The 57,169-nt window shown below is 55.2% G+C and carries 52 protein-coding genes and 2 pseudogenes (1 of these 54 cut by a window edge); 27 read left to right on the top strand and 27 right to left on the bottom strand.

What is annotated here, in order from left to right:
- Positions 1-153, bottom strand: the 5' portion of a protein-coding gene (locus IQ241_RS04670) for a D-alanyl-D-alanine carboxypeptidase (protein WP_228021380.1). It extends 1,170 nt beyond the left edge of the window; 153 of the gene's 1,323 nt are visible here — the first part of the coding sequence; its start codon is at positions 151-153; its stop codon lies off the left edge, out of view.
- Between the two features lie 135 nt (positions 154-288).
- On the opposite strand from IQ241_RS04670, the gene IQ241_RS04665 reads away from it, so the two are divergent.
- Positions 289-966, top strand: coding sequence for a cofactor assembly of complex C subunit B (locus tag IQ241_RS04665; RefSeq protein ID WP_193905257.1), 678 nt, complete (start codon positions 289-291; stop codon positions 964-966).
- A 28-nt stretch (positions 967-994) separates the two neighbouring features.
- Here IQ241_RS04665 and IQ241_RS04660 read toward each other — a convergent pair whose 3' ends face one another.
- Positions 995-1,525: a DUF4330 domain-containing protein gene (locus IQ241_RS04660; protein ID WP_193905256.1), complete on the bottom strand. Its 531-nt coding sequence runs from the start codon at positions 1,523-1,525 to the stop codon at positions 995-997.
- 451 nt (positions 1,526-1,976) lie between these two features.
- Here IQ241_RS04660 and IQ241_RS04655 point away from each other — a divergent pair, with 451 nt between their 5' ends.
- Entirely contained in the window at positions 1,977-2,738 is a 762-nt protein-coding gene (locus IQ241_RS04655; RefSeq protein WP_228021379.1) for a M48 family metallopeptidase, read from the top strand.
- Here IQ241_RS04655 and IQ241_RS04650 read toward each other — a convergent pair.
- The 3 genes from IQ241_RS04650 to IQ241_RS04640 form a co-directional block, all read right to left on the bottom strand.
- Positions 2,716-3,498 carry a pantothenate kinase gene (locus IQ241_RS04650; RefSeq protein ID WP_193905254.1) on the bottom strand — a complete coding sequence of 261 codons (783 nt, stop codon included), beginning with the start codon at positions 3,496-3,498 and terminating at the stop codon, positions 2,716-2,718. The two genes, IQ241_RS04655 and IQ241_RS04650, sit on opposite strands and share 23 nt — an antisense overlap.
- 49 nt (positions 3,499-3,547) lie before the next feature.
- Entirely contained in the window at positions 3,548-4,642 is a 1,095-nt protein-coding gene (locus tag IQ241_RS04645) for a polysaccharide pyruvyl transferase family protein (RefSeq protein WP_193905253.1), read from the bottom strand.
- Between the two features lie 65 nt (positions 4,643-4,707).
- On the bottom strand, positions 4,708-5,715 hold the full coding sequence (locus tag IQ241_RS04640) for an Npun_R2821/Npun_R2822 family protein (protein WP_193905252.1): 1,008 nt from the start codon (positions 5,713-5,715) through the stop codon (positions 4,708-4,710).
- Between the two features lie 410 nt (positions 5,716-6,125).
- On the opposite strand from IQ241_RS04640, the gene IQ241_RS04635 reads away from it, so the two are divergent.
- Both IQ241_RS04635 and IQ241_RS26350 read left to right on the top strand, forming a co-directional pair.
- Positions 6,126-7,052 carry a pentapeptide repeat-containing protein gene (locus IQ241_RS04635; RefSeq protein WP_193905251.1) on the top strand — a complete coding sequence of 309 codons (927 nt, stop codon included), beginning with the start codon at positions 6,126-6,128 and terminating at the stop codon, positions 7,050-7,052.
- 1 nt (position 7,053) lies between these two features.
- Positions 7,054-7,209, top strand: coding sequence for a pentapeptide repeat-containing protein (locus IQ241_RS26350; RefSeq protein ID WP_193905250.1), 156 nt, complete (start codon positions 7,054-7,056; stop codon positions 7,207-7,209).
- A 3-nt stretch (positions 7,210-7,212) separates the two neighbouring features.
- Here IQ241_RS26350 and IQ241_RS04625 read toward each other — a convergent pair whose 3' ends face one another.
- The 7 genes from IQ241_RS04625 to IQ241_RS04595 all read right to left on the bottom strand — a co-directional run bounded on the left by IQ241_RS04625 (position 7,213) and on the right by IQ241_RS04595 (position 11,302).
- Positions 7,213-7,431 carry a hypothetical protein gene (locus IQ241_RS04625; protein WP_193905249.1) on the bottom strand — a complete coding sequence of 73 codons (219 nt, stop codon included), beginning with the start codon at positions 7,429-7,431 and terminating at the stop codon, positions 7,213-7,215.
- A 21-nt stretch (positions 7,432-7,452) separates the two neighbouring features.
- A complete protein-coding gene (locus tag IQ241_RS04620; RefSeq protein ID WP_228021378.1) occupies positions 7,453-7,923 on the bottom strand; it encodes a thioredoxin domain-containing protein in 471 nt (156 codons plus the stop codon).
- An 8-nt stretch (positions 7,924-7,931) separates the two neighbouring features.
- Positions 7,932-8,525, bottom strand: coding sequence for a hypothetical protein (locus tag IQ241_RS04615; RefSeq protein WP_193905247.1), 594 nt, complete (start codon positions 8,523-8,525; stop codon positions 7,932-7,934).
- An 87-nt stretch (positions 8,526-8,612) separates the two neighbouring features.
- Positions 8,613-9,272, bottom strand: coding sequence for a Tll0287-like domain-containing protein (locus IQ241_RS04610; protein ID WP_193905246.1), 660 nt, complete (start codon positions 9,270-9,272; stop codon positions 8,613-8,615).
- Positions 9,273-9,372: 100 nt separating this feature from the next.
- Complete coding sequence (locus tag IQ241_RS04605) at positions 9,373-10,170, bottom strand: cytochrome c3 family protein (RefSeq protein ID WP_322743577.1); 798 nt, start codon at positions 10,168-10,170, stop codon at positions 9,373-9,375.
- Entirely contained in the window at positions 10,167-10,814 is a 648-nt protein-coding gene (locus IQ241_RS04600) for a cytochrome c3 family protein (RefSeq protein ID WP_193905245.1), read from the bottom strand. The genes IQ241_RS04605 and IQ241_RS04600 overlap by 4 nt, the downstream gene beginning before the upstream one ends.
- Before the next feature lie 38 nt (positions 10,815-10,852).
- Positions 10,853-11,302, bottom strand: a complete 450-nt coding sequence (locus tag IQ241_RS04595; RefSeq protein ID WP_193905244.1) for a globin family protein — start codon at positions 11,300-11,302, stop codon at positions 10,853-10,855.
- A 547-nt stretch (positions 11,303-11,849) separates the two neighbouring features.
- Here IQ241_RS04595 and IQ241_RS04590 point away from each other — a divergent pair.
- Genes IQ241_RS04590 through IQ241_RS04580 form a run of 3 tightly spaced genes read left to right on the top strand, consistent with a single transcriptional unit; the run spans position 11,850 to position 15,897 of the window.
- Complete coding sequence (locus IQ241_RS04590) at positions 11,850-13,661, top strand: cytochrome c biogenesis protein ResB (RefSeq protein WP_193905243.1); 1,812 nt, start codon at positions 11,850-11,852, stop codon at positions 13,659-13,661.
- 39 nt (positions 13,662-13,700) lie between these two features.
- The gene (locus IQ241_RS04585) at positions 13,701-15,404 is read left to right on the top strand and encodes a cytochrome c biogenesis protein (protein WP_193905242.1); all 1,704 of its coding nucleotides are present in this window, start codon (positions 13,701-13,703) and stop codon (positions 15,402-15,404) included.
- Between the two features lie 10 nt (positions 15,405-15,414).
- The gene (locus tag IQ241_RS04580) at positions 15,415-15,897 is read left to right on the top strand and encodes a QcrA and Rieske domain-containing protein (RefSeq protein ID WP_193905241.1); all 483 of its coding nucleotides are present in this window, start codon (positions 15,415-15,417) and stop codon (positions 15,895-15,897) included.
- Between the two features lie 30 nt (positions 15,898-15,927).
- Here IQ241_RS04580 and IQ241_RS04575 read toward each other — a convergent pair whose 3' ends face one another.
- On the bottom strand, positions 15,928-16,668 hold the full coding sequence (locus tag IQ241_RS04575; protein ID WP_193905240.1) for an LmeA family phospholipid-binding protein: 741 nt from the start codon (positions 16,666-16,668) through the stop codon (positions 15,928-15,930).
- Positions 16,669-16,970: 302 nt separating this feature from the next.
- Here IQ241_RS04575 and IQ241_RS04570 point away from each other — a divergent pair, with 302 nt between their 5' ends.
- Positions 16,971-19,442: a sensor histidine kinase gene (locus IQ241_RS04570; RefSeq protein WP_193905239.1), complete on the top strand. Its 2,472-nt coding sequence runs from the start codon at positions 16,971-16,973 to the stop codon at positions 19,440-19,442.
- A complete protein-coding gene (locus IQ241_RS04565; RefSeq protein WP_193905238.1) occupies positions 19,423-19,602 on the top strand; it encodes a hypothetical protein in 180 nt (59 codons plus the stop codon). The genes IQ241_RS04570 and IQ241_RS04565 overlap by 20 nt, the downstream gene beginning before the upstream one ends.
- A 6-nt stretch (positions 19,603-19,608) precedes the next feature.
- Here the strand turns inward: IQ241_RS04565 and IQ241_RS04560 are convergent, their stop codons facing one another.
- Positions 19,609-20,724: a metallophosphoesterase family protein gene (locus tag IQ241_RS04560; RefSeq protein ID WP_193905237.1), complete on the bottom strand. Its 1,116-nt coding sequence runs from the start codon at positions 20,722-20,724 to the stop codon at positions 19,609-19,611.
- 137 nt (positions 20,725-20,861) lie between these two features.
- On the opposite strand from IQ241_RS04560, the gene IQ241_RS04555 reads away from it, so the two are divergent.
- The gene (locus tag IQ241_RS04555; RefSeq protein ID WP_193905236.1) at positions 20,862-21,350 is read left to right on the top strand and encodes a hypothetical protein; all 489 of its coding nucleotides are present in this window, start codon (positions 20,862-20,864) and stop codon (positions 21,348-21,350) included.
- Position 21,351: 1 nt separating this feature from the next.
- Here the strand turns inward: IQ241_RS04555 and rimM are convergent, their stop codons facing one another.
- Together rimM and IQ241_RS04545 are read right to left on the bottom strand one after the other, a co-directional pair.
- On the bottom strand, positions 21,352-21,969 hold the full coding sequence (gene rimM / locus IQ241_RS04550) for a ribosome maturation factor RimM (protein WP_193905235.1): 618 nt from the start codon (positions 21,967-21,969) through the stop codon (positions 21,352-21,354).
- Positions 21,970-21,974: 5 nt separating this feature from the next.
- Entirely contained in the window at positions 21,975-23,291 is a 1,317-nt protein-coding gene (locus tag IQ241_RS04545) for a valine--pyruvate transaminase (protein ID WP_193905234.1), read from the bottom strand.
- Positions 23,292-23,484: 193 nt separating this feature from the next.
- Between IQ241_RS04545 and glgP the strand changes: the two genes are divergently transcribed.
- A complete protein-coding gene (glgP, locus tag IQ241_RS04540; protein ID WP_193905233.1) occupies positions 23,485-25,659 on the top strand; it encodes an alpha-glucan family phosphorylase in 2,175 nt (724 codons plus the stop codon).
- A 5-nt stretch (positions 25,660-25,664) separates the two neighbouring features.
- The gene (locus IQ241_RS04535; RefSeq protein WP_193905232.1) at positions 25,665-26,507 is read left to right on the top strand and encodes a Tab2/Atab2 family RNA-binding protein; all 843 of its coding nucleotides are present in this window, start codon (positions 25,665-25,667) and stop codon (positions 26,505-26,507) included.
- Positions 26,508-26,538: 31 nt separating this feature from the next.
- Here IQ241_RS04535 and IQ241_RS04530 read toward each other — a convergent pair whose 3' ends face one another.
- From IQ241_RS04530 to nrdJ, 3 genes are all read right to left on the bottom strand, one after another.
- On the bottom strand, positions 26,539-26,769 hold the full coding sequence (locus IQ241_RS04530; protein WP_193905231.1) for a hypothetical protein: 231 nt from the start codon (positions 26,767-26,769) through the stop codon (positions 26,539-26,541).
- A gap of 99 nt (positions 26,770-26,868) precedes the next feature.
- Positions 26,869-27,402, bottom strand: a complete 534-nt coding sequence (locus tag IQ241_RS04525; RefSeq protein ID WP_193905230.1) for a pilus assembly FimT family protein — start codon at positions 27,400-27,402, stop codon at positions 26,869-26,871.
- A 96-nt stretch (positions 27,403-27,498) separates the two neighbouring features.
- On the bottom strand, positions 27,499-30,816 hold the full coding sequence (gene nrdJ, locus IQ241_RS04520) for a ribonucleoside-triphosphate reductase, adenosylcobalamin-dependent (RefSeq protein ID WP_193905228.1): 3,318 nt from the start codon (positions 30,814-30,816) through the stop codon (positions 27,499-27,501).
- Positions 30,817-31,014: 198 nt separating this feature from the next.
- Here nrdJ and IQ241_RS04515 point away from each other — a divergent pair, with 198 nt between their 5' ends.
- The 4 genes from IQ241_RS04515 to htpG all read left to right on the top strand — a co-directional run bounded on the left by IQ241_RS04515 (position 31,015) and on the right by htpG (position 36,967).
- Complete coding sequence (locus IQ241_RS04515; RefSeq protein WP_193905227.1) at positions 31,015-32,478, top strand: CoA-acylating methylmalonate-semialdehyde dehydrogenase; 1,464 nt, start codon at positions 31,015-31,017, stop codon at positions 32,476-32,478.
- 131 nt (positions 32,479-32,609) lie between these two features.
- Entirely contained in the window at positions 32,610-33,626 is a 1,017-nt protein-coding gene (locus IQ241_RS04510) for a glycosyltransferase (RefSeq protein WP_193905226.1), read from the top strand.
- On the top strand, positions 33,623-34,891 hold the full coding sequence (locus IQ241_RS04505) for a glycosyltransferase family 4 protein (protein WP_193905225.1): 1,269 nt from the start codon (positions 33,623-33,625) through the stop codon (positions 34,889-34,891). Before IQ241_RS04510 ends, IQ241_RS04505 begins: the two co-directional genes overlap by 4 nt.
- Positions 34,892-34,993: 102 nt before the next feature.
- Positions 34,994-36,967: a molecular chaperone HtpG gene (htpG, locus tag IQ241_RS04500; protein ID WP_193905224.1), complete on the top strand. Its 1,974-nt coding sequence runs from the start codon at positions 34,994-34,996 to the stop codon at positions 36,965-36,967.
- A 75-nt stretch (positions 36,968-37,042) separates the two neighbouring features.
- Here the strand turns inward: htpG and IQ241_RS26345 are convergent, their stop codons facing one another.
- Both IQ241_RS26345 and IQ241_RS04490 read right to left on the bottom strand, forming a co-directional pair.
- Complete coding sequence (locus tag IQ241_RS26345; RefSeq protein ID WP_193905223.1) at positions 37,043-37,381, bottom strand: type II toxin-antitoxin system PemK/MazF family toxin; 339 nt, start codon at positions 37,379-37,381, stop codon at positions 37,043-37,045.
- A complete protein-coding gene (locus IQ241_RS04490) occupies positions 37,374-37,610 on the bottom strand; it encodes a hypothetical protein (protein WP_193905222.1) in 237 nt (78 codons plus the stop codon). Before IQ241_RS04490 ends, IQ241_RS26345 begins: the two co-directional genes overlap by 8 nt.
- A gap of 153 nt (positions 37,611-37,763) precedes the next feature.
- Here IQ241_RS04490 and rpmB point away from each other — a divergent pair, with 153 nt between their 5' ends.
- The 6 genes and pseudogenes from rpmB (at position 37,764) to IQ241_RS04465 (ending at position 45,347) form a co-directional block, all read left to right on the top strand.
- On the top strand, positions 37,764-38,000 hold the full coding sequence (gene rpmB, locus IQ241_RS04485) for a 50S ribosomal protein L28 (RefSeq protein ID WP_193905221.1): 237 nt from the start codon (positions 37,764-37,766) through the stop codon (positions 37,998-38,000).
- Positions 38,001-38,485: 485 nt separating this feature from the next.
- Positions 38,486-42,931, top strand: coding sequence for a hormogonium polysaccharide biosynthesis protein HpsA (hpsA, locus tag IQ241_RS04480; protein WP_193905220.1), 4,446 nt, complete (start codon positions 38,486-38,488; stop codon positions 42,929-42,931).
- A 21-nt stretch (positions 42,932-42,952) separates the two neighbouring features.
- A complete protein-coding gene (locus tag IQ241_RS04475; RefSeq protein WP_193905219.1) occupies positions 42,953-43,636 on the top strand; it encodes a type IV pilus modification PilV family protein in 684 nt (227 codons plus the stop codon).
- Positions 43,637-43,715: 79 nt separating this feature from the next.
- Positions 43,716-43,841 (top strand): annotated as a pseudogene (locus IQ241_RS26340) (type II secretion system protein); the annotation flags it as partial.
- 12 nt (positions 43,842-43,853) lie between these two features.
- Positions 43,854-44,777: a hypothetical protein gene (locus IQ241_RS04470; protein ID WP_228021393.1), complete on the top strand. Its 924-nt coding sequence runs from the start codon at positions 43,854-43,856 to the stop codon at positions 44,775-44,777.
- 39 nt (positions 44,778-44,816) lie between these two features.
- Positions 44,817-45,347: a prepilin-type N-terminal cleavage/methylation domain-containing protein gene (locus tag IQ241_RS04465; RefSeq protein WP_193905217.1), complete on the top strand. Its 531-nt coding sequence runs from the start codon at positions 44,817-44,819 to the stop codon at positions 45,345-45,347.
- Between the two features lie 6 nt (positions 45,348-45,353).
- Here IQ241_RS04465 and IQ241_RS04460 read toward each other — a convergent pair whose 3' ends face one another.
- The 3 genes from IQ241_RS04460 to IQ241_RS04450 form a co-directional block, all read right to left on the bottom strand.
- Positions 45,354-46,322, bottom strand: a complete 969-nt coding sequence (locus IQ241_RS04460; RefSeq protein WP_193905216.1) for a protochlorophyllide reductase — start codon at positions 46,320-46,322, stop codon at positions 45,354-45,356.
- Positions 46,323-46,444: 122 nt separating this feature from the next.
- Entirely contained in the window at positions 46,445-46,831 is a 387-nt protein-coding gene (locus IQ241_RS04455) for a response regulator (RefSeq protein ID WP_193905215.1), read from the bottom strand.
- A gap of 7 nt (positions 46,832-46,838) precedes the next feature.
- Positions 46,839-49,694, bottom strand: coding sequence for a PAS domain S-box protein (locus IQ241_RS04450; RefSeq protein ID WP_193905214.1), 2,856 nt, complete (start codon positions 49,692-49,694; stop codon positions 46,839-46,841).
- Between the two features lie 172 nt (positions 49,695-49,866).
- Here IQ241_RS04450 and IQ241_RS04445 point away from each other — a divergent pair, with 172 nt between their 5' ends.
- Positions 49,867-50,256, top strand: a complete 390-nt coding sequence (locus tag IQ241_RS04445; protein ID WP_193905213.1) for a hypothetical protein — start codon at positions 49,867-49,869, stop codon at positions 50,254-50,256.
- 3 nt (positions 50,257-50,259) lie between these two features.
- Here IQ241_RS04445 and IQ241_RS04440 read toward each other — a convergent pair whose 3' ends face one another.
- On the bottom strand, positions 50,260-52,098 hold the full coding sequence (locus IQ241_RS04440; protein WP_193905212.1) for a response regulator: 1,839 nt from the start codon (positions 52,096-52,098) through the stop codon (positions 50,260-50,262).
- A gap of 155 nt (positions 52,099-52,253) precedes the next feature.
- Positions 52,254-53,633 carry an FADH(2)-oxidizing methylenetetrahydrofolate--tRNA-(uracil(54)-C(5))-methyltransferase TrmFO gene (gene trmFO, locus IQ241_RS04435; protein ID WP_193905211.1) on the bottom strand — a complete coding sequence of 460 codons (1,380 nt, stop codon included), beginning with the start codon at positions 53,631-53,633 and terminating at the stop codon, positions 52,254-52,256.
- A 129-nt stretch (positions 53,634-53,762) separates the two neighbouring features.
- Here trmFO and IQ241_RS04430 point away from each other — a divergent pair, with 129 nt between their 5' ends.
- The 3 genes from IQ241_RS04430 (at position 53,763) to IQ241_RS26335 (ending at position 55,270) form a co-directional block, all read left to right on the top strand.
- Positions 53,763-53,987, top strand: a complete 225-nt coding sequence (locus IQ241_RS04430) for a type II toxin-antitoxin system HicB family antitoxin (RefSeq protein ID WP_193905210.1) — start codon at positions 53,763-53,765, stop codon at positions 53,985-53,987.
- 213 nt (positions 53,988-54,200) lie between these two features.
- On the top strand, positions 54,201-54,767 hold the full coding sequence (locus IQ241_RS04425) for a Uma2 family endonuclease (protein ID WP_193905209.1): 567 nt from the start codon (positions 54,201-54,203) through the stop codon (positions 54,765-54,767).
- Between the two features lie 8 nt (positions 54,768-54,775).
- Positions 54,776-55,270, top strand: a complete 495-nt coding sequence (locus IQ241_RS26335; RefSeq protein WP_193905208.1) for a hypothetical protein — start codon at positions 54,776-54,778, stop codon at positions 55,268-55,270.
- Positions 55,271-55,371: 101 nt separating this feature from the next.
- On the opposite strand, the pseudogene IQ241_RS26330 reads toward IQ241_RS26335, so the two are convergent.
- Positions 55,372-55,680, bottom strand: a pseudogene (locus tag IQ241_RS26330) (septal ring lytic transglycosylase RlpA family protein); the annotation flags it as partial.
- A 659-nt stretch (positions 55,681-56,339) separates the two neighbouring features.
- Here IQ241_RS26330 and IQ241_RS04410 point away from each other — a divergent pair.
- A partial coding sequence (locus IQ241_RS04410; RefSeq protein ID WP_193905207.1) for a M28 family peptidase occupies positions 56,340-57,169 on the top strand: 830 nt, incomplete at its 3' end.

The raw sequence follows: 57,169 nt of genomic DNA, 5'->3' as shown, positions 1-57,169 counted from the left end.
TGTCGGATCGGGCGCTGACAGCTGGGCCAGCCAAGGCGACTCCCAGGCGACACGCAGGTCTACCGAGCTCAGCTGTAGGCTTTCTATTGGCTGCCAGCTACCGGTCCCGAGCCACGCCGAGAGAAAAGCTGAGCCTAGAAATTGCAGCGTCATGGAATTTACCTGTCCTGATATTGCGTCTGTTGTTAGCTTAGCGGCCGCATTAGGTCAAATGTACTATTTTCTTTAGGGTACCATAGAGGGACTCATCCGCTTTTTCGCCCGGCTGCCGATCCGGTCATAGGTATCGTGGCAAGACCCGATCAAAATCAAGTCCTGCGTCGGCTGCCCCTATTCGTGGGTGCTTTGGGGGGCGTTCTGCTGCTAGTCAATCGGCTCGCGACCCCAGCCCTAACCGCGTCGCAGGCTCGTGCCGACGCCTTGGGCGTGATTTTAAGCGCGCTACTGATTTTAATCGGTTTGCTCTGGCAGCAGGTTCAGCCCAGATCGCCCGAAACAGTCCAGTTAGCAGGTCAAGAGGGTTTTGACCTCAACCCTGATTTGCCAGCCGCATTGAAGACAGAGCTAGCCTGGGCTTCGAGTCTGCTGCTGACCAATACGGTCACTCGCTCTATTGTGGTCTACTACAGGGGGCAAGTGCTGCTGCGAAGAGGCGTTTTAGGCAGCAACTCGCAGGTCAAGCCCGGTCCGATTTTACAGCGCGTGCTAGAAAAAAAACGTCCCGTTTATCTCGTCAACCTCTCCATCTATCCAGGCCGAGTTGAGTTTGACTATTTACCTGAAAATACTCAGGGCGTGATTTGTCAACCCCTGGGCCAGCAAGGGGCGCTGATTCTAGGCGCAAACGCACCGCGCAGCTATACTCAGCAAGACGAAGCCTGGATTGCAGGAATCTCTGAAAAGATAGGGGATAGCCTCGACTCGCAGGTTGAAATGGCCTCCGATTCCCTGGTCTCGCCTGATTGAACCCCTGATTGAACCGGGGAGAATAAGGCTATTCTAAAATTCGCACTGCTACAGTACTCACCTTGAAATCATAGGTTGAACCCTCAATCTCGATCGGGGTGCCGATTTTGACCTTATTGTTCCCCAGTACCGGGCCGTCTGGAGTGATCTGGGCTGGCCCGCCCAGCGTAATCAGCATATCAGCGGTATAGCCTAGCTCGGGACGCGGGTCGGGATAGGATTTGACTGACCCATCCGGCTGCGGTACTGCCACGCTGCGGGGTAGGGCAATGACTGATTTAACCTCGACCTGACCGTATTCCTGATTGCGTACAATGATCTTGGTTGATTTCTCCTGCGCCATTTCCTGTAGAAAATCCTCGGGATTGAGCACGGTCAGCCCTCGAGCGATGACGTCTACCTCAATATCCTGAGTTGTGCTGCCTACCTGGGCGACCGACCCCGACGTCCCAGGAAAAAAGAAAATTCCCACCACCACAATTAGAATCGCGATCGCGGCGCCGAGGTCGAGCAGGCTGAGCTTACCGAAAAGCCGCCCTTTTGAATCTAAAATAGCCATAGCAGAGAAAGCTCCTACCCCATCAATATAGGTAATAATTTCGATTTCCAACCGAATTGGGATCGTTAGTATTTAATCACAGGGATGCTTCTCTTAGGTGACAGGTCGGCTCAGAATTGTGCTGCCTCTGTTTGCAGCCTTTGAGTAAGCATCCCGAAGTCAAACCAGATACTGAGTCTGCAATTTCAAAATTGTCACAGGCCTATTAGACGATCCCTGTTTTCAAAAGCTATTCTGAATGAGAGGGAAAAAGTTCCCCCTACAGGGCGACAATCTACAGCTTTGAAGTCAGCTACCATCGCTATGAAGATTGCGATAATAAAAGCTTAAGTTTTTTCTTGATAATAAATTCCCCACAGCCATGTCCAAGATGCGGTTTATAACTCCAGGCAAAATTTATCGTCGTTTCCTATATGGCCTAATGGCCTTTGTGATGACCATTGGAATCGGGATGGCAACCCCCCAACCCTCCCATGCAGGCATCTTTGACCTGATTTTCAACGGTATTCGGGTCTACCAGCTGTCTAACATCTCGGACCGGCAGGAAGTTCAGCTAGGCGGTCAAATCAACCAGCAGCTGTTGAACAGCGGCGAGTTTCGACTCTATAACAACGATGCCGTCACCAGCTATGTCAACAGCGTCGGCCAGCGCCTGGTGCCGGCCAGCGATCGACCCAATCTGCCCTACCGATTTCAGGTGGTTAACGACGACGCCGTCAATGCCTTTGCAACGATGGGCGGCTATGTCTATGTCACGACTGGCCTGATTCAAGCGGCCTCTGACGAGGCGGAGTTAGCCAGTGTGCTGGGGCATGAAATTGGTCATATTGCCGGCAAGCATGCCCTAAAGCAGATGCGTCAGGTTGCGATCGCGCAGGGCATCACCGGTGCCCTAGGCGTCAATCGAGACCGGCTTGTGAACATTGGCGTGCAAGTTGCGCTGCAGCTCCCAGCTAGCCGCGAAGACGAATACGAAGCTGATCAGCATGGCTTTGAAACGCTAGGGCGGGCGGGCTATGCCCAGTCAGCAATGGTCAGCTTCATGCAGAAGCTGGTGCGCCGAGGATCGCCGCCTGAGTTTCTCAGCACCCATCCTAATGCGCAAAACCGGGTAGAGCGGCTGCAAACGATGTTGAATGAGTCTGCCATTGCCGAAGCGGATGACGGCCTCAGCGAATCGGCCTATACTGCTAACATTCAGCCCCTGCTGTAGTTTCTCGATAGGCACAGATCCCTCGAAAAATGAGAGCTGGGTCAAAGCGCACCCTAGAGGCGACCTCTGGGGTGCACTGCTGTAGGTAGGTATGAATGAGCGAGCCATCGCCGCCGGTGAGTACCACCTGGCCCTGAGGAAAAGTCTGCCACCAGTCGTCAAGATAGTCTTGCAGACCACTCAGCAGCGTATAGAGGATTCCAGACTGAATCGCAGCCGTCGTCTCCTTAGCCCAGCGGGGGGGCAGGCGCGGGTGCCAGCTGACTGCTGGCAGTGCCGCCGTCCCCTGAGCCAAAGCCTGGGACTGGAGTCGTAGGCCGGGCAAGATAGCGCCGCCTAAAACCGTGTCCGCATCACCTGCAGTCAGGGTGAGTGCCGTTCCCGCATCAATCGCCAAAGCTGGCCATCCGCCAGTCCAGGCAGCGCCCCAAAGCGTCAGAATGCGGTCCAGGCCCAGGCCGGAATAGCATCCCTTGAGCGGAATCTGCTCGGGTTCAACGGTGACGGCGGCGGCGGCCCAGATGGCGGTCTGCTGGGGCACGACCGAAGCGAGCCATAGTCCCGGCTGGGTCAGGAGGGGCACTAGGTCCTGGGTTAGCCCTGCCCAGATCGCAGGCTGAAACCCATTGGCAATCAGGCGAGCGACTGTTTCTGGCGGTAGATGCAGCGTATGCCAGGTCTGGAGTAGCTGCTGACCGCGAAAAGCCGCCCAGTGAAGGCGCGAATTGCCAATTGCCAAAGCCAGCCAATCATCAGCCATGGGAAATAGGCGCTTGCCGTCTTATGCCGTCTCAAGTAAGTTCAACGCCTTAGGTCAGCGACATGAGCTCTTTTGCGGCCCGGGCAACGTTAGAAGGGTCTTTGACAAACCGGCAGTAGGGAACATCTCCTGTCCAGGTTTCGTAAAAGCCCAGGTTCTTATGATAGGAATTGGCCAAGAATACATGGGGTATTTCCATTAGCGTCGCCAAAATGTGGCCATGGAGACGATTCGTGACAATTAGCCGGTACTTCTTGAACTGATAGACGCCATGGTGCATAAACATCCAGGACTTGAGATGTAAATGCTGCTCGGGGGTATCCTTTAAATACTGTAAATCCCTGTGGAACCGCTGCCAGTACTGGCGCTCGACCCATTCAAATGGAAGAATTTGACCCTGCTCCCAGCTGTATTGAAATAGCCACTTGACACCCGCAACAGAAGCAACCCTAGGACTGCCTTTAAAGCGAAAAGACTGCCAGTCTTCCGTCTTCATTTTGTCAATTTCAAATCCCTTATCGTCAAACTCCCGATTGAATTCGTGATCGTTTCGGCAGTGGTAAAGCACATCTGACTTGCTTTTGTAATCAGATTTTAAGCCCGATAAACCACTTAGGGCAAACGCCATATCAGGTGCCTGTAAAACTTTGCAGCTGCTAAAGTGCTCACTAGCAACCGCGTAGCTGTAATGATCCCGGATAAAAATTGTTAAATCTGGATGAGAGTTGAAAACAGATTTTGCCTCTTCTAGCCGGTTGGGATATCGAAATTTAACGGCCTGTGAAAAAATAATGATTCTACGGTCGGGATACTCGCGAACAATGCGTTCGTAGAATCTTTGATAGTAAGACCATACGTCCCCCAAATTGCCGCCCCCACATATTAGCAGCGGTGCGCCCTCAGGGAGTCGGCGCTGCATGACTTCTGGTGAGAACTTTTCGATACTAGATGCGTAGCTGATGTCAACGTTCAGGACTTTGCGTAGATAAAAAACCTGGCCTAGCCATATTAAGTGGTCGCCGACGTTGTAATGGTCAGGGAAACTCAGCAAAGCGCAATGCTTGAAAGGCTCTATCTGCTCAAGCGCATCGTAAAGCTTCTGCTGAATATCCTTAGGGGTTTGCATGACAATAGATGTTTGCATGGCAGGTATAACGGTATAGAGATATGGACTTTCGGCAATAGGGCGCTAGGTTTCCTTCGCAATAACTATTTATTCATAAACCTGTAATGGACAAAAAGGTCGCCGTAGGGAATATTTGATATTTCCCAATTTAGCAGCTTGTCGCACAGCTTTGCGGCAAGCTGCTTCCAGGGAATTGGCTTTTCGTATAGGCGGGAAAGGCGGAAGAATCGGCTATTTTTGATTCCCATATAGTGCAGATATGTCAGCCGTTTGTTTCGATCGTAGAGCACATTTTCAGACTGCCTGAAATGTTTCGACGTGACGTTGCAGCCCGTGCTGTGCTCGGCCCCCTCATTTAAAGTAAAGTTGTAAAGGCTGACTTTTTTCTTGATAGTCATGTAGTTGAGCATTGTTTGCTCTAGCAGCTGCGCTATCAGCTCGCCTCGAATCTCAGCTCTAAAAGCTTCGGCGTCACCTGCTTTGACCTCATCTAGGAAGAAAGCCAGGTCTGCTTCAGTGAAAAGCTTTCGGTGAGATGCCCAGAATCCGCCGCAGTGAAAGCGTAGATACAGATCCTCTTCCGAGCTATAGTCTGCTTTCAAAGCATTAAAGAAACTCTGCACAGTTTTTTTCTTTCGGTCGGTCTTACGCTGAAAATCATGAACAACAAAGTCATAGGTGTCGAGGGCTCTAAATACATGATCCAGCGGTTTCATAACCAGTGTATCGGTATCAATATAGATAAACCTCTCGAATAATCCATCAAATGCACAGTACTTTCTATGCATGGTTGGCGTTTCTATCCGCCTTTTAGGTTTATCTTGAAAGGGATAGGCTAAAAATATCTGATGGATATCTCGAACGAAATGATCCCATTTTTGAATCGACTTCTGGTCCTCAAACAAAAAAACATGCTCAAACTGAGAAATTATCTTTTTTAGACTTTCGATTTCATCGTTGTAAGGAATAATGCATATGGGAATATCGTTGCTGTAGTTTGCTTTAATACTATTGATGAGTGCAATGACCTGGTCGATAACCACATCATTGGATAGCAAATATATTCCATTTTTCGAGCCTGCTTTAGTCATACCCTAAATTTCACAGCGTCAATGTCTAAATCAGTTGAATTTGAATTATTCACAGTTCTGGCTTCAGAAAAAAGATGCCCAACCAGCACTTTATGCAGCATCGTATGCTCTATCACCTCGGGACATTGGTGGGTTACCATTTCTCAGTCAAGTTTAACCCATGAATTCTTGATTGGCAGGTGTGTTTGCCAAGCTGCTAGCAGCGATTGGAACTATGGTTCAGCCAATCTTTCAGAGCTGCGAACCTGGCCCTCGCGGACTCCTCGCCAGCTCAGGGGGGCCGATGTCAGGAAGTCTGGACAAAAAGGGAAACGAATCCTCAAGCCATAGGTAATCGAATAAAACAGTTGTGTATTATACAGTCATCAGCGCAAATTGTTACTTTTGATACTGTTTAGGAATTATTTACAATGACTCAGCTGACGGTTAGAGAAGTGGTTTCTAGAGTTCAGTCGCATCAGTCGCTGCAGCAGGCTGAACTGAGCCATATCGATCTCGCAGGAGCCCAGCTCGATCGAGGCAATTTTTCCCAAGCCTATCTACGTTGCGCCAATCTCACCGGCGCCTCCTGCCTGGGAACTAATTTTTCCAAAGCTACCCTGATCCTCGCCGTTTTATCGGGAGCTTCCCTTGAAGGGGCGCAGTTGGAGGCAGCGGAGCTGATTCGGGCAAGGCTAGAGCGCGGAATTTTACGAGAGCTGCATGCGCCTCGCGCCAGGTTTCATGGTGCAGTCCTAGACGATGCCGACCTGTCATTTGCCACGTTGAACCAGGCTTGTCTGACCGAGGTAACGGGTTGCGGAGCCCTGTTTAAGAACGCCAACCTGACCCAGGCCGTTCTCAGCCGAGCTGACTTCAGCGGCGCTAGCTTTTGTGGGGCCAAGCTGGGCCAGAGCGTTTGGCAACGGGCAACCCTACAGGGCACCTCTTTTTATCTGGCAGAATTAGAAGCCGCCGATTTGACCCAGGCCAACTTGGTTGGAGCTAACTTTACCCAGGCAGAGCTGCTGAATGCCAATCTAACAGCAGCGAACCTAGCAGGTGCGCTTTTACTTCAGGCTCAGGCCGACTGGATTGACTTGACCAGAGCCAGCCTGCAAAAGGCCAATTTGGAGCGGGCTTCTCTCTTTGGTGCGCAGCTGGCCGAGGCTGACCTGACCGGGGCCGACCTGACTGGCGTTAATCTGCAGCAGGCAAATTTGGAAAATGCCAGCCTGGCTGGGGTAGGTCTGGCTGCAAGCCGGGTTGCCGGGGCTGTCTTTACCGATGCTCAAGGGCTGACGCTGGCGCAGACAACCTGGCTCAGGGCAAACGGCGCTTTGAACGTACCTAGCTAACTTGAACGCAGCCGACTGTCGCAATGCCTGCTTTGAATCAGCAGATTTAAGCGGGGCTGACCCGAGAGGGGCGGATCTGAGAGGGGCCAATTTACACGACGCAATCTTGACTGGTGCTAATCTAAACTGGGGCATTTTTACCGGCAGACTGTCGTGAAGCTCAAAAGTCAGGCCGTTCTAATAGACAAAACATCGTCAGGGCCGTTGTGCATGAGAGGGTCGCAGCGGTAGGGGCGTCACAGCCCAGGATCTGCATAGGAAAATAGAAGCAGACTGCCAGTACCGCTGACAGTCCAATGGGATGAGTGAGAAAATCAAAGATGGTCTGAGCGGCTTCGAGCCATTCGAGGAACTTGAGGAACTGGTTCAGAATTGACATAATAGACCTCTGCGCTTACCGCTAGCCTAAAATTTGATCGAAAACAGTCTTGAAGACAGCCTTGGGAACTTTGCCGACCCAAGTTTTGACAACCTGCTGCTCTGAGTCCAACAGCGTGAACTGAGGAACGCCGGAAGCCCCATAGTCAGACACTTGGGACGCCCACTGGGGCCGATCGACATCGAGCATGACAAAGTTGAGCCGCTCTGCATATTGCTGATGCAGGGCGGCCACGGTTGGCGACATCGCCTGGCAGGTGGTACACCAGTCGGCGTAGAACTCGATGAGGGTGGGTTTTGGGTTCGCGATCGCGACCTCATAGGGCACCGCCTCAGCCGCCGTTGCCTTGAGCGTCATCAGCCCGGACAGGGGCGTAAAGCTCACCGCCGTCTCTGCCGGTCGCGTCAGCAGCACCGTCAGCAGCCCAGCGATCAGGATTGCCGCAACAGCGGTCAGCCTTCTTCTAGGGAATTGTTCTTTCGCAGCAGCCATCGCAGTCATCACTGAAAATAATAGGCTAGAAAAATATGTCCCCCCAGCATTAGGGTAAACACGCTCACCAAAAAGATATGGGTCGGCAGCCAAACGGCCCGCATGTTGCGAATCAGGGTGCCCTTACCCACGCCCGCTTCGGACTTCCCCGCCAGGCTAAAAAACTTCCGCGAAGATTCTAGAACCCCCGTTTCAGCCACTACGCCGACTAGGGCCGAAAGGGTGACGGCAAAGAACATCCATAGAAAAACCGCATTGTAGTTAAGCCCGTTCGAGCCCAGGGTATGCACCAGCACGACCGCCAGCAGCCCTACCCCGACAAAAATATGCAGGCTGCGCCAGAATAAGACTGAACCCGGAATTTTGACTTTTACAAACCAGCTGCGGCTGCGCTTTCTTAAGCTGAGCAGCATTTCCACCAGCACAAAAAACAGCGCGGTGAAACCGGTCGCTTGTTTATAAATTTCCCCCCGCATGAACTGGTGCAGTTCTACAGAGCGTTCTCTTAGTGCATCAAGATAGACCGAGCTCACTGCAAATGGGGTCAGCAAAGCAGCGCAGATCAGGGTAAGCATAATCAGGGTAGAGAACTTAGGCTGCATGGGCTTTTAAAGACCTAGAGGAAAATAGAAAAAAAACAGGAGCATTGCAATTTTCGATTGATACTCCTGTTTCTGAGCAAGGCTCCGTCAGGTAGAAGGCATACTCTCAACCGGGATATTGATAATGATGCCGCCCATCACATCTCCCATCTCAAATACCTTATCGGGGTAGCGCTCTAGGTGAACCGGATGGGTGTTGTGGCAGCTGACGCAGGCTTCAGCAACTGCCGTATCCGGATAAAGCGCCGAGTAGTAAGCCTGATCGCCTACCTCCTGATACCCTTTATAGGGTTCACCCGTAGCGACGATTTCTTCAACGGCCTCTTTCTCAAATTCGCTCTTAGGCCCCTGGCTATCGTTGATATTCCAGGGCGAGATCAGATTGTAGGTGAAGTAGCCGGACTCATTGGCAATTTCTGAGCCTAGGCGAAACATCTGGGCCGGTAGCGGCACGCCATCGGTTTGCTGCCACGCTTCGGTGGACTCGACCGGTAAGACACCATCCTCTTTAGATTTACCTTCGAGGGTCTTGACCCGGTTGACCACATGCTGAGTGTAGGCGGTCCGGTCAGCGGCCAGTACCGTATGAATGTAGTCGGCGACCAGGTCAGGCGCGATCGCGGGTCCTGCCTCGGTAGTAGAACTACCCCCGCTGCAGGCAACGGTAGTAAAGCAGACTACCGCTGCAAGGGCAAATAGAGCGACTATCCTAGTGCGAAACCGCTGTATCCAACTTGTGCTAGTCATTGAAAGGTTCTCCTGGTATAGATTTGTTTGTATTTAGTCCATTCACAACGCATGGGCGAAACGTTGCGAACGGGTGAACAATTCTGATAGAAAGCAGCCATTACTCTGCCTCATCAGAAGGATTGCCCGACCTTAGTTTTTCAGCCGCTCTCATCATGTCAAAGGTCTCCAATGAAAGCGCTGGCGGTCGGTCAAAATTGGCTTTGACCAGCTCAGGGTCAAAAATACTGTTGAAGGCATATTCCACCCCATGGCAGTTCATACAGACCTCGCCCACCATCCGATCCTGAGGTTTGAGCGTGTAGGTATTGTTGTGATTCACCTTGACCAGCGTGGTGCCATCGGATTGATCAAAGCCAGTTCGCGGTAGATGGCAGGTGGCGCAGGTGACGGCGGTCGGCCCGGGCCGAGGCAGCTCTTTTGTCGCTAAAAACAGCTCGGCATGTTTAGAATTTTCATAGGTAAGGGAATGGGTATCGTTGTGACAGGTCAGGCAGGCATCAACCGCAGCCTGCACCGTGTCCACAGAATGCACGTCGTGACAGGTATTGCAGTTCATTTCCTTAGTCAAGGCGTCATGCTTCATCGGCAGCCGGGCCATCGCCGGAGTCAGCGGACTTTCCCCTTCCAGCAGTCGAATCCCGTGCTTGCCTAGTAAGAAGGTATCGACGGGGTCTTCGTGACAGGACTGACAGCTTTCATAGCTGGGGTTGGCCACAAAGGCGTTAGACTCACTTTCCTGATGACAGCTGGCGCAGTTCACCTCATTGAGCGCGTGGACACTGATTTGCCAGCGTTCTGTGATCTGATCCAGCTCGGATTCGCTGACGGCCTCAGCGGGTAGAGCCGTGCCGATGGCCATTAGCAGCATGATTAAAACAGCCAGTAGCCTTTTCACGTGCTACCTCCTAGAAACTCCTGCTTCAGGTTGGGAGCAGGGGCCGTTTCTATCGTTGTCGTCACATTTCGGTCAGGCAGCTGCTGCACGGGCAGCATGGCGGGCTCGCCCATATTCTGGCGCAGAAAACCGGTAGAAATCGTCCGATGGTCATGAAAATTGTGACAGCCTGCAGTCCAGCAGCCATCGGCGGCAAAGCCCTCATGGCTTTTGAGCTGAGACACCGTCAGCTCTTCATGACACACCATACAGAGGTCTGGCTGTAGGTGCACGCCCCGGCCAAACATATGGACATGCTCGTTATGGCAGGCAGTACAGGTCAGCACGTCGATATTGTCTCGATAGGTTGCCCAACGAGGATCTCGAAACTTGGTCGCCCCGTGCGCATCCTCCGCTAGCTCGGCCTCGTGACAGCGGTTGCAAGTTTCGTTCGTAACCGGCTTGAATCCTTCATGGCAAGAGGCGCAGGAGGTATCAAACAGATAGTGACCGACCGATGTCTCCCCTGGCATAAATATTTGCTTTTGCTCCAGCGCAAAAGCAGCCGAGAACCAGGTCACCAGGATGACCATCACCAGGATGACCGCCACCCTGAGACTCAGCCCTTTCCTCAGGTCAAAACGTCGGTTGGAGTTAGCTACCATCTAAACTGAGAAACCAGTCGTAAGAGAAAACCGTCGGCCTAAGATATATTTGCTGAGCTATCGAGCTGAACAGATTGCTTGGAGTAGTCTGCGCCATCGAGCATAATCTCAGTGATCGCCCCATAGGCTCCTACCCAAGCTGCCTTTAGCTCAGGAGTCCAGGCTTCTCCGGCATATTCGCCTAGTGCTTTAAGCAGGCTATTGCCAACCCAAGGATAGTGTTCAGGCATTGCCCCATATTTAACATGGCGGGCTCCCAGCCCTTTGAGGGAGCTGTTCAGCACCTCGGGGTTGCGCAAATTCTCAACTACCATGACCAGCGCCCCTTTCAGCATTTGCTTTTGCTTGCTCATATCCGAATGCTCAAACAGCGGCTTTGCCTCTGGATAGTCGGTAAATAAGTTGTGATAAAAACTGGTCACAAGCTCGTCTGCTTTTGGCTTAACTAGTTCAAAGCTCTGCTCTAAAAGCTCTACGTTCAAAGACATGCTCAATTACGCTCCACTGAATAATAAAAATAGCGAAAAAATCTTTTAGATAGGAAAGTATCCAAACTATGTCATCACTCGCTAATTGCACATCGGAATCAGCTGATTAAAGCTGTGGCGGTATAAATTTACGATTCATTTATACGCCCTATGACATAAAACTATGGCGATCCCAGCTCAGTTTTTGTGTACAAAGCTACAAAAAATAATTCTGATATGCTAATTTTGCATTTACAAAAGCCGAAATTACATATTTCTGTCATTCGCCAAATTCAAATATCCTATAGCGCTTATTTTCTCTAGATTTGCCAAAGGTTTAACCGTTTTGGGCGCGTCCAAAACGATCCATTTTCGGGCTGACATGCATTAATTCGATAATAAAAATCCGAATATTGAATGATTCAGGAGCACTTTGCAACTTTGGATACAAAATGTCCTTTGATATTTAGAGAGGATACGGTTCAAACAGTTTATTAGGGCAGTTCAACAGTTCATGAGGGAGCAGCTTTCTGTTTTTTGCGACTTTAATTGTTTTCAAAAAGTTTAAATGAAACTTAATCACCTAGGTCAATTTTTAGGGTCGATTAAATTAGCAGTGCCGCTGCTAGGCGCGATCGCGACTATCCTGATCTTCACCACCTTTTACGAGTCCGAAGTTGGTTCAGCGGTGGTGCAGCAGGAAATTTATAAGAGCCCCTGGTTCGGCGCTTTGATGTTTTTACTCGCGCTGAATTTAGGGATTTCCACCCTGTCACGCTATCCCTGGCGGGGGGCGCGAAAGCTGGGGTTTGCCATTACCCACTGGGGTCTGGTCGTGATTATCGCGGGCTCGGCGGCGGTCATTCACCTGAGCGTCGAGGGAATGCTGCTGGCGCGCACCGATGCCGGACCGGTTAGCAGCCTGCGAGTTGAAGGCGATCTCCTAGAAGTCGCCGCGCCGGGCCAGGAGCCACAGCAGGCATCCCTGTTTATTAAGTCTGATGGTACGGTCGTTCCTAATCGGGTGGGAAATCTTTCCCTACTGGGCTACAGCGATCGGGCGATTAAAACGGTTCACTTTGAGACCGGGGCTGCCGTCGATAATCCTGCTGTGCGGCTGAGGTTGAGTAGCGATCGCATGGGTCAAACCCTAGACCGCTGGCTGGCCGCCGCACCCGCCGCCTACCGTCAGATCGACATTGGCCCCGCTGAGCTACAGATTGTCAAAGCGGACTCCCCGCAGGCACTGCGACAGGCGTTGACAGCTCCAGCAGAGAACCCAAACAATCCTTGGGGTACCTTGCAGGTTTCCTGGGCGGGGGTATCGCGGACGATAGATGTGCGATCGCAGCTTGGGCAGACCAGCCAAATCGGCTCTGGGGAGCTGAAGCTGTTAGGCTTCTGGCCTGACTTTCGTCTAGACAGCAACCGCCAGCCCGAAACCGCCTCCCCCCAGTTCCGCAATCCAGCGGTGCAGCTGGAACTGGCCAACGGTGAAACGACAGAGCGCTGGTTTGTGTTTAGCAATCCCGCCTTTGAGCCCGTTCGAGCCGCCGTCCAGCCGCCAGATTTCCTCCGGCCCATCGCGGCTGACATCCGCTACGAGGCCCCTGTCTCTCCTGAGCCAGACGCCTTTTTCCGCGTCGTCGTAGATGCGCAGGGCAGCCTGCATTACGCCGCTCGCGCGTCTCAGGGGTTCAAGTCAGGGCCGCTGGCGGTCGGCGAAGCGATCGCGCCAGGCTGGGCTGATTTTGAAATTACCCTGGCCGAATACCTGCCCCAGGCTCAGGTCAAGCGAGCAACGGTGCCGCTGCCGGAAACGGCTCCTGCCGACAGCGGTGAGCCCGCACTGCTGGTTGCAGTGGGGGCTGAGGAGCCGGTCTGGGTGCCCTGGGGCGAACCGACGACCGTGAGCACGCCAGCGGGTGACTGGTACGTCGCCTTTAGCCCAAAACTGCTGCAGCTGCCCTTCGCGGTGAAGCTCAACGACTTTATCGTCGAGCGTAACGAAGGCAGCGAGTCGGTCGCCATGTGGACCAGTGCCGTCACCCTGATGGAACCTCACACGGGCGAGCGGGCCGACCGTCGGGTCTGGATGAATCATCCCACCTGGTTCAAGGGCTGGAAAATTGCTCAGGCGTCGTGGAATCCAGGCGATTTGAGTCAGTCTACTTTGCAGGTGAAGCGCGAACCCTGGTGGGTGACGGGGCTGACCTGGCTGGGTTCACTGATGGTGATTGTGGGCGTTGGCACGATGTTTTATGGCCGCTCGGTCGCGAAGAAGCTGAGGGTTGTTGCGGATTTATTGGGGATGCCTGAAGTAGAGGAACGAGAATCAGTTGGGACGATTCCAATCATGGGTTTCTTTTTGGGACGTTAGCAGGCCCTTTTCCTGATTCACCACATTTAAAACATCATGATGAAACTTCTAAAATTTGCGATTGGGCTCTGTTTGGGACTGCTGCTTATCGCTGCTCCCCTCAGCCAGTTTCAACCTTCTGCGCTGGACGCGCTGGAGACGATGACCGTGCAGCAGGGCGGGCGTAAAAAACCTTTGGATACGGTGGCTCAGGAGACGGTGGCAAAAATCCACGGATCTACCACTTATCTACACGACGGCATTCGAGAAAGCTCGATGGAAACTTTTCTGTCGCTGTGGCTAAACAACCGCAATTGGAACGAAGAGCCGTTTGTGCTGTTGAGCTATCGTCCGTTAAAAGAACAGGTAGGGCTCGACCCGGATCAAAAGCATTTTTCGTTCGAAACACTGATGCGAAATCAGGCTCTCGGCGCTGTCGTTCGAGAGGCGCATCAGGTTGAGATTAGAGGAGAAGACCTGACCCGCGACCAGCGAGAGGCGATTACCTTGGAAGACCGGCTGACGCTGATGCTGGAGACGGTGAGCGATGACGCGATCGCAATTGTCCCCCACCCCACCGATATCAAAGGCAAATGGGTCGGCATTACTGAAGGCCAGAGCCTCTATCCGGCAGAATCCGTCGCCCCGCTGCTGGCCAACTTCGCCACGATCAAGCAAACGTTTTTGTCCGGCACCCGTCACCTGCCGCTGCTGGCTCCCCTAGCGGCGTCGCTAAAGTCGGGACTAACGGCGCTCAGCCCGGAGGTTTATCCCGCCGATAGCGTCATGCGGCGCGAGGTTTTCTTCAACCACTTTCACCCCTTTGCTAAAGCCTGGCAGCTCTACGGCATTGCCTTTATTTTCATGCTAGCGGCGCTGTGGATTAAGCCGCTCGAACTCTACTGGAGCGCCATTGGCCTCTTTGTCGCTGGGGTCGCCGTGCAGAGCTACGGCTTCTGGCTGCGGATGCAGATCGCCGGGCGTCCACCGGTGACCAATATGTATGAGTCAGTGGTTTGGGTCGGATTTGGGATTGCCGCGATCGCGCTCATCTTTGAACTGATCTACCGCTCTAAATACTATCTGCTCGCGGCGGCTCCGCTGTCGGTGGTGTGTCTGATTCTGGCTGACAGCCTACCCGCCGTCCTGGACCCCAGCATCTCGCCGCTGGTGCCGGTGCTGCGCGATAATTTTTGGCTGAGCATCCACGTTCCTACGATTGCTCTGAGCTACGCCAGCTTTGCGCTAGCGCTGGGGCTGGGCCACGTCGCCCTGGGCAGCTATCTGTTTACGCCTCAGGCCAAGTCGCGAATTCAGCTGCTCTCCCAGCTCAACTATCGGGTCTTGCAGGTAGGCGTACTGCTGCTGACGACCGGCATTATCCTTGGCGGCATCTGGGCGCACTTTTCCTGGGGCCGCTTCTGGGGGTGGGACCCGAAGGAAACCTGGGCGCTGATTGCCCTGCTGTGCTATCTGGTGCCGCTGCACGGTCGGCTGGTCGGCTGGATTGGCAACTTTGGCATCAGCGTCGCCAGCGTCGTCGCCTTTAACGCGGTGCTGATGGCCTGGTACGGCGTGAATTTCGTGCTGGGGACTGGACTGCATAGCTATGGCTTCGGCACCGGCGGCTCGGAGCTGGTGATTGCTAGCGTCGTGGGGCTAGACCTGCTGTTTGTGCTGATCACTGCCGCCCGCTATCAAGGCTGGTTGATCAAATCAGGCGAACCCGATTCAGCCGTGAGCCCCAATCCGTTCGGTAGCTAGAGGATAACCCATGCAACGTCGTGAGTTTATCAACTGGGTCGGTGCGGGCTTCATGGCGACTTCGCTGCCAATTGCGATCGCGGCCTGCACTCCCAAAGAGTCGCCTTCAGAAACGACCTCAGAGACTGAGGCCCCAGCCGAGTCAGAATCTTCCACTCCTAAGGTAGATGACAGCATCCGCGAGGATGGATTTGCCGCCCTGGGAACCGTCGCCGAACTGGATGCCAACGGCTCCCTCGCCCAAAAAGGCTTCATCGCCGGGCCAGTAGTCGTCATCCGCGACCCAGCCAACCCGGAAGGCATCGTCGCCCTAAACTCGATGTGCACCCACCAGGGCTGCGGTGTCGAGTGGCAGGAAGGCCTATTTGCCTGTCCCTGCCACGGGTCAAAGTTCAACCCAGACGGCACCGTCGCTGAGGGTCCCGCCGCTGAGCCCTTAGGATCTTATGAAGCTCAGATCGATGGCGATCTGGTGCTGATTAAGGTTCAGTGATGCTAGGCGGTCATGATAACGGCGCGATCGCTAGCTGAAGGCTCGAATCTCTGCCTGGGCTTGAATCACTAGCTGGTCAGGCTGCACCTCCAGCCGGTCAAACTTAAGCGACATCTTGTCCAACTCTAGGTTGCGCAGGTCGAGTAGTTCTTCGGTGGTGTCAATCAGGGCCTGGGTGAGTTCTGGCATGTCGTTAGCAGCATCGTCGTACTGCATGTCGGTGAGGGTCACCTGATGCCCGCCGGAGACAAGCTCAGGCACAGCGGTAAACGCAATGTGCTTAGTCTCAACCTGCTCGATAATCATCACATCGGCATCTACGGCAATCCGGCCCGCCTCTGGAATCGTAAAGCTCACCTTTTGGGCATCGGTTGACACGGTCTCTTCTGAGGGCAGAGTAACCTTCTGACCCCGCAGCTTTTCTCGAACATAGTCGGAGTCAAATGCCCGATTGATATCCTCGGCCTTGAGCACCGCGTAGGCTTCTGCTTCAGTCGGCCGCTCCAGCTCAATCTCACCCATCACTGCCTGCATCGGGTTGATCTTCACTTCCCCGGTTTTGAGCTTCAGCTCATCGGTTCGCAGTTCGTTTTGGACAACCAGCCCCTCACCTTCAACTTCGACCGCTTTCAGCTTGCCCTGGGCCAAATCCGTCGCTTCGGTGTGGAGAGCGACATCTAAGTCTTCTGCCTGATCCATTTGAGACTCTAATCCGGCTTCTGCCGCTTTGCTGATGGCTTGCTCGCCAATGTCTAAGTCTTTTGAACTCATTTTTATACCCTGAATAACTTACGGTCAAAAAATATGCGAATCAGCGCCAGACAAAGCCTGGACGTTGGTTTTGGGCTTCAAATTCCTCTTCGAAAACGAAATTAAAGTATAAAAAATGTTACGGATCTTTAGCCTCTATCCGTAGGGCAGACTGAATCTACCGCTACGGGATAGTATGAGAAGCCAAGCAAAATGACTACAGTAGAGCCAAGCTTTCCCTGGACAGTCGTCGAAGTCCGCTGGTGTTGCTTTTGTCCGTTGACGGCAGCGGTGATTAACGTCACTCACGCTTACTCGCTTTCATGGTTCTTCTCCGACTGCGGCCCGCTCGCATAGCGGCTCGGCTAGACCCGCGCCGCAGTCTCAGGGCGCGGGTTGGCCTGATTGTGGTGCTGATTATGCTGGTGACTTCGCTACTGGCGAGTCTGGTCGTCAGTTATACTGCCACTGCCCGGATTGAGCAGCAGGTCGGCCAAAGATTGGCCCAGCTTGCCTATCAGGTATCTGACAAGCTAGATCGCGGCATCTTTGAGCGCTATCGAGAAGTGCAAATTTTGTCTACGCTCGATGTCATTCGTGACCCGATGATACCTGTCGGACAAAAGCGATCGCTCTTAAACACGCTACAAAACAGCTACTCCAGCTACAGCCGGATCAGTCTGACTAACCCACAGGGTGAGGTAATCGCTAGCACCGACCGGCAGCTAGAAGGGCAGAGCGTTTCCCATCGCAGATGGTTTCAGGCAGCAAAGTCCGACCTGTTTATCGGCGACGTTCAGGAAGCGCTGCTGGCAAAAGCGGTGTCAGACCCGTCGCCAGAGTCGCTAGAGCCAGAATCGCTACAAATAGTCGATATAGCTGCCCCGGTCACCACCGCAACTGGAGAATTTTCTGGCGTTTTAAGCACTCACCTGAGTCGGGAATGGGCAAAGTCGGTGCGCGATTCGCTATCTCGACCGCTGAATGCTCAAATGGATGTCGAGATCCTGATTCTGAACTCGACCGGGAAGCTCCTGATCGGGCCGTCAGGCTGGCAAGACCAAACCGTGAGGCTGGAGAGCGTCAGCGCGGCAGCGGATACCCATGACGGCTACCGGGTCGAAACCTGGCCTAACGGTGAGCAATATCTGAGTGGCTTTGCCCGTAGCGATGGATATCTTAGCTATCCCGGTCTGGGCTGGCTAACTTTGGTCTGTCAGCCCACCGACCTGGCGCTGAGCCCCGTCTATCAGGTGCGTCGGCAGATTTGGCTGCAGGGCGGCCTGCTGGGCGGGCTATTTGCGATCGCGGGCTGGTTCGTCGCCGGCTATCTAACTCGGCCGCTGCTGCAGATTGCCACAGCGGCAGACCGACTGCGGCAGGACCAGACCGAGGCCAGCCTACCGCTAATTCGAGGTCGTGATGAGGTGGCGGGGCTGTCTCAGTCGCTCAAAATTTTAGTCGATGCCCTGATCGAAAAAAGGCAGGCGCTCAAGTTCAGTAACCAGCAGCTCGAAGCCGAGCTAGAGCAGCGTCAGCGGGCAGAAGCTGCTCTTCAGGCCAACGGCGATCGCCTCCAGCTGCTCTACGAAACGACCCGCGATCTGCTCTTTAGCGATCGCCCCCTCACTCTGATCAGCAGCCTGTTTCAAAAGCTGGAAGGGTCAATGGATCTGGCTGTTTACCTTAACTATGTCTTGGTCGAAGACGAGCAGGTGCTGCGACTGATTTCGGCTACCGGAATATCGGCTGAACAGGAAGCTGCGCTACAGCAGCTGGGGCTGGGAGAATCGATTTCGGGAACGGCAGCTCAGCAGCGCTGTCAGGTCGTTTGGTCGGACATCCAAAACTCAGACCATCCGATCATGGCTCAGATGCGATCGCTGGGCATGGCAGCCTGCGCCTGTCAGCCGCTGATTGCCCACGGCAGGCTCTACGGCACGCTGTCCTTTGGCAGCCGCAGCCGAATTGGCTTTAACCCAGTCGAAACCGATCTGATGCAGGTGCTCTGCGACCAGATCGCGATCGCGCTGGAGCGCTCAGAGCTAATGGCCTCGCTCCAGCGGCAGACCGACCGGCTGCAGGCAGCCAACCGGGTCAAAGATGAGTTCCTCACCGTGCTCTCCCACGAGCTGCGGACGCCGCTTAATCCCATCCTGGGCTGGACGAGCATTTTACAGAAAAAAACGCTGAGCTCAGATAAGCGAGACCAGGGGCTCCAGATCATTGAGCGCAACGTCAGGCACCAGACGCAGCTGATTGACGACCTGCTGGACGTGGCTAAGATTGCTCGGGGTCAGCTCTCGCTACAGCTGAAGTCTGTGATGCTGCTTGAACCCGTTTTGGCCGCGATTGAGACGACCCGGCTGGCAGCGGAGGCTAAGTCAATTCGACTGGAGCAGGTGCTAGATCCGTCAGTCGGCCCGGTCAAGGGCGACCCCGATCGGCTGCAGCAAATTGTCTGGAATCTGCTGACCAATGCGATTAAATTCACGCCTGAGGAAGGCCAGATTACCCTACGGTTAGAGCAAAAAGATGACCTAGGGCAAATTCAGGTGACCGATACCGGAAAAGGGATATCACCTCACTTTTTACCCCATTTGTTTGAGCTCTTTCGCCAGCACGACAGCTCCATCACCCGTCAGCACGGCGGCACGGGGCTAGGGCTGACGCTTGTACAGCAGCTGGTTGAGGCCCATGGTGGGACAGTCACAGCGGCCAGCCCAGGCGAGGGCATGGGAGCGACCTTTACGGTGCAGCTGCCGCTAGCGCTCAGTGCGGTTCGCGATCGCTGACCGCGAGGCGCTGAAGTGGGATTACCAAGCGGCGAATCAGGGCTTGGGTGAAGCGACCAACCCCTTAGCCGCTATGGTGTCTTCGACGTCACCTGCAGCGGCAGGAGTGCTGCGAGGGCTGGTCCGGCAGCAGGGATTTTCACCCGTTCAGGCAGTTTAGACCGGCTTACAAAGCCAGAACAGCGTTGTTGTCAATCGCCTGGGGCATCCCGTCTGCATCAACGGCGCTGAATCGGTGGAAGTAGCGCTGGAGCGGCTGTGGCAGGTGCGGATAGTCAAATACCGCATCGCCTGCCGCGACGTTGGCCCAAAAGTCTTTGAGCTGCGGCGCGTAGGCTTTGGCTTCGCTAGGCGCCAGACAGAGGGGCGGGTCGGTCAGCAGCTTGACCATGAAGGGAAAGGCGCGATCGCTCATCCAGGTCTGCGAGGTGGTCTGGAGGGCGGGCCAGTCTGGCACCGCTTCGACCCGAGTGGACTCAATCTGGAGCTGCTTCTGCCCCTGCGAATCGGTCCAGAGGTGCAGCAGCCGGTAGGGATGGGGGTAGCTGACCAGCGAGCCCGTGGTGATCTCGTATAGGCTGCCGCAGCGAGCAATGTCCTGTACGTGCAGATGGCCGGTAAACATCAGCGGCACGCCTGCTGCTTTCAGCCGCTCGGTCAGGGCGCCAGCATTTCTGACCATATAGCGCTGGCCCATGGCGCTTTTGGCCTGCCCCGGCAGATGCTCAATCGCGTTGTGGTGCAGCATCACCATGACGAACCGTTCGGGCCGGTCGGCGAGCTCGGCGAGCTGGGCATCTAGCCAGGCCAGCTGCTCAGCGTCGATGTAGCCCGAGTTAAAGGGCTGACCTTCGGCGTCAAAGGCGTTGGTATTCAGCCCGATCAGGTGAACGTTGGGCAGAATTTCCTGACGATAGTAGAGCTGCTCGGGATTGCTGTAGCCAAAACTTTGGTAGAGCCGGGGGAAGTCGGCCAGGGGGAGGGTGCGATCGCACCCTTGGCGAGTAATCACATCGTGATTGCCGGGAACGACATAGGTCGGAAACGGCAGCTTGGCTAGACGGTCGGCCAGCCACTGATGATTTTCGCGCTCGCCGTGCTGCACCAGGTCGCCGGGCAGCAGCAGAAAATCCAGCTCCAGCTGCTCCAGCTGCTCTAAAATTTGCTCAAATGCTGGAATGCTCACCTCGACCAGGTGGAAGCGACTGGGTGAGTCCCAGATCGTGTGGGGCAGAGCAATGTGCAAATCGCTGATGACGGCAAAGCGAAAATCGAGTTTCATAGCTTCAAGGCGGGTTTCTTACTCAACTGTAGCCAGCCTGAGACCTAAAAAACGTTTCAAGGCTGTGAGTTTTGGATTCCGGCTGGGCAGCTTAGAAAACAACTTGTACACAACCCTGAAGGGTTATAGAGGGTAGATTGATTCACCCAGCCCAGCTCGATCGCTCCCCTGTCCAGGCCGTAGCCTATTACGTCCAGCTCCGCACCTACCAAGAAGAAAATCTGTTTGGGTTAGACCCAGCCAGCAGTCGTCTCAACCTCACCGGTCAAATCGCTGCTGACGAATGGCTGCGCGCCGCCAGCTACCATCCTAAAATCACGCTCGATCAGTGGGTGATTGTCCCCAACGGGCTAGAGGCTCTGGTGGTGGTCAAAGACCGGGGGGTGGTCGCTGAGACCAAGTCGTTCGTGCGCTCACCAACTAAGCCGCGGGTGCTCTCTTCTTTTATTGCCGCGTTTAAAGCCGCAGCTGCAAAACGGATTAATCTAGTCCGCAGTCAGCCGGGTTCGCCAGTCTGGCAGCGCAGCTACCAGGAGCAGCGGATTGGCAGTGAGTTATCTCTGACCCAAAGACGGCAGGACTTGCTCAACAGCTCAGCCTGGTGCGTTTCAAATTTACTGGAATAGGCTAGCGCTGGGCTTCAATCAGGCCGCTGGGCGGGTCGATTTCGATGCGCTGATTGGCCAGATCGACGACGGGCACAATTTGCTCGACGAAGGGAATCAAAATTTTGCTACGGCGCGATCGCGCTTTAGACCCGCCTTTTTGAGGCGATAAATCGGTCTGCCTATTCTGCGTATCTAAATTTTGCGTATTGAGGGCATCGGCATCGAGGGCAACTTCTAACAAGTCCTGCCCGGCGCTGAGAATATCGACCACCTGCCCGATTTGGGTCTGGCTCTCGCGCAAAATTACCGAGAGGCCCACTAGGTCAGCAACATGAAACTCCCCTGGTTCCAGCGGCAGCCGGTCGTCTACCGGGACAACGAGCTGACAGTAAAGCAGGTCCTCTGCCTGGTTGCGATTCTCGATGCCCGCTAGCTGAATTAGATATTGCTTTTTAGCGTCCAGGTAGCGCCCGGCTAACAGCTGAATCGGTTCGGGCTCTGTCGCCTGGGGTCGCAGCAGCCAGCGGTCACCGGGCCTGACAAAGCGCTCGGGGAAATCGCTCTCGGGGTACACCTTGAGCCAGCCGTTGAGACCATGGGCACCCACCACGCGGCCAATCGTTAGCCAGTCTCCCATGACTTCTACCGGGCAACCTCTTGCTTGGGAGCAGTGACTGCCACTGCCCGATGTTCGGTGCTCTGCCCCGCATAGACCCGATCGACCAGCTGCGCTAGCCGCTCCAGCGCCGTTACAATGTCGGCCTCGGATGCCGTCAGGCTAATCCGGAAGCACTGACGCATGTGGGGCCAGTCGTCCTTTAGCCCTGGGAAAAAGGGACTGCCGGGGACAATGATGACGCCGCACTGCTTCAGCGCCTGGTAAAACGCCCAGTCCGTTATCGGCAATTCCTGAAGCCACAGCCAGGCAAAAATCGCCCCCTCGCCCCGATGCAGATACCAGGGGACGCTGCCCGGCATCTGCTGATCGAGAGTTGCTTCCAACACGGCAAATTTGCGCTGGTAGTGGGGCCGGATTACCTGCTCAGAAATTTCCGCCAGCGCGCCTGAACGGATGGCGCGGGCCGCGATCGCCTGGCCATAGCGCGAGGAATGAATGCAGAGATTGGTCTGAAAGGCTTCTAATACCTGAATCATGGCTTCATCGCCGATGGCGATACCAATCCGCTCGCCGGGCAGCCCCGCCTTGGAAAGGCTGATGCAGTGGAGAATGTTTGGTCCGAAGTGGGGCGACATTTCCGTGTAGTTGAGCGCCGGGTAGGGCGGGGCGTAGGCCGAGTCAACCAGGACCGGCACGTTCTGAGCAGCAGCCAGGCTTTCAATCCGGGTGACCTCTTCGTCGGTGAGAACATTGCCCGTCGGGTTGCAGGGGCGCGAAAATAGGACAAAGCCCGTATCCGGGGTAATTTCGAGCTGGCTGAAGTCGGGCCGGTATTTGAAGCGATGCGCGGTCGGGTCTAGGTCAAGCTGGGGACGGTAGGCGGTCAGCGCTTCTGGAATCAGCGAAATGCCGCCATAGCCGGTGTAGTCAGGGCTCAGCGGTAGGACAATTCGCTTTAGCTGACCCGTGCTACTGTAGCCGCCAAAGGCATTGGCCGCGAGGAAGTAGAGCGACTGGCTACCCGGCGTGATCAGAAAATTGCGATCGCTCAGCGACAGCCCATAGCGCTGGTTGAAATCGTCGCGTACGGCGGCGATAAAGGGTTCGTATCCCTGGCTAGAGCCGTAGCGGCAGACGACGGTTCCATATTCCTCGCTGGCCAGCAGGGCCGTGGTGCAGTCGCGCCAGAGCTGCTCTACTTCGGGCAAGATAACTGGATTACCCGCGCTGAGGTTGATGAATGATTGGCCCAGCCGCAGCGTTTCGATGATGTCTTTCATGATCGCCCGGACGCCTGTCAAATGAGACATCTGGTCGCCAAATTGGGTTAGAGCGGGCATAGGCAAAGCCGATAGCACTGGAGTTTAAAGCACGCCGCTTAACTATACCTCTGGGCGTCGGTCCAAGGTTTACCGCGGGCAGAAAATCCCCTAGATTAATTCATACGCCGGTAGGGGTTGAGCAGGGTTATCCTGTTAGCGGGAGCTGCTCCCAACACCGTCCGCTCTACTAGAGCAATAGTCTCAGTATTCTATGGAATCTATCAGCCGACTTCGAGCCAAGCTGCCTGACCCAATGCGGCGGCTGGCCGACTTTGCCTACAACTACTGGTGGAGCTGGACGCCTGACCGGGTCGCGTTGTTTAGCGCCATCGATCCGGGGCTGTGGCAGTGCTGTAGGCACAATCCGGTAGCGCTGCTGGAGTCGGTATCCCATGAGCGGCTGTGGCAGCTGGCCGAAGATCCCCACTATTTGAAACGGCTGTACCGGCTATCGCACCAGCTCGACTGCTATCTGAACGAAGACAATACCTGGGCCAGCCGGGTCGCGCCGATGATTCCGCCCGAGCATCCAGTAGCCTATTTCTGCATTGAGTTTGGCATTCACGAATCCATTCCGATTTACTGCGGCGGCCTGGGGGTGTTGGCCGGGGGGCACCTTAAGTCGGCCTCTGACCTGGGTTTGCCGATGGTGGGAATTGGGCTGCTGTATAAGCAGGGCTATTTCCGCCAGTGGCTTAACCGCAGCGGCTGGCAAGAGGCCGACTACGTGGACCTCGACTTTTCCCAGCTGCCGATGGAGAAGGTCTGTAATGAATATGGCCAGCCGATTACGGTCAAGGTGAATATTCGCCAGCGACTGGTCAAGGTGCAGGTGTGGCAAATCCAGGTGGGCCGCAGCGTCCTCTATCTGCTAGATACTGATTTGCCCGAAAATGATGCGGCTGCCCGAGCGCTGACCGGGCGGCTCTATGGCGGTGACCTCGACACTCAAATGGCCCAGGAGGTGCTGCTGGGCATTGGCGGGGTGCGCGTGCTCCAGGCGCTGGGTATTGAGCCCTCGATCTATCACTTGAATGAAGTTCATGCGGTCTTTGCCCTGTTGGAGATTGCCCTGCAGACGCGGGAGGAAACGGGCCAGTCGTTTGAACAAATTCAGGCCCTGGTCCGCGATCTCACCGTCTTTACTACCCATACGCCGGTGCCAGTAGGGAATGTCTTTTCCGCCGAGCTGATGACCGACTTTTTTGCGCATTACTGGCCGCAGCTGGGCCTGACCCGCGAAGAATTTCTGGCCCTGGGGGCGCGGCAGCCGGATCAGCCCTGGGAGCCCTTTAGTCTGGTAATCCTGGCCCTGCGGCTGACCCGAGCCGCGAATGGCGTCAGTCGGCAGCACGGCCACGTCTCCCGGCAGATGTGGCAGGCGCTCTATCCAAACCGTCCGGTCGAAGCGGTGCCGATTGGCCATATCACTAACGGCATTCACGTCCGCACCTGGGTGGCACCGCTGATGGCTGACCTCTACGAAGACTATCTGGGGCGAGGCTGGTCTACCCAGCTGACGAATACAGAGCTGTGGAACCGGGTTGAAGAGATTCCCAACGAGGCCCTCTGGCATCGGCACAGTATTCTCAAAGCCCGGCTGGTCGCCTATACCCGCGACCGGGTACGGCAGGCCCGCGAAGCTCGCGGAGAAGCGGATGACGATATCAACGCCGTCGGTCGCCTGCTCGATCCGCAGGTGCTGACGATTGGGTTTGCCCGTCGATTTAGCGCCTACAAGCGGAGCGACCTGATCTTTAGGGACCTGCAGCGGATGAGCCGGATTCTAGCCCATTCCAAGCGACCGATTCAGATCATTCTCGCAGGCAAGGCGCACCCTGATGACCATCAGGGCAAGCGGATTATTCAGCGGCTGATGGAGTGGAGCCGACATCCCGACCTGCGCGATCGCGTGGCCTTCATTGAAGACTACGACCTCTACACCACTAAGCTGATGGTGCAGGGGGTAGACCTCTGGCTGAACACCTGTCGCCGCACCTTCGAAGCCTCTGGCACCAGCGGCCAAAAGGCGGCGCTCAACGGCGTGCTCAATCTCAGCGTACAGAGCGGCTGGTGGTGTGAAGGCTATCAGGCGGGCATCAACGGCTGGGAGATTGGCGAAGCCCTGCCCGACGACCGCGAACGGCAGGATGCGGTCGATGCCGAATCGCTCTATACGCTGCTAGAGCGCGATATTGCTCGGCTGTACTATAGCCGCGATCGCGCCGGTCTTTCGCGCGGCTGGCTGCGGATGATGAAAGCCTCCATCCGAACCATTACCCCCCGGTTCAACACCGACCGAATGGTGGCCGAATACGTCACCCAAATGTATCTGCCCCAGCCCACGGAGCCGCCGGAGCCTGTGCTTGCCAGCGTCATCGCCTGAAGTCTATGAGCCCTTCCTGGCAGGTCGATTTCTATCGCCGACCGCTGCGCGATGCGCAGGGCAACCCGCTGTGGGAGCTGCTAATCTGCGCCCCAGTGATGGACTTCACCTACGGCGAGTTCTGCCCCCAAAGTGAGGCCAATGCCCAATGGCTCAGGCAGCAGCTGCAGCTGGCCCATAAGCGAGCTGGGTATTGGCCCGAGGGGATAGAAGTCTTTCGGCCTCAGACGCTGACCCTGATAGAAGTGGCCTGCCGCGATTTGCCCGTATCGGTACAGCCCCGCCGCGACCTCGCCACCCTGAAGCAGTGGCTGCGCCAGCGGACGGCCTGGTATCCCAACCTGGACACCTATATCGACGAACCCTATCAGCCGTTGGCGATTGACCGACCGCCACCCGCGCCAATGCCGGAGCAGCTGATGGGCGATCGCTGGCGCTTTGCCGCGATTTCTAATACCAATCTGCTCAGCTTTCAGCAGGAGCCGATACCGATTCTCTCGATTCCACCCTGGCTGATGCCAGTTGAGCTGGGTTTGCCGAGTACGGTTCGGATTCCTGGCGTAGTGATTGATGGCGGTCGCCAGTCGATGCGTTTGGTCCAGTGGCTGGCCGCTACTCAGCCGGTGACGCTGGAATACATCGCCGGGGCTCCAAACGGCCTGATTTTAGAAGCGGGGCTGGCCGACCGATGGATTTTGGCGACCTTTGAGGATGAGACGGTCGCTGAGGCGGGAAAAATATTTGAGCACCGTAAGCAAGCGGCGCAGGGGCTGCACTTTTTGCTGGTGCAGCCAGACGATGCCGGAGTCACCTACACCGGATTTTGGCTGTTGCAGGCAGCGGCATAAACGTCGCTGTTCTGACCGCTGCCCAAAAAGGCTACATTTTGCCGTGCTGCATGACTGACATCAGGTGGCTGCGCACTTCTTTAATCTGCGCGGCCTCCTGCTCCATCAGCTTTTCAAACATTTCGACGCAGGGCTGAGACTGAGCTGCCTTGGCATCTTGAATATAGATTTCATAGGCTTGGATCGCCTGGGCTTTGTTGTGCAGTACGCTGAGCCAGTCGTATTCTAAATCGCTCATGACGTCTGATGCAGATAAAGCCATAGGGGTACTCCCAATTGAGTTTTCACTGTTATTGTGAAAACTCTCAAGCCGTTTCTCATCTGTCAAAGGGGGCATCGCGCCTGCTGCCGGCCTTCTCAGTTAGTCGCACAGCTTGCCATTACTGGGTCTGGGCTGCTCCTTCGCTTTTCGAGTGGCCCCGATTAGAGTAGATACGATAACGCAGCGCTTCACATCGGAAACCCGTTTGCTGTTTAGCGTCACTCGACCCAGGCGGTGCTGAACATGTCCCCTGTGGTCAAATCGCACATAGGAGATTCCTCCCCGGGTTGCGAAGTTGGTCTCACTGTCTAACTGGATGCTGGCATTCAGCGGCTGCCAAGGGTACTGACTGATAGGCACATTCTCTGCATGGGTCGCCCATTCAACCCCGTTAGCGCCCTGACGAATACTAAATTCCCAGGATCTATGATTCTGCTGGGCCTTCGACTGAGCCATCTGAATCCCCTGATAAACCGTATCCTGAGCCGCATTCAACCGCCAGGTTTCTAAAAACCGAAACCAGGTCGGAGCCATGATGGCAGCCATGATGCCGATAGCTGCGATCACGGTCAGGACTTCCAGCAGTGTAAACCCGCTTGCGCGATCGCGCCTCAGCCATCGAATCTCTTGCATCGAGTCAGCTTCGCCAAATCGGTACAAGAGATTTTACGCCGAGGTGATAAACGCTCCGGATAAAACAAATAGAGTCGCTGATTAGACCCTTACGGGCTAATCGGGCTGCTTCTCGGGCAGCAAACATTTGTCTGAGTCACAGCCGGCAGGCCCCGCCTCGATCAGCTCGCCAGCGTCATAGCGTTCTAGGGCCTGGTGGAAATCCTCCGTGGTGCGGCGAATGGCCACCTCGCGGTTGAGCGCCTCGTACTGGTCTTTACTAATCGGCTCAAAGGGCAGCCGAGGAAAGGTTTGCAGGTTATCAAACCGGGCCAGCAGCGCAGCAGAGATGTAGCCCTCATCGGTTTGAATGGCGTCATAAATGCGCTGGCTGAGCGGCTCGATCTCGGTTTCCCGCAGCTCAATCGTGGCCGAGGTGTTGTGGGCGGTGTAGTGCTTCTGCACCTGCATGTAGAAGTCAAACTGGGCCAGCGCCGAGAATTTCTCAATCGAGATTTCGTCGGCACCGGGCAGGTTGGCCCACTCCACCTCGACCGGCAGCTCGACCAGCCATTCCGTGCAGCGCGGGTCGAAGGGATCGGTGAGTAAGTTGCCATTTTCGTCCTTGTCTGACTGGGACGGGACGACCGCATAGCCGTAGTCAATGCAGGCCATCGCCACCGGGTCATCTTTGCGGAAGGTAATCCGGCGGATAAACCGCTGGGCCTTGGGCGGATGCCAGCCGGAAGACGCGCCGCTGAGCAGGCTTTTGGTGCCAGCGGGCTGCACCGTTGTGCAGCGATTGGGACGCTTGATGCCGTGGCGATCGCAGTAGTCCCAAACCGTCTCATGTACAATTTGCTTCCAACGGCTTAGGCATTCCTGCTCTTTCGTCTTGAACGCCAGCCCTGCGACCGTATCGGGCCGCCCGGCCTCCCACCAGCGCAGCCACTCAACCCCAAAGGCTTTGACAAAGAAGTCAAACAGGCCGGTAAAGGAAACGCCAACAATCGGGTCCTCTGCCCGAGACTGCTGATAGCGCGGCTCGGTGAAGCGATGGTTGAGCAAAGCGGCAACCGCGATCGCGCCCGCCCGAAAGGCATCCTCCTGGCCCTGGTGGTCTGCCGGGTCAATCTGATTCAGATGAATTTCCGCCAGATTGCAGTGAAAATTTTGTCCGATGATTTCGCCGCAGTTGTGAGCCACAAACCCGTTCGCATCAAAGCAGGCTGGTCCCGGTACGGTACAGTCATAGACTTTCTCAACGCCGTCTGACTCAATCGACTGGACGGTGACCGCAAAGCGCTCTCGATTCAGCTGACGTTTGTAGCCGGTCAGCAGCTCGCTTAGCCGGGCTGCTTTTTGAGGCTCGCGGAAGCCAATCAGCCGCTGGAAATGGTGCAGATTGTCCTTACTGATGATCAGCTCATGCTGCGCCTGGCAGTAATACTCAGCCGGTTGCCGCTGGGCGTCTGGCAGCATTCGATAGCCTGCCTGTCGTCTTTCTGGATAAATTTTTGAGATGATCCCCAGTCGAGACAGCATTCTCTGAACGGCTTGTAGATTCGGCAAGTTGCTCTGAGCCAGCCGTACGCTCACCCCTTTGAGCTGGGTTCCCTGGACGCTGCCATCCGCGTCAAATATTCCGCTCAGGAAACCGCGATAAAAGTCATAGCTAGCCCGCTCTACGGCATGGGTGACGGTTTTATGGGTCCGAGTGATGCCAAAATCAGCGGCTAGCTTGGCCAGGCCGGTCGAATTGATGACTCGATGCTTGAGCTGCTTGTGAGAGTGAACTTCTGCGGTCCTTTTGGTGTAGCCAACGGCGGTTGCCAACAGCTGCACCGCATGTTGACTCATCTCATCTTGAGAGTCCTGCCAGTAGCGAAGAATGCCGATGTCATTCCACTGGGTTTCGGCCAGACTGCCGTCCCCAACCAGACTCCCGAGCAGCCATCCTTCTGCTTGGGTGCCCGCGCCATCCCAAGCCTGAAGGTGGCGATGGTCCTGTAGGAGAACGGTATCTCCGGGCCGGAGTTCGCCCGCTGGAACCCATTCGGTATACTGTCTTTTCTGGGTCTGAGCCGTTACCTTTAGAACCTGGTGGTTTTCGGTCAGCCGGAGCTCATAGCCTTCCTGGGTGGTCAGCTTCACCACGGGCTTTTCACCCGATAGGAAAAATCCTTCTGGGGTCGTGCTAAAGAGCTCTCCGTTCACGTAGGTGCTGTGCTGCCGACCGATTAGCTCTTTAACCTGGCGCGGACCGTCGCCCGTATGCACCCAGGTATCAGCGGTCACACAGGGATTCAGACCGTAGCGGCCTTCTCCCTGCGCCCGTCGCTCGGCTTCCTTGGCCCACTGCATCGCCCCTTCGCCGGAGTAGAACTGCTTCCGCACCGAGGCTTCACAGTCTGCTAGCGAAGGCTTTTCGTGGGAGACCAGGGTGTGATTGGCCATCCGCAGCGAGTCGCGCTCCGGGTCGATGCGCCAGTTGCCTGCTTCATCCTGCTGCCAGAGGTTATCTTTGGCTTGGGCGGCGAGCTCATCCCGGCCATCAAACTGACGAATTCCGGCGCTGCGGCGGATGTTGCCCGCCACCACGCAGGCCGCCGCTTCGTCGATCAGCAGGCAGCACTCAACCGAATTTAGCTTTCGGCCCAAAGCCTTATTCAGAATATTGGCGCAGCGCTGGTAGAGGGTAGGCAGCTTCACCGGGTTGGCAACCCCGCCGAAGCCCTTCAGCTTTTCGCCCGCCGGGCGGATGTCGCTCAGGTCTACCACCACCTCGACTTCCCCTTCACCGCTGAAGCGCTCATCGGTCGATAGCTCCAGCAGCCCCTGATAGGACTTCACCCAGCCCTGGCGGCTGTCGCCAGCAATGATCTCAGCCCGGTTCTGGTCGGCATCAATCCGAATCTCGGTGGTCTCTCGCCGCTCAGCCGCAGGCGTCGTCCCAATGCCGCCGCGCATCGAAACCCTGAGCCGATTGCGAATAGCGGGAAGCTGGTTGATATATTTAGCTTCTAGAACCGCTCCTGTACCGCAGCCCATCATCGCCAGATCCATCATCAGGCCAAAGGCGCGCCAGTCCACCACGTTGGTGCTGGTGCAGTTATAAGCGCCTGAGAAGTTCTGCGGATTTTTGCTCCATTCGGTGCCGCCGACCCAGAGCCAGCGCCCTGACGGGAGGGCCTTTAGCTCTCGCTGCATTCGTGCGACCAGGGCCTGCTCTTCGGCGTTGAGCTGCCCCAGCTGGGTGAGGGCGGTGAGGGTGCGATCGCACACCTGATCCCAGGTTTCCCGCTGCCCATCGCCCAAACGCCGACTGTAGGTACGATAGAAAACGGGATGGGCCGCTGGCGCATTGGCTGGGAACGGTCCCCGTGAAGCTTGAGAAGAAGCTTGAGTGCGCAGCCGGTTGAGTTCTTGAACCATAGGTCGTTTAGGTAGCGGCGGGGTGGTGAAGGGACGGCCCAAATGTAGAGCCTTTTGCGTAAGATGAAGCGTCCAAACCTCTACCTGTAGATTTCGATAGATGCTGGCAGGGCGCTATAGGATCAGAGACTAACACTTTAGCTGGGATTTTTCTAGCGTTTTTATAAAACTAATACCCCTATATATGGCGTATCTGCAATGACTCCCCTGAAAAATTACATCGACGGCCAGTGGACGGCCTCTAGCGCGACCGATTCCCTGCTAGTAGTCAATCCAGCGACGGCAGAGCGGCTGGCCCAGGTACCGCTGTCGCCTGCCGAAGAGGTCAATCAGGCGGCCCAGGCAGCTCAGGCAGCGTTTCCCGACTGGCGTTGCCTGCCGCCGACCCAGCGGGTGCAGCCGCTGTTCAGGCTAAAGTTCTTGCTAGAGGAAAACCTGGAGGACATCGCTCGCACCATTACCACCGAGTCCGGCAAGACTCTGGCAGAGTCGCGGGGCGAGCTGCGGCGGGCGATTGAGAACGTAGAGACGGCCTGCGGCATTCCGATGATGATGCAGGGGACTTATCTAGAAGACGTGGCTCGCGGCATTGATGAGTTTATGATTCGGCAGCCGCTGGGCGTAGCCGCCGCGATCGCGCCCTTCAACTTCCCCGCCATGATCCCCTTCTGGTTTATGCCCTATGCCCTGGCCTGCGGCAATACCTACATCGTCAAGCCGTCGGAAAAGGTGCCGCTGACAATGCAGAAGATTTTTAACCTGATTGACCAGCTCAACCTGCCCAAAGGCGTAATCAATTTGGTCAACGGCTCGCGGGAGACGGTCGATGCGATTCTCGACCATCCGACAATTCGGGCCATCAGCTTTGTCGGCTCCTCCCCGGTCGCTCGCTATATCTACAGCCGGGCCGCCGCCGAGGGCAAGCGGGTGCAGTGCCAGGGCGGAGCCAAAAATCCAATCATTGTGCTGCCCGATGCCGATATGGAGATGACGACGCGGATTGCCGCAGATAGCGCCTTCGGCTGTGCCGGTCAGCGCTGCCTGGCCGCCTCAGTTGCGGTAACGGTCGGAGCTGCCGGAAAGTCCTTCGCCGATTCGATCGCAACCGCCGCCGCCGCCCGCAAAGTCGGCAACGGCCTGGAGGACGATGTCCAGATGGGACCGGTGATTACGCCCCAAAGCCGCGATCGCGTCGAGCAGCTGATCCAGACCGGCCTTGAGGAAGGGGCGACTGCCCTGGTAGACGGACGGCAGCCCCAGGGCCTGCCCGCTGGAAACTTTATCGGCCCGACCGTTTTGCAAGACCTGAAGCCAGATGGGGAGCTAGCCCAGACGGAGATCTTTGGGCCGGTGCTGGGGCTGATGCAGGTGGAGACGATCGAGGACGCGATCGCGCTCGTCAACCGCAGTCCCTGGGGTAATATGGCCTGCCTGTTTACCAGCAGCGGCGCAGCCGCCCGCAAGTTTCGCTACGAGGCCGAGGCGGGTAACATCGGCATCAACATCGGTGTCGCCGCCCCAATGGCGTTTTTTCCCTTCAGCGGCTGGAAGGAAAGCTTCTTCGGCGACCTGCACGGTCAGGGCAGCCACGCGGTCGAGTTTTTTACCCAAACGAAGGTCGTAGTAGAGCGCTGGCCAAAAGAATGGTCGCGCCAGTTTTGAAGAATGACCAGTTTTGGCGAATGGCCAGTTTTGAAGAATGGCCAGTTTTGAAGAATGGCCAGTTTTGAAGAATGGGAGGATCAGAGCATCAGCGGGTATATATAGGGTGAGGCTAGGGATAGGAGCAGAGAATGACTGTTCGAATTGGAATTGTAATTCCAGTGCGCAATCGCTGGCGCTATACGCAGGCAATCTTGCAGCAGCTGGGCGAGCAGAGCAGTCAGGTCACCGTATCGGTGAGTGTGATTGTCGTGGATGATGGCTCTGGCGATGGGACGCCGGAGCGGATTGAGCAGGCGTTCCCAGAGGTTCATCTGCTGCGCGGGGATGGGGAGCTATGGTGGACGGGCGCGATCTCGCTAGGAATGGACTATGCCAGGCAGAAGCTGGGCGTTAGCCATCTGGTCTGGCTAAATGACGACATCACCCTGGCAGACGACTGTGTTGCTCAGCTGGTTCAGTGCTGTCAGCAGCAGGAAGGGAAGACGCTGACGGGTGGGATTGTTCGCGACCGGCAGTCCCCCAACTGGATTGTGTTCGGCGGTGTGGTTGCGGGGCGGCCGATTAGCCACTTCCGTCAGTTTGCGGAGCAGCTTGTGCAGCAAGTGGATACGCTCAATGGCAATCTGGTCGTTCTTCCCGCAGAAATTATGGCTGAGATTGGCCTGCCGGATGCGGCGCGGTTTCGGCACTACGGCGGCGACTATGAGTATATCTGCCGGGCAAAGGCCAAGGGCTATCGGGTACAGCTTTCGAGTCGGCTGCAGGCGACTACCGACTATTGCCCGGCTGACGTTTTTCGCTATATGCCGCTGTGGATTCAGTGGTACGCCAGCGCAAGCTTCCAGGCCAAGCGGCAGGTATTGAAGAGTTTATCTAGCTGCAAGTCTCCCCACAACGTGGACCACATGGTGAACAGTATGTACCGAAATGCTGTGCGCATTCCGCGCTGGCGGCATGGGCTATTTTACGGCAAGAAGGTGCTGAAGCTAGTCGGGAGTACGCTGGTACCGCGGGGAATCAGGCGCGATCGCGCCTGGGCTTATTTGAAGAGCCAAAACGTCCCTGATGAGATCATTCGAGTTGTGCTCAAGGAAAATTCTGCCACAGGCTATGCCCAAGACCCCGTCAAAGCAATCTCAGTATGAAAGTGCTTCATCTCAGCACCTCAGACGCTAACGGCGGCGCGGCTCGCGGGGCGTTTTTAACCCATACAGGATTACGTCGGGCCGGGGTTAATTCCTGGATGCTGGTAGCTGAAAAAGGGACGAGCGATCCCTACGTGCTGGGGCCTCAAACCGTGACCGGCTCTCAAAAAGTTCTCAGCGGTCTGCGTCAGACTTGGGAATATTGGCCGCTCAAACGCTATCCGCAGAAGCAGAGTGGTTTGTTTTCGGCGGCGGCTTATCCCAGCCGAGTGGTCGCCAAAATTAGAAAAATCAATCCGGATATCGTGCATCTCCACTGGGTTGCCCAGGGGCTGCTCAGGCCCGAAGACCTGCCGCAGTTGGGTAAGCCAATGGTCTGGACGCTGCGCGATATGTGGAGCTTTACCGGCGGCTGCCACTATGCTGGCGATTGTGAGGGCTACCAGCAGCGCTGTGGTCGCTGTCCGCTGCTGGGTTCGGACCGGGAACATGACCTATCGCGCCAGGTCTGGCGGCGTAAATCCAAAGCTTGGCAGGATGTTGACCTAACCATCGCGCCTTTGAGCCACTGGCTGGCCGACTGTGCTCGCGCCAGCAGCCTATTTCAGCATCGGCCTATCCAAGTCATTCCCAATGCGATTGATACCGATTGCTATCGCCCCATTGACCAAGCTACTGCCCGCGACCTGCTCAGGCTGCCTCAAAATAAGCAGCTCATCCTCTTCGGGGCGATTAGTCCTACGGGCGATCGCCGTAAGGGATTTCAACATCTTGCCCCGGCGCTACGGCGGCTCGCGGCTGAGCCTCACTCGCTCGAAGCCGTCATTTTTGGTCGCGATCGGCCTGCTCAACCGCTAGATCTGGGCCTGCCAGTCAACTTTTTAGGCTATTTGCATGATCAAACGATGCTAGCGCTGGCCTATTCAGCCGCTGATGTGACTGTCGTACCCTCTGAGCAAGAAGCCTTTGTCAAAACCGCGATTGAGTCTATGGCCTGTGGCACTCCAGTCGTTTCGTTTGACGCGACCGGACTCAAGGACGGTATTGACCATCTACAAAATGGCTACCGGGCTGAGTGCTTCAGCCCCGCCGACCTAGCGAATGGGATTCGCTGGGTATTAGCACAGCGATCGCAGTCTCTCTCCAAAGCTGCTCGCCAAACGGTCTTAAATCAGTTTACGCTGGCCCACCAAGCCGCTGCCTACGCCGATCTCTATCGGACCATCCTCAGTCGCAATCTCCATTCATCGGCGCTGACTAAGTAGGGAAACCCACACCCCTATCCCCTTCTGCCCTGCTAGCGTTTAAGCTTAAATTTTGGAAAATAGAATCTAGCACTAACCCATCCAGGAGGCAACGTTGCGCTAATGACTACGGTTTTAGAGCAGGGAAACATCAGTATTCATACTGAGAATATCTTCCCAATCATCAAAAAATGGCTATACTCTGACCACGAAATCTTTATCCGTGAGCTGGTTTCCAATGCGGTAGATGCCATCAGTAAGCTGTCCATGCTGTCCCGCTCGGGGGAATTTTCCGGCGAGCTGACACCCGAAATTCAGCTCCAGATCGACAAAGACGCTAAGACCCTCAGCATCACCGACAACGGCATTGGTATGACGGCTGAGGAGATCAAGCAGTACATCAACCAGGTCGCCTTCTCCAGCGCCGAAGAATTTATCACCAAATATAAGGACAGCACCGACCAGCAGATTATCGGTCACTTTGGTCTGGGGTTCTATTCGTCCTTCATGGTGGCGGACCGGGTTGATATCGACACGCTGTCCTACCAGGAAGCAGCCACCCCGGTTCACTGGTCCTGCGATGGCACGACGGAGTTCCAGCTTTCCGAGTCAGCGCGAACAGAGCGGGGCACCACGATTACGCTCCACCTGATGGATGATGAGCAGGAGTATCTAGAGCCCGGTCGAATTCGACAGCTGATCAAAACCTACTGCGACTTTATGCCCGTGCCGATTCAGCTGGACGGCGAGGTCATCAACAAGCAAGAAGCCCCCTGGAAGCAGTCGCCCAGCAGCTTGGAAGACTCGGACTACCTGGAGCTCTACCGCTACCTCTATCCCTTTGAAGAAGAGCCGCTGCTCTGGGTCCACCTGAATACCGATTATCCCTTTGTGGTCAACGGTATCCTGTACTTCCCTAAGCTCAAGCCCGATGTCGATGTCAACAAAGGGCAAATCAAGCTCTTCTGCAATCAGGTCTTCGTCAGTGAAAACTGTGAAGAAATTATTCCTCGCTTTCTGATGCCGCTGCGTGGGGTGATCGACAGTACGGATATTCCCTTAAACGTATCCCGCAGCTTTTTGCAGAACGACCGCACCGTCCGTAGAATTGCTGACTATATTGCTAAAAAGGTAGGCGACCGGCTGAAGGAGCTCTACCGCGACAGCCAGGCCGACTACATTCGCTGCTGGCAGGACCTGGGTACCTTCGTCAAATTTGGCTCGCTGAATGACGATAAGTTCAAGCAGCAGGTGAAGGACTATGTGATTTTCCGCACGACGGCTGACCTGGGCCAGACAGATACGCCCAAAGTCGAGGTGCAGCAGGGTGAAGACGACGCTTGGGCTGAGGCTGACTCCCCGCAGGTGGCGACGGATGCCAATGGTGCGTTCTACACGACCCTGAAGGACTATCTGGAGCGCAATCAGGGCAAGCACGAAAATCGGGTTTACTACGCTACGGATGAGGTATCCCAGGCCACCTACATTCAGCTGCACCAGAGCCAGGGGCTGGAAGTGCTGTTTATGGATTCCTTCATCGATACGCACTTCGTCTCTTTCCTGGAAAGCGAATATTCCGATGTGAAGTTTTTGCGGGTCGATTCAGACCTCGACCAGACGCTGATCGACGCCGACAAGTCCAGCGAGATCGTCGATTCGGCGACGAATAAGACCCGCAGCGAGCAAGTCAAGGAGCTGTTTGAGAAAGCGCTGAAGCGGCCCCAGGTGACGATTCGGACGGAGGCCCTGAAGGCCAACGATCAGTCGGCTCCACCGGCGATGGTGCTGCTGCCGGAGGAAATTCGCCGGATGCAGGAGATGAGCGCCTTTATCCAGCATCAGGCCGTCCAGTTTCCGCCGAACCATACGCTGCTGGTCAATACCTCTCACCCCCTGATTCAGAACCTGGCCAACTTAGGGCAGGGGGCGATCGTCCAAACCAGCGGCGAACCCTCTCCCTCGGAGCAGCTGGCGGCGCTGATCTGCGAGCAGGTCTATGACCTAGCCCTAATGGCGCAGAAAGGTTTTGACGCCGACGGCATGAAGACCTTTACGGATCGCTCGACAACGCTACTGACTCAGCTGACCGAGCGGTAGGTAGTCGCAGTTAAATAAAGTCTATCTAGAAGCCCCTTTCCTGCTCTAGGAGAGGGGCTTTGGGAGTAAAGCTTTTTAGTAGACCCCTATTGCAATCATGATCCCTTCCTGAATCTTGCTAAGTGCTGCCCGGCTAATCGCTCCCCCATAGGGACCTCGCTCCAGAAGCGATTGCTTTACGGTGGTGATGAGATCGCACATGGCTACTGAATCACGCTCCAGACCTCCTTCTCCTGTTGAGATCAGAACTCGTGTCGCAGCCAGCTGGTCAATCCTACTAGTGAATGGAACGATTAGAACCGTGCTGCTGTAATAATTTCGCCGATCTTCTGAAATCACCAGTGCCGGTCTTTTTTTGGTATCGCCTGACGACCTAATCGCCTTGCACAGGTAAATTTCTCCTTGCCTAATCATCCGCAAAGGCCGCGTCTAAATTGTCATGGGCAATGTCAACCCAAGCCTGCCCCTCTGGTGTTTCTGAGTGTTGGGCATAAAACTGAAGTAGCTGTTGGTCAATCAGATGCTTTCGGTATACTTGCATCGCAGTTTCAACCATCTCAGAGCGGCTCTGATGGTTGTACTGCTCTAGGGAATGTAGCAGGTCTGCGTCAACGGTGACTGTAATCTTTGTCTTGGCTGCCATATTAAATGTAGCATTGCTTGTCTTATTAATTATAAGGCACTTAGTCTTACCAAAAGTCAATGCCACGAGTGGGGAAGAGGTTTGGCAGTGCTCCTTTGCTACCCATTGCCGTTGCCGTCTATAATGGCTAACTGTGTCAATCTGGAGATTCCTATGTCCCGCAAGTGCGATTTAACTGGCAAAAAGGCTAATAATGCCTTCTCAATTTCCCACTCCCACCGTCGCACCAAGCGGCTGCAAGAGGCAAACTTGCAGGATAAGCGCATCTGGTGGCCCCAGGGCAATCGGTTTGTGAAGCTGCGGGTTTCGACCAAGGCGATTAAGACTTTACAAAAGAAAGGGCTGGAGGCGATGGCTCGCGAAGCGGGAATTAATTTAAACAAATACTAGGCTAAATAGTGAGCCAGTATTCACACGGAAATTTTTGAGTGAGAATACTGCGATCGCGTTTTAATCCCCCGATTATAGTATCAGTAATTCCCGTCAGAGAATCTCTTCGGTCAGGCATCCCTGCCTGAGTCTCTAGTCTCGGCCAAAATCCTAAAACCCCTCTGTCCTATAGGACAGAGGGGTTTTTTAATGCCCCTGCCGAAGACGACCGAAAATCTCTAAAAGCAGTTTAGATTGATGACGTCAGGACGCATTGATATGCCATTTTTTTGCCTGTTTTTTGATCGTTTTGGTACCCCCTCTGGGCAATATGAATTTGCATAGAATTACTAAACGCTTCGACGCCTCAACTCACTATGACCTCATCAGGTTTTCTATCTGCCTGACAGATTTGGAAACCCAATTGAGAGCGGGCGTTACTCAACGCCCGCTCTGCTTTATCGATCGATCGATCTACCTACCTGATCTAGGACTAAGGGCCTGCCATGCCAACTGATAAACCGACCGGAGCCACGAAAAATTTGGGTTACCAGCTCTGGCGGTGGGTCAAGCGCCTGCCCAATCGTCTTGCTGCTAGTCTGCTGAGACTCCTTTTCTGGGTGAATCGGCCGGCTCGCCTCAGTCGGGCCGGCTTCGTGCTGCCCACCACTGTCCTGCTGCTGCTGATGGTTTCGCTGACGGTCGGGGCAATGAGCTATCGGTCGTTTACGCGTTCTAGTCAAGCCATCGCAGAGCGAGAGCAGCAGGTAGTAGACAACGTTGCCGCGCCCGCGCTCGACCGGGCTCGGGCCAAGATTGAGTACTTATTTACTAAGGATCCTCGCTTCCCTGGTGGTGTGCCCTCTAGCGATGTGCTAGCAGCCATGATGCTTAACAATGGTAGCGCCGGCATCATTGCATCAGCGGACGATCCCTACACCTTGCCCGGAGAGACCCGATTAAATATTGGCGGAGTTGATAGCGCTGACGATAATGCCTGGTCATTTAATACCGACCTCAACGGTGACGGCACAGACGAAACGATTGCCTACTCCATCCTGATGGATGATGAAGCGACGCCCCCGGGTGGAACCAGCCAAAATATAGATGACCAAGTCTCAACGGCCAAGGCTCAGGCCCTGGTAACTCGCAATGGCCCAATCAACACGGCTGAGACCGCGAGCGGCTGTACAGCATCTGCGAGGACGCCAGAGGGGGGGTGGCAGGTCGTCAATCAGGCCCAGTTAGAAAAGAATTTCCAAATCAATACGCTAGTCGTCAACAGCAGCGCGGCCAATCGCACCGTTAGCGCTTCGGAGTTTCAGCAGGTACGCCAGTCTAACCGGGGCAATAAATGGGGAGCCTGGTTCCGCTATGACTTGGAAATTTTTTCGGGGCCAGAGTTTAACTGGAATGGCGCGATCCATACCGAGGGTAGCCTGATTACTCCTCAGCAGTTTAAGGCTTACATGCTGAGCTCGCCTAGCTCTTGCGTCTATAGCAATACCAACTCTGAGATTACCCTAGGCCAAAGAGATGACAACAACGATGGGACCCCCGATTTTCAAGGGCAGATTATCTTTGGCGCGCTGACCAAAACCGCTAGCGGTGCTGATAAGTTTGAAAAGGGAGCTGGGGTCGGCAGCAACGGCAATAAATACCCCAAATTTCATATCTATACCAGTAGAAATGAGGCTCCCAATCAAGAGAATAATACCAGGCTGACAGATGACACCGATGATTCTGTTGCGTCTAAGCCAAATCAAACGCCTTCCCCATCCGATGTTGCATTGGATCCGATTCAGCTTTTTACGACTGGTATCTCAACCCATATCAATTCAACGACCTGGAAAAGAGACCCAAACTGGGCAAATTCCATTTTTGCCAACGGAAATAATCGCCGCATACGCAACTTGCCTGATGCCGTTATTCCATACTTAGATGACGGCTACCGAGCCGATAATCGCTATGGTCCCAAGCCGGTATACAACTCACAAAATAGCCTGGCGAGTGATGCATCGGTACTGGGTGACAGAATCGAGACCAACCCCACCCTCAATGCCTTTTCACCAGATGCGACAAATCCTAGCAACGGTAACTTTGGTCTAGATGGCTACTGGGAGCGGCGTGCCGTCGCGGGTGGGCTGCGGCTAATTGTGGGACAGCGGCTAGAGTTAGGAAATATGTATGGCTGGGGAGCCGCTAATGATCCCCTTTACCCGCCTAGTAGTGTTTCTAGTCATGAGCAGCGCCAGCGCCGTTCCCTGCGAGATAATCTGGCGGCCGTACAAAGTATGGCGGTGTACCACTATAAATCCTATGGCGGTGAGTATCCCCTGGCTTGCGTCGCTTCAACCGTCCATCCCGGGACGTTCATGAGCCTGCGCGACAGCCGCACGTTTAAGACCTATCCCGGTACCTCAACGCTCGAAGTGAACTTCTTGAACGGTCGGGGCACCAACGGTTGGGAGTTTAAGGTTCCATTTGAGTCAAATGCTAACCCTGAAGCCGCTTTCCGGACAGCGGTTAACGATCGTACTAGCCCGCTTGGCAGCGCCTTGAGGAATCTGGCCTACTTTGCCGGTGATCCGCTGGGCGGTGCGCCCTCTTTCAGGCCGGTACAGGATAATCAGGTTCATCCTTATCCTTACTTCGCCATGTGGGGAGACTTCTCCAAGCTCAGACGGATTTTTGACGACTACATCGATGCCTCAGGGTCTGACCAGGTGTCGTACCAAGTTCCTCGGGCGACAGACCCGAGCACAGATCTGAGCCTGGCCGACAAGTCTACGCTTCACAGCGCGGCCTGTACCCTGGGGATGCTAGCCTACAACCTCGATAGCTTGAAATCAGCTAGCGAGAGTATTATTAGCAGTAAGGGACAGTCTGTTGCTGACTATGTCATTACTAATTTCGCGGGCGACCCAAAAGTACAGACTTTGGAGGATTGGGCGACATTCCTGTCCAGTCAGACCAGCCCAGAGGAATTTAGAGCTTTAGCCCTGTACTACCAGACCGAGCGCGATCGCGCTCTCGGCTTTAGAGGGGCTAATACGAAGATTCACGATTACTCCCTCGCGCCGACTTCAGGTGCCTTTACGGCAGGTACATACGAACTCACCTGCAACCCAGATGCCGAATTCAGCAGCATTTCAGGTCGTGACAAGCGGCTAGCGCTGGCAAACATCTTTTGCTCCAAGCAGGCAGGACCGAAATATCCCGCCCTCTACTACCTGTTTCCCACGGTTAATCACAACCAGCGCGAAACACAGCCCTCCACTGAGGAGTACATCGCTCAAGCCTACATTAGTAACAACCCTGTCACGAGTGGAACAAACAAAAGCTCAGCGGTAGCTTACAAAGCGCTCAGCATCAGCAGCATCAAGCTCGACCCTAGAGACATTGGCGCTGGTGCGAGCAGCCCTGACAGTTGGCAGCTGCCCTTTAGAAACCCTACGGAATTTAACCCGCCTACTTTGAGTAACTGGGATAGTTCAGATCCCGAAACCCTCAGGGGAGTGTTCGATCCCGATCCCTCAACGCGTCAACCCATGACCATTTCTACTCCCGCCGGTTTCTTCAATCTAGCTCTGCTGGACAAGGGCATCATGGATGGTCGAGAGGTATTAAACACCCGGGTAATGGATATGGATCTCGACCAGCTTTTCAATAGAGGAAACAACGGTGATAAGTGGATTTCAGCAGTAACCGATGGCGTTGTCTACGCATTCCGTGAAGATGCGGTCCGTGAAGATTCCATCGTTCGTCCCAGGGCAGCCAATTGGGGAAGCTGTAACACGCTAGCAACTATTATCACTTCCAACTGTCGAATGAAGGCAACCGGAAATAATCTGGGAAACCAGTCCGGAACTCAGGACCCACCGCTCAATACTGACAACCTGATCAGTCCCAAGCCCGTTGATTTCTTTGCCGATCCCGACCGCCGCCCCCACGGCTGGCGACTGATTAATGGAAAAGATTTCAACCGCCCATCCACCGTGCTTCACGGAATAACGTTTAACTCAGACAACCCGGTGTATATTAGGGGTGACTTTAACTGGCACCAGGATAGGAGCAGCGGTGCTCGGCTAGAAGAGTTCACCCAAAAGCTGGACGACGACTACGACAACTTCTACACCCGTAGCACCTTAGATACCACATTTGCCACTGCTGAAGATGACAAGTGGCGACCGGCTGAAATTTTTGCCGATGGGATCACAACACAGTCTGACAACTTTAGGGATGGCGTGATTGAGGATGGGTTTGTCTATGATGTGGGCTCTGGAGACGGTTCCCCGGTAGTAGATTCTTCTTTCCTCAACTTCAATCGCCCCTACAAGTCTGGGACAGACCCTGCTCGGAAGATAGCTTTTAGCAGAGAACAGTGGATACGGGAGACAGGAGGGTCCGTCCCTACCGCAATCAGTGTCCCGATCAGACTCAATAGAAATGGTGAACCTGATCTAGTGTCAGGTGTAGGCACTATTGAATATGGCAGATTTACCGATAAAAGCCAACATGCAGCCAACCAGATCTCTGCTAAAAATAATACGCGCATCAATGCCTTGCTAATCGCTGGAATTGTTCCCTCTCGCGTAGAACAGCCCTACGGCGGTATGCACAATTTCCCCCGACTGCTGGAGCACTGGAAAAGTAAAAACCTCTATATCTCAGGTGGTTTCTTTCAGCTCAACTTCAGCACTCAGGCCACTGCTCCTTGGGACCAGGATGCCTGGGAACCAGGTGAGAACCCTAAGAGAGAGGAAAACATTGTTTTCTACGGCGCGGCTAACCGGCTCTGGGGGTACGATGTGGGCCTTCAATATGCCCCCTCAGCGCCTATTGCTCAACGCTTTGTCACCGTAGGCCAACCTCGCAGCGAATTCTTTCGTGAGCTGCCGGTAGACGATCCCTACATCCAAAATCTGTGTAGCGCGCTTTCAAGCTGTTAGGTCAATTAGGAGCCCATTGCGATGTCATCTAACCGTTTTGCCCAGCAGTTCCGCCATCGGTGGGTGGGTCGCTATTTCAGCCAAGCGACTCACACCGCCGGCCTCACACTGATTGAATGCCTGGTCGCGATTGTCGTCATCGCCGCCAGCATGGCCGCAACAACGCCAATGATGGTCACCGCTGTCGCCACTCGGATACAGAATCAAAAGGCGGAGCAGGCCCTACAGCTTGCCCAGGCCGAAGTTGACAAGGTGCGGCTGGCGGTTGAACGCGGCGATACTGGCAGTATTGACAAAATTGCGGAGATATCGGGCGGTACGGTTGCCGCAGCCGGTGCCCCCACCGCTGATACCCATGCCTGGCCTACCGGCAATCAGAACACCGCCTTGCAGGTTGATATAGACGACGATGGTACTCCTGACTATGCTGTGCAAGTGATTAAAACCCGGACGACGGGCGGGGCAAACCCCTTGGCATTTGAGCTGGGTGTACGGGTCTATGACTATGCCTCATTCGACAGAAACAAAACTAGCCTTGAAACCCGCCCGGCCCAGCTGAGCTTTACCAGCGGCGAAGGACAAAGAGCAACTAAGCCGCTGGCAGTGCTCTATACAACCATCGTCCAACCCGATCGAGAAAATTCTCTCTGCGATTATAGGAGATATCTAGGCTCTACTCCGCCTGCTTCAATGAACTGTGATTAGAGAGTCTTTCTGACGGTTATGTTGAAATGCCTCTCCGGCAATTCTAATATCGCTACGACTGCCCAAAATTTGTAAACTCATGACCCATCATCCTGCTAAGATTTACTGGTATAGGCTGCTGAGCCAGTCTCGTCAGCTCAGCCAAGGAGGGTTTACCCTGCTGGAGATTCTGACCTCCCTGATAATTTCCAGTATTGTCGTTTCGGGGCTGCTTTTTTTGACAGTTGACCTACTAAAAACTGACCAGCGAGAGACTGTTTTAGAACAAACCCAGAAAAACATGAAACGGGGACTCGACTACATTGCCGACGATCTGAGAGAGGCCGTATTTGTCTACACCGACCCAGCAGCGGTGGTCAATCAGGCAACTGGCGTCACTGATTTTCCTGCTAACGCGGTCCCAGTCTTAGCGTTTTGGCGACTTGACCCGGTAGATACCAGCGCTCTCCCTAGCAACTGTGATTCTTTGTCTACTCCTGCCCAAAAGGACGAGTGCAAAGTCCTCAAAATTCGCCAAGCTGCTTATACATTAGTGGTCTACGGACAGATCAATAATACCAGCAGCACGGTGTGGGAAGGTCAATCTAGGCTGGTCCGATACGAGCTGAGAAAATATCAAACCATTTCGAGTACGGGCCTTGTTCAACGGCCTGGCTATCTAGACCCCTCCAGACCTGGTTTTAGCTTTGAAACTTGGACAAGGCAAATTCTCAACCCAAATGTCGACCCGGTAACCTATGTTTCTGAAACATCAGGCCAGTCATCGGTGCTCGTCGACTATTTAGATACCGCTACGACCACTACAGTTACAGCAAATCAACCAGACTGTCGTTTTCTGACCGGTGAACAACCAACTCCTGGTTCAGCACTGCCGACTGCCTATGTCTTGTTGCCTAGCAACGCAGATAAATCTACCAGCTTTTTCGCCTGCATTCGAGATACTGTGCCCATAACAGGCACTACAGCCGGTGTAATTAACCGGGCTGGGCAAGATGCCTTTCTGTTTATTCGAGGGAACGCGAACCCGTCTAACGGGGGGCCTAGCCCAGTACTTGGTGGCATCAGCGAGAGCAGCAAGCTGCCTCGACTGCAAACTCAGGTTCTCGTACGCGGTGTGATCGAAAAAACACCCTCTGAATAATTAGGGATATTGAATTACTAGGGTTGAGCTTTGAATGCTATGCGTGCTAAAACTTCTGCATCTGCCGGTTTCACTATTATTGAGTTGCTTGTCGTCATTATAATGATTGGCGTAATCAGCGCGATCGCGGCTCCTGGCTGGCTGTCATTCGTCACCCGTCAGCGGTTAAATGCCGCCCGAGGCGAAGTGCTGCAAATTATGACCAAGGCTCAAACTGACGCCGAACAACAAAGCCTAACTCGCACGATTGGATTAGTTACGACCCCTGGAGCCCCGGCCCTAACTGTCTCTGCACCCAGTAGCACCAGCCTTGAACAGAAAATTGGGGATGGTAAGAGCGCGCTTAAAGTTGAAGCTTTCGTCAATAATGTACAAGCCACTAGCATAGCCTTCAACCATAAGGGGCAGGTCGTACCGAATTCGGATCCTACTGTAGCAGTCGTTCCTTTTGTCATTAAAGTGTCCGCAGTCGATGGCGGTGTGCCGCCACGCTGTGTCGTAGTGACTACTCTGCTCGGGAGTATGGTCACGGCTGAAGGAGATGACTGTGACGCAAGTTTTGACCCCTAAGTCCAACTAAGCCAAACCTACCAGTTTTTCGCTTAGCTCCCACAGCCGTTTAGCCTTGTGCTGGTCGCTGGCCTCGTCTGAGATTTCTTGAGCGAAGGCCTGACGGCCCTGTTTTTGGCGATTGCCCCAGCTCCAGTAAACGCCAGACTGATTGAAGTTCGGCTCAGCGACAACGTCAGCCACCCGCTTGCCCGCTTCTTCTTCAGAGACATAGCCGCCGGTAATTTTTTTCTGGAACCAGGGGAAAATGGTACGAAAGAGGGGATAGTGATTCCGAAACAGGCCTGTTTCAGCGACGCAGCCAGGGTAGAGAGCGCTAAAGGTAATGCCGGTGGAATCATGATAGCGACGGTGCAGCTCGCGCATGGTGAGCATATTGCAGAGCTTGCTGTCTTTGTAAGCTTTGCCTGGTTTAAACTTGCCGTTATTGATCATCGCGATCGGCGCTTTAAACCCGGCCTCTAAGCCTTCTAGATTACCCAGATTGGGCGGCGCTGGAATGGGAATTTTACCGCCTAGCTCCTTGGGATTGGCCGTTACCGTACCGAGAATAACCAGCCTGGGTTCCTCAGCGGCAGACTGCTTCAGGTCCTCTAGTAGCAGATTGCAGAGGAGGAAATGGCCCAGATGATTGACGGCGACGTTGAGCTCGTAGCCCTCGGCGCTGCGGGCGGGCTCTTTCAGCAGTGGCAGATAGACAGCGGCATTGCAGACCAGAGCATCTAAGGTGCGATCGCGCTCTCTAAACAGCCTGACAAACTCACGAACGCTCTCCAGACTGGCCAGGTCGAGGGGCATAATCTGGTAGCTGTCGGTGGCCATCCCGACCTGCTGAGCGACTGTTTTAGTTTTCTCTAGGTTGCGGCAGGCCATAATCACAAACCATCCCCGCTGGGTTAGGGACTTAGCCGCGTACAGACCCACGCCAGAAGATGCGCCAGTGACGATAACGGTAGGTTTTGTCTGTGCTTCCATGATGCCTGTGCAATGCTAACCGGTTCTATGCTCTCACGTCTCCAGCACCAAGGGCCGAAGTCTGAAAACAGGGTTCTATCATAGAGCCCAATTATGAGCTTTTTATGAGGGTGGAGAGACGGCTAGCCCGTCAGCGGCCAATCCAAGAAGCCACTGACCTGACTGGCCAGCGTCGTCGGGTCGAAGGGCTTGGTAATCACCCCCTGCGCGCCCACCTCGTATAGCCTGCGACGGTCGGCCGCCTGGGCCTTAGCGGTGAGAAAAATGACCGGAATGGTCTGGGTTTCGGCGTTGGCCTTGAGCGCGGCGATAGTGGCTAGGCCGTCCATGTCGGGCATCATCACGTCGAGCAGAATGGCATCGGGCTGACGCGCGATCGCAACCTCGATTCCGGCCTGCCCAGAAACCGCGGTTAAAACTTCCCAATTTGTTCCCAGGGTCAGACCTAGACGGGCGACAGTCTGGATATCGGACTCATCATCAACCAGTAGAATGCGCTTGCTGCCCATAACTTTGTCAGCTCCCAGATAAGCCGTGTGAATTGGGATCGGCGTCTTTGGGCAGTGTAAAACAAAACTGACTACCTTCACCGTGGTGGCTTGTTACCCAGATCCGGCCACCGTGGCGCTGCACAATCTCCCGACAGATAGCCAACCCCAAACCGGTGCCGCCGCGCTCGCGAGAGTCAGACGCATCGACCTGCTGAAACCGCTCAAAAATAGTCTCTAGCTTGTCAGAGGGAATGCCCCGCCCCCGATCTTCAATTTGAAAGCGCACCTGCTCGCCCCGATCGACTGTCCGCACCCGCACCACTGACCCGGGCGGAGAAAACTTCACCGCGTTACTCAGCAGATTGATCAAGGTCTGCGCGATGTGGTCCGGATCAACCCATAGGGCCATTGGCTCTGCCTGGATCTGAAACGTGATGTCGTGGGCCCGGGCCATCGGCTGGATCGCCTGCACGGCATTGTCAATCAGGTCAGTCACCTGACAGCATTCCTGGACCATAGTCACCTGGCCCGACTCAATTCGTTCTAGATCTAGAACATGATTGATCAGTCGGGTCAGTCGCTCGGTATTCTTTATCGCAATTTCCAGCAGCGCTTTGCCCTCATCGGCTAGGGTTCCCAGCTGTCCTGTGGCCAGCAGCTTGAGGGAGCCATGCACCGAGGTCAGCGGCGTCCGTAGCTCATGGCTGACGACTGAGACAAATTCGTCCTTGAGCTGTTCGGTAGCTTTGCGATCGCTGATATCACTGGTGAGGCCAAAGCAGCCCTTCACCATCCCGGCCTGAACGTCGGGAATATAGCTAACACTGACCCAGTGACTATTACCGTCCTGATGGGGAAAGGCCGTCTCAAAGGTCACCGTTTGACCCGCTAGCGCCTGCTCCAGATAGGGCAGCACCGAGCGATAGGTGGCCGCCCCGAGGACGCTACTTAGATGCAGGCCCTGCATCTGGGTATAGGGCCGACCAAACCAGGTCTCATAGGCTCGGTTATTAAACCGGTAGCGATGCCGCGTATCGACATAGGAAATGAGCACCGGCAGCGCGTTGGTTGTGAGCCGCAGCTGTTCTTCGCTGCGCCTTAGGGCGGCTTCTGCCTGTTCACGGATGGTAATATCCTCAATGATCACGGTAAAGAGATTGCCTGTCTTAGTCTGTAGCCGGGAAATCGATGCTTTAGCAGGAAACTCTTCCCCGTTCTTGCGGCGGCCAGAGACCTGGCTGCTGCGCTCCGCCATGCGCCGTGACACCGTTCCGCTAGCGGCGAACTGGTGAACATGCTGCCGATGTACCTGACGAGAGCTACTCGGCAGTAGAATATCTAGCGACTGCCCGATTACCTCCGCCGCCTGATAGCCAAAAATCCGCTCGGCTCCCTGATTGAAGAGCTGAATCTGCTGGTTCTGATCGACCGAAATAATGGCCTCCTCGGCAATATCCAGAATGCCAGCAAACTTTTGTTCGCTTTCGCGTAAGGCCAGTTCAGTTTGATGCCGCTCGCCAATCTCTTGCTGGAGCTGGGTATTGATCTGGGTCAGCTTTAGCGTTCGCTCAGTCACCAGGCCTTCCAAGTTGTTCAGCAGCTCGGCCTGGTCAATAGCGACCCCAATTTGATCGGCTAGCTGCTGCATCAGGTTAACTTCTATGGAATGCCATTGGCGGGGCTGGGTGCATTGGTGGGCAACCAACAGTCCCCAAAATCGACCATGGGTAATAATCGACACCACTAGCTCAGACTGGACCGAGATGGCGTTTAGCAGCGTCGGCGCGGGCAGCTCGGACGGCGTCGGCGCGACGGAGATCGACCGGAGCCGATGGTAGTCTAAATAGCTGGGGGGAAAGCTGAACAACTGGCGGCCGGGCTGGAGTAGGGAAAAATCAGCCTGTACAAAGGCTTCGGCAACGGTTTTGCCAGTCCTATCGGCCTGAGCCTGGAGGATAAAGACGCGATCGCAGCCCAGTAGCGTTTGCACCTCGCTCACCGTCGTCTGCAAAATCTCAGACAGCTCCAGCGACTGGCGGATTTTGCGACTCAACTCGGTCAGCAGCTGACCCTGGCGGTTTTGCTGCTCTAGCCGCTGCTGATCGGCCCGCCGCTCGGTGATATCAATGCCGGTCGCAATCACATACTCAACCGTGCCATCGGCCTGGGTCAAAAGGGTATTGGACCAGACAATCAGGCGATGAGTCTCGCCTGGGCTCTCCCAATGACTTTCCCAGGAAGGGAGGATCTGCCCCTGAGCCAGATGGTCAAAGGCGGCTTGCAGGGCCATCGCCTCTGCCGGAACGGGCAATAAGTCCCACGCAAAGCGGCCTTTTACGACCTCCAGTGAGACGCCCGCCATGGCTTCGCAGGCGCGGTTGAAGCTGACAATCCGTCCCTGGGGGGTCAGGACCATCACCAGCACCCCTACCGTATTCAAAATGGCCTGGCTAAAATCCCGTTCTTGCTTAAGCGCTTGCTCGGCCTGCTTGCGCTCGGTGATATCTTGGGCCGATGCATAAATTAGGCCCTCCTGCGGGTTGGACAGAGCAGTCCAGAGTAGCCAACGGTAGGAGCCATCCTGAGCCCGGTAGCGATTTTCAAAGTCGCGAGTGGCTTTGCTCCTGGCCAGACAATGAAGTTCCGCCAGCGTCGCAGTGCGATCGTCAGGGTGAACAAAGTTGATAAATGGCTGAGACAAGAGGGCTTCGTCAGAGTAACCCAGGGTCAGACCAAAAGCAGGGTTGAGCCGCTTAAAATAGCCATCTAGCCCAGCAATGCACAGCAGGCCAGGGGTCACGGCAAAAATTTGCGTTAGCTCCTGCTCTACCGAACGACCATCGGCACGACCGGTCTGGGATAGCGACGGCAGGTTTTCCATATTCAACCAGCAGCTCAGGGAATGAGTCGGTCCAATGAGCCGGTTTATTAGGCCCAGCCAAATTAGCCTCTATCGTAGCGATTGGCCTAGACAATCTTGCAGATTGCTATTACTTCTTCACAAGTTCCTCAGATTCTTTTCTTAGAGTGTAATTGTTGCGGATATGGGAACGATGCAGTACCTCTACTGTTTTGCGAATGCGAGCCTGACGCTCAGAATCATTGACTATGTCTCTAAAGTGGTTGCCTCCCGGCACCATACCCTGACGGTAATTTATCTGGTCGATCGGTGGGTTGTGCAGATTGATTTACAGCAGGCGCTGCCCCCAGCTCAGGCGGCAGACTTCAACGCGGTACTCGATGAAAATGGGGTTCCCTACCAGCCGACTCATCTCGTGGGTCAGGCTCTGGGTGGCCTAGAAGCAGGACTAACGCCAACCGAGGTGATGAATCGCTATCAGGTCGTCGTGATCTCCCATGGTGCCCCCAGCCCTGAGGACCTGAGATGTTTCAGGCAGCGGTTTGTTCAGGGGCTGGGCTACTGCCCGATTAACCTCGTTTGAGGGCTAGCGCTGTGGGGCTCCGGGGCGAACCTGTCTCAGCCGATTCAGAATACGCGTCGCGAGCTCAGCGGTTGCGACGGATTTATCGATGAAGTCATCTGCGCCTGCCGAAAAAGCGCGCTCTCTGACCTGGGCATCTTGATGCACCGTCAAAAATAAAATGGGCAACTGCTGCCAGCGAGGATCGGCCCGCAGCACTTGGCATAGCTCAATACCGTTAATGCCGGGCATTTCGATATCCAGGACTAGGGCATCGGGCGGTTCATCTTCTAAAGAGGCCCAGAGGCAGCTGGCACTTTCTAGGGGGGTAACCTGAAATCCCCAGGCTTCTAACCCAGTTTGTAAAACGGCTAACAGCTGCGGTTCGTCATCGACGATCGCGATCTTCGCCATCCGGGTCTTGGCCTTCAGCGCGTCGATGGCAGTCTTCACCAGCCGATCGGGAGCTTCCGAGCGCTCCAAAATCTGGCTGGCGCCCTGGTGAACCATCTGCAGCCGCATTTCTAAGTTGGGATGGTCGATGATTACAAAAAAGGGAATGGTCGCCAGCTGCGCCAGCTGCGACAACTGTTGGAACTGCTCGGGCGGCGAGGAGGCCTCAGCATCGAGCAGCAGCAGCTGCGGCAGGGTTCTCTCAGCCAGACGCAGGGCCTGGGCAGTTGTGTGGGCAACCCGGACCTGCAAACTGAGTTTCGTCGCAGCGGCACTGAGGCGATAGGACAGGTCCAAATCCTCGCTCACAATCAGCAGCGATGGCGCACCTGCGGCTAGGGCCTCAGTCAGCTCATCAGCGGAAGACTGTTCGACCGACTGATGGAGCTGTTCCACCAGCTGGGTAAACCGATTGATCTGACCGGCATCCAGCGTTTCTGGAGACTGTAGATAGGGTGATAGCGCCTGGGCAATGGTAGACCCCTCGGGGAAGCCAAAGCTGCCCAGCGCCCCGATCAGCTTATGAACTGCGACCTGACCCGACTTGAGTAGGTCATGGTTAAGCCCTCCCTGAGACAGGGCGATCGCGATTTCATCCAGTACCTCAATGCGCTCGGCCATCATGTGCTGATACTTTTCCCAAGCGGCAGCAACTGCTTGGGACAGGCCATTTTGGGCGGCTGTCGGAGCTAGCTTGGGCTCAGCACGACGGCTAGTAACGGGTCTGTCGTCATCCGCGGACGACTTAAGCCGGTAGCCCAATCCGTAGACAGTCTTGATCAAATCTTTGGGAGCCCCTACAGCCTTGAGCTTTTGCCGCAGCCCCTTGATATGGGTTCTAACCGCATCTTCACTGGGCGGGTCTTCAAAAGACCAGAGATCTTCGATAATCGCGTCCAGGCTGTAGACGCGGTCGGGATGGCGCAGAAACAGCTCTAGCAGCCCCATCTCTTTAGGTGTCAGGTGAAACGGCTGGTCTTGATAGCGCGTTTCACAGGTGCTGGGATTGAGCGTCAGCGCCTGCCACCGCAGCACTGAGGGTAGCGCCTGATGCTCCCGGCGCAGCAGGGCGCGAATGCGGGCACAGAGTTCGTCAAAATTGAACGGCTTGACGACATAGTCATCCGCGCCCGCATCGAGCGCCCTGACCTTTTCATCGGTTGAGGCATGGGCGGTGAGCATGAGCAGCGGATTATGATACCCAGACTGGCGAAAGACCTGGCACAACTTAATCCCGTTGCCATCTGGCAGCGCCAGGTCTAGCACCACTAAGTCATAGTTAAATACGCCAATGTACCCCTCCGCACTCTGGCCGTCGCTCGCAATGTCAACCGCGTAGCGCTGCTGGATAAGCCGATCGGCCAGGGCCTGCATCAGCACCTCGTCATCGTCTACGAGTAATATTCGCATGGCTGTTGCCCCAGGCGTCTAGCTCTATTATGGGCACAGATGCGGCGAGTGGTACTGCGCCCGGGACAGATCTATGCTACTAGCTGAACTAGTAACTGCTGCCTGTAATCTTTCGCAAGATAGGCGCACAGACCCGCAGCCTTAATCTGAGACAGCTAAGCCGTTGCGCTCAGCCGATGCAGCTGTAGGCGATGCTCAGCTGCCCAGGTTTGCAGATCGGCAAAGGCGCGATCGCGATATTGCCCATACCGCTCTCGCTTATTGCGCACCCGCCGCGGCAGGGCAGGAATGATTCCAAAATTGGGCGGCATCGGCTGGAAGTGCTTGGGCTCAGCCGAGCTAATAAAGTCAATCAGCGCCCCGATCATCCCGGTCACCGGCAGTGTCAAAGGCGGCAGCCCCAGGGCTACGCGGGCCGCGTTCGTGCCAGCCAGCCAGCCCCCAGCGGCGGCGGCGGTATAGCCCTCCGTCCCCACCAGCTGCCCCGCCGCCAGCAGTGTCGGCCGCTGAACGAACTGAAGCGACGCATTCAGCAGCTCAGGTGAGTTGATAAAGGTATTGCGGTGCATCACGCCCATCCGCACAAATTCAGCCGATTCCAGGCCGGGGATCAGCCGAAATACCCGCTTTTGCTCTCCCCAGCGCAGATTGGTCTGAAAGCCTACCATATTCCAGAGCTGGCCGGCCTTATCTTCCTGCCGAAGCTGCACCACCGCGTAGGGCTTTTTGCCCCTATTCGCCGGGTCGTCGAATGCCCCCAGGCGCGAGTCAAACAGGCCCACCGGCTTCATCGGACCGTATCGCATCGTGTCTTCCCCCCGCCGGGCCATCTCCTCGATTGGCAGGCAGGCTTCAAAAAACTTCGCTGTCTCTCGCTCAAAGTCCTTCAGCTCCGCCTGCTCAGCCTCGCAGAGGGCCTGCCAAAAGTCTAGATACTGCGCCCGGTTTAGCGGGCAGTTGAGGTAGGCGGCCTCGCCTCGGTCGTAGCGAGAGGCCATGAAGGCGATGTCTTGGTTGATCGAATCGCCTACCACAATCGGGCTGGCCGCGTCGAAGAAGCTCATGTAGTCCTGGCCGGTAAACCGCCTCAGGTCCTCGGCTAGCGCCGCGCTGGTCAAAGGTCCCGTCGTCAGCACTACAATCCCTTCCCGCGGAATCTGCCGCAGCTCGCCCCGGCGCAGCTCAATCAGCGGATGCTGGGCTAGCGTCTCGGTCAGGTCGCGGCTGAATACAGCCCGGTCTACGGCCAGGGCTCCCCCAGCGGGGACAGCGTGCTCATCGGCCTTGCCAATCACCACTGAACCCAGCTGGCGCAGCTCTTCGTGCAGTAGACCAGAGGCGCGATCGCTGGCCATAGCCCCAAAAGAATTGCTACATACCAGTTCAGCTAGATGCTCCGAGTGATGAGCCGGGCTGGTATAGGTTGGCCGCATCTCATGCAGAACCACAGGCACCCCAGCCCGAGCCACTTGCCACGCTGCTTCCGTCCCCGCCAGACCCCCTCCAATCACCTGCACCGGTTGCCGATAGCTCATTTCCTTTACCGCATTTTTTCCCTACCCTAATTATTGTGGACTACAAAGTATCCAGCCTGGACTGAGGGGACCCAATCTTCAATATACGCCTTCCTATTCATGCTTAATTAGCTGTGAAGGAGAGTCATTATGAAGCCGCTTAAATATCGAGTCAATATTGCCTGGTCAGATGAGGATGAGTGCTATATTGCAGAGCTACCGGAGTTTGCGACCGAGATCCAGCGCTATTTTACCCATGGGGATACATACGAAGAAGCGATTGAGAATGCTCAAGAAGTGTTGGAATTATTGATTGAAAGCTATCAGTCCGAGGGAAAAACATTACCTCAACCCCATACGCTGCAAGCTGTGTAAGTGCGGACAAGATCTACGAAAACGGCAGAGAGTATCATTGTCTAGTCCAAAGATCTAGTCCAAGAGGTTTTGCCGCTGTCAAAGCAAACGAACAAAATCTAGAACAGAATACCTCTAGCTCATTCAATCAGCTTTTCATTGAGGATAACGAATAGCGTCTCATCCATAGGTGTTTCTTTACCGAACAAAGCGCATTAATCTGGGCAATAGCTAATGGTTCAAACTCCCTCAAAATTCATTACGCTGGATGAATTTCTGCGATTGCCAGAAACCAAGCCAGCCAGCGAATATATCAACGGACGAGCGATTCAGAAACCGATGCCAAAGGGCCAGCACAGCCGCATTCAGCAAAAACTGGTCAATGCTATCAATGCTGTTACTGAAGATGCTCAAATCGCTTTAGCACTACCTGAACTCCGCTGCACCTTTGGCGATCGCTCTACTGTTCCCGATATTGCCGTTTTCCTATGGGAGCGCCTACCGACTGACGGGGGGGGCACCCTTGCAAACGCCTTCACCATTGCTCCCGACTGGACTCTAGAAATCCTCAGCCCTGAGCAATCGACCACCCGCGTTACCAGTAATATCTTTCACTGCCTCAATTACGGCTGCCGGATGGGCTGGCTCATCGACCCCAGCGAACAGCTCGTTCAAATCTACAGTCCCAACGAACGCCCTATTTCCCTCGAAAGCGTCGAAGATCGGCTCCCCATCCCAGAATTCGCCACTGGCCTCCAGCTCACCGTTGGACAGCTTTTCGGCTGGCTTAAGGTTCGGTAATATCAGCTATGCCCCAGTTTGCCACTCCCCTAGCCCGCCAGCAGGCCACACTGATGATGCAGCCCGCCCTGATTCGGGTGATTGACAATATTCGCAAGCAGCTCGACAATTCGGACTGGCGGGGGACTTATCAGGAAGACTTTCTCTGGCCTGAGGGAACTGACGAACGGCAGCAGCAGGATTACTTTGCCCTACAAAAGCAGCTCAGTACCGCCTCACCCGAGGCTTACGATCGGGTTCAGGCCCAGCTCCAGCAGCTGCCGCAGCCGATGCCGGTCTATACGCTCTGCCTAGAAAAGCCAGGCGAAAAGCAGCGGCGGATTGACCTCTGGGAGCTGTGCTACCGGATTTGCGCGCAGAATTATGACCCGGACAGCTCGTCTGAGTCGCGACTGGAAATAGACCAGACCCTATTGGATTCAGAAACGGGTGCGCTGGACTGGAACCAGCTGGACCAGAAGGCCCGACGGCTGGTGACCGAAGTCTTTGCCGACCTGAGCTGACCGCCTTGCGAATCTGCCGGTTGAGCTCGACCGATTGCGATAGACCCGTCTGACGGTTCCGACACTTTGAGTAAGACCGCCTCGTAGGGAATTAAGCCGACCTGGGTGCTATCTAAACATTCAGCAGCGGCCCGAGACAGGTCGAGGGAGCGATCGCCGACATAGGGGCCGCGATCGTTGACGCGGACGATCACCATTCGGTCATTGAGCAGGTTGCGTACCTTCAAAAGCGTGCCAAAGGGCAACGTCTTATGCGCCACGGTTAGCTCATTCTGATCGAAAATTTCCCCTGTGGCGGTGAGCCTGCCGTGAAAGTAAGGGCCATACCAGGAAGCGGTACCTTCTAGCCGATTGGTCGATGCCTTCAGCGGCGCATCGACCTCGGCCGGTAGCTCAGCGCAGTGAGGCATTAAATATTCATCGGACTGAGCATTTACGACCTGGCTTGAGGAATCAGCCGTCAGCATACTGGAACGACTCAGCTGCACAAAATCAGCGGGGCTGTCAGCGGGTACCCAGTCGTCAGGCCTGGCAGCTGAAGCAGTAGCAAGCGGATCTCTCAATTCGGGTTGGGGCTGATGGGTCATAGCTCGGTCGGTCGGGGCTCCACCGACTAAAGCAGTCATTCCTAAGAGGGTGAGAATCGTCATTTTAAATCTAAAGAATGGCTAACCTCGCAGTATCTTCAAAGCAACTAGACAAGCAGAAAACAGAAAACTTTTGAGTTCCTAAAAATTACATTGAGAGGCTTGTTAGAAGCTACAGGATTATCAGTATACAGGGTTATACCCGCTTTGAACGGCGGTGTCATCCGTCTCTGACCGTTAAAACGCAGGCTATCTGGGTTGTATAGCTGACACAAATTCCGTTCTATAAAAGGGTTCAGCTATCCTTGAAAATTGCAGATAAAAAGTTCTAATCAGCCTTGAGACGTGAACCTGCCTCTCCAGAACCTGCTTCTCCAGGGGCTTGACAAATTGCCGCGCTGGAATCGGCCTGTAGAGAAGAACGATATAGCGTGCTAGAGATCGCTTTAAACCGAACAAAATAAATTAACTCATCTGCTTAAATGAGCCATTCAGAATTACAAAAAACGCTTTATGGCCACCTCTGTCAGCTCACGCGCGAGCGCGACCCGTTTATCGCGACCGAGGGGCACTTCTACACTCAGCAGTATCTTCAATCGCAGTTCGAGCAGTGGGGAGCGGTAGAATCGCAGGACTTTACCGTCCGGGGCAAAATCTACTCCAACTGGAGCCTGTCGCTGCCGGGTCAGACTCGTCTAGCGCCTATTTTAGTCGGGGCTCACTACGATACCGTCGTTGGCTCGCCCGGCGCTGACGACAACGCCAGCGGTCTAGCCGTCCTGCTGGCGCTTGCCTCAACCTTGGCCCAGTCTCCGCCCCGACGCCCAGTGATATTTGTCGCTTTTGACCTAGAGGAATACGGGCTAGAAGGCAGTCGAGCCTGGGTGGCCCGCCGGACTCAGACCGGGCAGCCGCTCCATCTGATGCTGTCGTTAGAAATGCTAGGCTACTTTTCCGATGCGCCGCGATCGCAGCGCTACCCCGCTAAACCCCTAGAGTGGGTCTATCCCACCCGTGGTAACTTCATTGGTCTGATTGGCAACTGGCCCACCATTCTGACGATGCAACGGCTGAAGCGTCATATTAAGCAGGCTGGCACCCCCTGCCAGTGGCTGCCGATGGTAGGCCAGGGCAATCTACTCCCCGCGACTCGCCGCAGCGACCACGCTCCGTTTTGGGACGCAGGCTATCCGGCGATTCTGGTCACCGATACCGCTGATTTAAGAAATCCCCATTACCACCAAGCCTCCGATCGGATAGAGACGCTGAATTTGGCGGCGATGGCGGGGGTTTGTGCGGGGCTGGCTGAGGG

The organism is Vasconcelosia minhoensis LEGE 07310, assembly GCF_015207255.1.
Taxonomy (GTDB): Bacteria; Cyanobacteriota; Cyanobacteriia; order Phormidesmidales; family Phormidesmidaceae; genus Vasconcelosia; species Vasconcelosia minhoensis.
Note: the sequence above shows the minus strand (reverse complement) of the source record. Positions and strands in the feature narration are given on the sequence as shown.

Bases quoted from the DNA above. Each gene is read 5' to 3' on its own strand.
- IQ241_RS04660 (WP_193905256.1), bottom strand. From the start codon at position 1,525: ATGGCTATTTTAGATTCAAAAGGGCGGCTTTTCGGTAAGCTCAGCCTG.
- IQ241_RS04655 (WP_228021379.1), top strand. From the start codon at position 1,977: ATGGCAACCCCCCAACCCTCCCATGCAGGCATCTTTGACCTGATTTTC.
- IQ241_RS04650 (WP_193905254.1), bottom strand. From the start codon at position 3,498: ATGGCTGATGATTGGCTGGCTTTGGCAATTGGCAATTCGCGCCTTCAC.
- IQ241_RS04645 (WP_193905253.1), bottom strand. From the start codon at position 4,642: ATGCAAACATCTATTGTCATGCAAACCCCTAAGGATATTCAGCAGAAG.
- IQ241_RS04640 (WP_193905252.1), bottom strand. From the start codon at position 5,715: ATGACTAAAGCAGGCTCGAAAAATGGAATATATTTGCTATCCAATGAT.
- IQ241_RS04635 (WP_193905251.1), top strand. From the start codon at position 6,126: ATGACTCAGCTGACGGTTAGAGAAGTGGTTTCTAGAGTTCAGTCGCAT.
- IQ241_RS04625 (WP_193905249.1), bottom strand. From the start codon at position 7,431: ATGTCAATTCTGAACCAGTTCCTCAAGTTCCTCGAATGGCTCGAAGCC.
- IQ241_RS04620 (WP_228021378.1), bottom strand. From the start codon at position 7,923: ATGGCTGCTGCGAAAGAACAATTCCCTAGAAGAAGGCTGACCGCTGTT.
- IQ241_RS04615 (WP_193905247.1), bottom strand. From the start codon at position 8,525: ATGCAGCCTAAGTTCTCTACCCTGATTATGCTTACCCTGATCTGCGCT.
- IQ241_RS04610 (WP_193905246.1), bottom strand. From the start codon at position 9,272: ATGACTAGCACAAGTTGGATACAGCGGTTTCGCACTAGGATAGTCGCT.
- IQ241_RS04600 (WP_193905245.1), bottom strand. From the start codon at position 10,814: ATGGTAGCTAACTCCAACCGACGTTTTGACCTGAGGAAAGGGCTGAGT.
- IQ241_RS04595 (WP_193905244.1), bottom strand. From the start codon at position 11,302: ATGTCTTTGAACGTAGAGCTTTTAGAGCAGAGCTTTGAACTAGTTAAG.
- IQ241_RS04590 (WP_193905243.1), top strand. From the start codon at position 11,850: ATGAAACTTAATCACCTAGGTCAATTTTTAGGGTCGATTAAATTAGCA.
- IQ241_RS04585 (WP_193905242.1), top strand. From the start codon at position 13,701: ATGAAACTTCTAAAATTTGCGATTGGGCTCTGTTTGGGACTGCTGCTT.
- IQ241_RS04580 (WP_193905241.1), top strand. From the start codon at position 15,415: ATGCAACGTCGTGAGTTTATCAACTGGGTCGGTGCGGGCTTCATGGCG.
- IQ241_RS04575 (WP_193905240.1), bottom strand. From the start codon at position 16,668: ATGAGTTCAAAAGACTTAGACATTGGCGAGCAAGCCATCAGCAAAGCG.
- IQ241_RS04570 (WP_193905239.1), top strand. From the start codon at position 16,971: ATGGTTCTTCTCCGACTGCGGCCCGCTCGCATAGCGGCTCGGCTAGAC.
- IQ241_RS04560 (WP_193905237.1), bottom strand. From the start codon at position 20,724: ATGAAACTCGATTTTCGCTTTGCCGTCATCAGCGATTTGCACATTGCT.
- rimM (WP_193905235.1), bottom strand. From the start codon at position 21,969: ATGGGAGACTGGCTAACGATTGGCCGCGTGGTGGGTGCCCATGGTCTC.
- IQ241_RS04545 (WP_193905234.1), bottom strand. From the start codon at position 23,291: ATGCCCGCTCTAACCCAATTTGGCGACCAGATGTCTCATTTGACAGGC.
- glgP (WP_193905233.1), top strand. From the start codon at position 23,485: ATGGAATCTATCAGCCGACTTCGAGCCAAGCTGCCTGACCCAATGCGG.
- IQ241_RS04535 (WP_193905232.1), top strand. From the start codon at position 25,665: ATGAGCCCTTCCTGGCAGGTCGATTTCTATCGCCGACCGCTGCGCGAT.
- IQ241_RS04530 (WP_193905231.1), bottom strand. From the start codon at position 26,769: ATGGCTTTATCTGCATCAGACGTCATGAGCGATTTAGAATACGACTGG.
- IQ241_RS04525 (WP_193905230.1), bottom strand. From the start codon at position 27,402: ATGCAAGAGATTCGATGGCTGAGGCGCGATCGCGCAAGCGGGTTTACA.
- nrdJ (WP_193905228.1), bottom strand. From the start codon at position 30,816: ATGGTTCAAGAACTCAACCGGCTGCGCACTCAAGCTTCTTCTCAAGCT.
- IQ241_RS04515 (WP_193905227.1), top strand. From the start codon at position 31,015: ATGACTCCCCTGAAAAATTACATCGACGGCCAGTGGACGGCCTCTAGC.
- IQ241_RS04510 (WP_193905226.1), top strand. From the start codon at position 32,610: ATGACTGTTCGAATTGGAATTGTAATTCCAGTGCGCAATCGCTGGCGC.
- IQ241_RS04505 (WP_193905225.1), top strand. From the start codon at position 33,623: ATGAAAGTGCTTCATCTCAGCACCTCAGACGCTAACGGCGGCGCGGCT.
- htpG (WP_193905224.1), top strand. From the start codon at position 34,994: ATGACTACGGTTTTAGAGCAGGGAAACATCAGTATTCATACTGAGAAT.
- IQ241_RS26345 (WP_193905223.1), bottom strand. From the start codon at position 37,381: ATGATTAGGCAAGGAGAAATTTACCTGTGCAAGGCGATTAGGTCGTCA.
- IQ241_RS04490 (WP_193905222.1), bottom strand. From the start codon at position 37,610: ATGGCAGCCAAGACAAAGATTACAGTCACCGTTGACGCAGACCTGCTA.
- rpmB (WP_193905221.1), top strand. From the start codon at position 37,764: ATGTCCCGCAAGTGCGATTTAACTGGCAAAAAGGCTAATAATGCCTTC.
- hpsA (WP_193905220.1), top strand. From the start codon at position 38,486: ATGCCAACTGATAAACCGACCGGAGCCACGAAAAATTTGGGTTACCAG.
- IQ241_RS04475 (WP_193905219.1), top strand. From the start codon at position 42,953: ATGTCATCTAACCGTTTTGCCCAGCAGTTCCGCCATCGGTGGGTGGGT.
- IQ241_RS04465 (WP_193905217.1), top strand. From the start codon at position 44,817: ATGCGTGCTAAAACTTCTGCATCTGCCGGTTTCACTATTATTGAGTTG.
- IQ241_RS04460 (WP_193905216.1), bottom strand. From the start codon at position 46,322: ATGGAAGCACAGACAAAACCTACCGTTATCGTCACTGGCGCATCTTCT.
- IQ241_RS04455 (WP_193905215.1), bottom strand. From the start codon at position 46,831: ATGGGCAGCAAGCGCATTCTACTGGTTGATGATGAGTCCGATATCCAG.
- IQ241_RS04450 (WP_193905214.1), bottom strand. From the start codon at position 49,694: ATGGAAAACCTGCCGTCGCTATCCCAGACCGGTCGTGCCGATGGTCGT.
- IQ241_RS04445 (WP_193905213.1), top strand. From the start codon at position 49,867: ATGCAGTACCTCTACTGTTTTGCGAATGCGAGCCTGACGCTCAGAATC.
- IQ241_RS04440 (WP_193905212.1), bottom strand. From the start codon at position 52,098: ATGCGAATATTACTCGTAGACGATGACGAGGTGCTGATGCAGGCCCTG.
- trmFO (WP_193905211.1), bottom strand. From the start codon at position 53,633: ATGAGCTATCGGCAACCGGTGCAGGTGATTGGAGGGGGTCTGGCGGGG.
- IQ241_RS04430 (WP_193905210.1), top strand. From the start codon at position 53,763: ATGAAGCCGCTTAAATATCGAGTCAATATTGCCTGGTCAGATGAGGAT.
- IQ241_RS04425 (WP_193905209.1), top strand. From the start codon at position 54,201: ATGGTTCAAACTCCCTCAAAATTCATTACGCTGGATGAATTTCTGCGA.
- IQ241_RS26335 (WP_193905208.1), top strand. From the start codon at position 54,776: ATGCCCCAGTTTGCCACTCCCCTAGCCCGCCAGCAGGCCACACTGATG.